Origin of the sequence: Microbulbifer sp. A4B17 (genome assembly GCF_003076275.1) — a bacterium.
GTDB lineage: Bacteria > Pseudomonadota > Gammaproteobacteria > Pseudomonadales > Cellvibrionaceae > Microbulbifer.
On sequence record NZ_CP029064.1, the window covers coordinates 3,632,198 to 3,689,868 of the forward strand.

General features: G+C 51.1%; 50 protein-coding genes, 1 tRNA gene and 1 riboswitch (2 of these 52 running past the window's edge). Of the genes, 23 read left to right on the top strand and 28 right to left on the bottom strand.

Translation table 11 applies throughout. The annotated features are described in order from the left end of the window. Window positions 1-35: the beginning of a Spy/CpxP family protein refolding chaperone gene (locus BTJ40_RS15985; protein ID WP_108734035.1), read on the bottom strand. 430 nt of this gene lie to the left of the window's left edge; 35 of the gene's 465 nt are visible here — the first part of the coding sequence; its start codon is at window positions 33-35; the stop codon falls past the left edge of the window. A 168-nt stretch (window positions 36-203) separates the two neighbouring features. Here BTJ40_RS15985 and BTJ40_RS15990 point away from each other — a divergent pair, with 168 nt between their 5' ends. The 3 genes from BTJ40_RS15990 to BTJ40_RS16000 all read left to right on the top strand — a co-directional run bounded on the left by BTJ40_RS15990 (window position 204) and on the right by BTJ40_RS16000 (window position 3,060). Continuing rightward, the gene (locus BTJ40_RS15990; protein ID WP_108734036.1) at window positions 204-908 is read left to right on the top strand and encodes a response regulator; all 705 of its coding nucleotides are present in this window, start codon (window positions 204-206) and stop codon (window positions 906-908) included. A 10-nt stretch (window positions 909-918) separates the two neighbouring features. Continuing rightward, window positions 919-2,295 carry an ATP-binding protein gene (locus BTJ40_RS15995; RefSeq protein ID WP_108734037.1) on the top strand — a complete coding sequence of 459 codons (1,377 nt, stop codon included), beginning with the start codon at window positions 919-921 and terminating at the stop codon, window positions 2,293-2,295. Between the two features lie 87 nt (window positions 2,296-2,382). Beyond that, on the top strand, window positions 2,383-3,060 hold the full coding sequence (locus tag BTJ40_RS16000; protein WP_108734038.1) for an SRPBCC family protein: 678 nt from the start codon (window positions 2,383-2,385) through the stop codon (window positions 3,058-3,060). Between the two features lie 65 nt (window positions 3,061-3,125). On the opposite strand, the gene rluB is transcribed toward BTJ40_RS16000, so the two are convergent. From rluB to BTJ40_RS16025, 5 genes are all read right to left on the bottom strand, one after another. Next, a complete protein-coding gene (rluB, locus tag BTJ40_RS16005; protein WP_108734039.1) occupies window positions 3,126-3,986 on the bottom strand; it encodes a 23S rRNA pseudouridine(2605) synthase RluB in 861 nt (286 codons plus the stop codon). Then, entirely contained in the window at window positions 3,983-5,128 is a 1,146-nt protein-coding gene (gene scpB, locus BTJ40_RS16010) for an SMC-Scp complex subunit ScpB (protein ID WP_192879341.1), read from the bottom strand. Before scpB ends, rluB begins: the two co-directional genes overlap by 4 nt. A 10-nt stretch (window positions 5,129-5,138) precedes the next feature. Next, entirely contained in the window at window positions 5,139-6,080 is a 942-nt protein-coding gene (locus BTJ40_RS16015; protein WP_238152224.1) for a ScpA family protein, read from the bottom strand. A gap of 134 nt (window positions 6,081-6,214) precedes the next feature. After that, complete coding sequence (locus BTJ40_RS16020; protein WP_108734040.1) at window positions 6,215-6,838, bottom strand: L-threonylcarbamoyladenylate synthase; 624 nt, start codon at window positions 6,836-6,838, stop codon at window positions 6,215-6,217. A 92-nt stretch (window positions 6,839-6,930) separates the two neighbouring features. Then, window positions 6,931-7,887 (bottom strand): PHP domain-containing protein, encoded by a 957-nt coding sequence (locus tag BTJ40_RS16025; RefSeq protein WP_108734041.1) that lies wholly within the window; start codon window positions 7,885-7,887, stop codon window positions 6,931-6,933. A 208-nt stretch (window positions 7,888-8,095) separates the two neighbouring features. On the opposite strand from BTJ40_RS16025, the gene BTJ40_RS16030 reads away from it, so the two are divergent. From BTJ40_RS16030 to rlmB, 7 genes are all read left to right on the top strand, one after another. Beyond that, window positions 8,096-8,815 carry a VC0807 family protein gene (locus BTJ40_RS16030; protein ID WP_192879343.1) on the top strand — a complete coding sequence of 240 codons (720 nt, stop codon included), beginning with the start codon at window positions 8,096-8,098 and terminating at the stop codon, window positions 8,813-8,815. Between the two features lie 33 nt (window positions 8,816-8,848). Further along, window positions 8,849-9,148, top strand: coding sequence for a YciI family protein (locus tag BTJ40_RS16035; RefSeq protein WP_108734042.1), 300 nt, complete (start codon window positions 8,849-8,851; stop codon window positions 9,146-9,148). Window positions 9,149-9,178: 30 nt separating this feature from the next. Further along, entirely contained in the window at window positions 9,179-9,859 is a 681-nt protein-coding gene (locus BTJ40_RS16040; RefSeq protein ID WP_238152030.1) for a TIGR04211 family SH3 domain-containing protein, read from the top strand. A gap of 155 nt (window positions 9,860-10,014) precedes the next feature. After that, on the top strand, window positions 10,015-10,608 hold the full coding sequence (locus BTJ40_RS16045; RefSeq protein ID WP_108734043.1) for a peptidylprolyl isomerase: 594 nt from the start codon (window positions 10,015-10,017) through the stop codon (window positions 10,606-10,608). Between the two features lie 3 nt (window positions 10,609-10,611). Then, window positions 10,612-11,370 carry a pyridoxine 5'-phosphate synthase gene (locus BTJ40_RS16050; RefSeq protein ID WP_108734044.1) on the top strand — a complete coding sequence of 253 codons (759 nt, stop codon included), beginning with the start codon at window positions 10,612-10,614 and terminating at the stop codon, window positions 11,368-11,370. After that, window positions 11,370-12,239, top strand: coding sequence for a Rossmann-like and DUF2520 domain-containing protein (locus BTJ40_RS16055; RefSeq protein ID WP_108734045.1), 870 nt, complete (start codon window positions 11,370-11,372; stop codon window positions 12,237-12,239). Before BTJ40_RS16050 ends, BTJ40_RS16055 begins: the two co-directional genes overlap by 1 nt. After that, the gene (rlmB, locus tag BTJ40_RS16060) at window positions 12,236-13,018 is read left to right on the top strand and encodes a 23S rRNA (guanosine(2251)-2'-O)-methyltransferase RlmB (RefSeq protein WP_108734046.1); all 783 of its coding nucleotides are present in this window, start codon (window positions 12,236-12,238) and stop codon (window positions 13,016-13,018) included. Before BTJ40_RS16055 ends, rlmB begins: the two co-directional genes overlap by 4 nt. Before the next feature lie 361 nt (window positions 13,019-13,379). Here rlmB and guaA read toward each other — a convergent pair whose 3' ends face one another. Together guaA and guaB are read right to left on the bottom strand one after the other, a co-directional pair. Further along, entirely contained in the window at window positions 13,380-14,957 is a 1,578-nt protein-coding gene (guaA, locus tag BTJ40_RS16065; RefSeq protein WP_108734047.1) for a glutamine-hydrolyzing GMP synthase, read from the bottom strand. Between the two features lie 366 nt (window positions 14,958-15,323). Next, window positions 15,324-16,811 carry an IMP dehydrogenase gene (gene guaB, locus BTJ40_RS16070; protein ID WP_108734048.1) on the bottom strand — a complete coding sequence of 496 codons (1,488 nt, stop codon included), beginning with the start codon at window positions 16,809-16,811 and terminating at the stop codon, window positions 15,324-15,326. 174 nt (window positions 16,812-16,985) lie between these two features. Here guaB and xseA point away from each other — a divergent pair, with 174 nt between their 5' ends. Continuing rightward, complete coding sequence (gene xseA / locus BTJ40_RS16075; RefSeq protein WP_108734049.1) at window positions 16,986-18,338, top strand: exodeoxyribonuclease VII large subunit; 1,353 nt, start codon at window positions 16,986-16,988, stop codon at window positions 18,336-18,338. Between the two features lie 73 nt (window positions 18,339-18,411). Continuing rightward, window positions 18,412-20,712, top strand: coding sequence for a transporter substrate-binding domain-containing protein (locus BTJ40_RS16080; protein WP_108734050.1), 2,301 nt, complete (start codon window positions 18,412-18,414; stop codon window positions 20,710-20,712). A 26-nt stretch (window positions 20,713-20,738) separates the two neighbouring features. On the opposite strand, the gene BTJ40_RS16085 is transcribed toward BTJ40_RS16080, so the two are convergent. The 3 genes from BTJ40_RS16085 to ftsH form a co-directional block, all read right to left on the bottom strand. Next, the gene (locus tag BTJ40_RS16085) at window positions 20,739-21,716 is read right to left on the bottom strand and encodes an NAD(P)H-quinone oxidoreductase (RefSeq protein ID WP_108734051.1); all 978 of its coding nucleotides are present in this window, start codon (window positions 21,714-21,716) and stop codon (window positions 20,739-20,741) included. A 205-nt stretch (window positions 21,717-21,921) separates the two neighbouring features. Further along, complete coding sequence (locus BTJ40_RS16090; RefSeq protein ID WP_108734052.1) at window positions 21,922-24,219, bottom strand: TonB-dependent receptor; 2,298 nt, start codon at window positions 24,217-24,219, stop codon at window positions 21,922-21,924. A 588-nt stretch (window positions 24,220-24,807) separates the two neighbouring features. Continuing rightward, the gene (gene ftsH / locus BTJ40_RS16095) at window positions 24,808-26,781 is read right to left on the bottom strand and encodes an ATP-dependent zinc metalloprotease FtsH (protein WP_108734053.1); all 1,974 of its coding nucleotides are present in this window, start codon (window positions 26,779-26,781) and stop codon (window positions 24,808-24,810) included. Window positions 26,782-27,148: 367 nt separating this feature from the next. Here ftsH and BTJ40_RS16100 point away from each other — a divergent pair. Then, a tRNA-Arg gene (locus BTJ40_RS16100) sits at window positions 27,149-27,225 on the top strand. A 445-nt stretch (window positions 27,226-27,670) separates the two neighbouring features. Here the strand turns inward: BTJ40_RS16100 and BTJ40_RS16105 are convergent. The 4 genes from BTJ40_RS16105 to BTJ40_RS16120 form a co-directional block, all read right to left on the bottom strand. Next, complete coding sequence (locus tag BTJ40_RS16105) at window positions 27,671-28,453, bottom strand: sulfite exporter TauE/SafE family protein (protein ID WP_108734054.1); 783 nt, start codon at window positions 28,451-28,453, stop codon at window positions 27,671-27,673. A gap of 82 nt (window positions 28,454-28,535) precedes the next feature. Beyond that, window positions 28,536-29,048 carry a flavin reductase family protein gene (locus BTJ40_RS16110; protein WP_108734055.1) on the bottom strand — a complete coding sequence of 171 codons (513 nt, stop codon included), beginning with the start codon at window positions 29,046-29,048 and terminating at the stop codon, window positions 28,536-28,538. Between the two features lie 25 nt (window positions 29,049-29,073). After that, window positions 29,074-30,102, bottom strand: a complete 1,029-nt coding sequence (locus tag BTJ40_RS16115) for a methionine synthase (RefSeq protein WP_108734056.1) — start codon at window positions 30,100-30,102, stop codon at window positions 29,074-29,076. Window positions 30,103-30,130: 28 nt separating this feature from the next. After that, window positions 30,131-31,108, bottom strand: a complete 978-nt coding sequence (locus BTJ40_RS16120) for a DUF1852 domain-containing protein (RefSeq protein WP_108734057.1) — start codon at window positions 31,106-31,108, stop codon at window positions 30,131-30,133. A 152-nt stretch (window positions 31,109-31,260) separates the two neighbouring features. On the opposite strand from BTJ40_RS16120, the gene BTJ40_RS16125 reads away from it, so the two are divergent. Next, window positions 31,261-32,163, top strand: a complete 903-nt coding sequence (locus tag BTJ40_RS16125) for a LysR family transcriptional regulator (protein ID WP_108734058.1) — start codon at window positions 31,261-31,263, stop codon at window positions 32,161-32,163. A gap of 180 nt (window positions 32,164-32,343) precedes the next feature. Here the strand turns inward: BTJ40_RS16125 and BTJ40_RS16130 are convergent, their stop codons facing one another. Continuing rightward, window positions 32,344-33,102, bottom strand: coding sequence for an ABC transporter substrate-binding protein (locus BTJ40_RS16130; RefSeq protein ID WP_157954118.1), 759 nt, complete (start codon window positions 33,100-33,102; stop codon window positions 32,344-32,346). Window positions 33,103-33,286: 184 nt separating this feature from the next. On the opposite strand from BTJ40_RS16130, the gene BTJ40_RS16135 reads away from it, so the two are divergent. The 7 genes from BTJ40_RS16135 to BTJ40_RS16170 all read left to right on the top strand — a co-directional run bounded on the left by BTJ40_RS16135 (window position 33,287) and on the right by BTJ40_RS16170 (window position 39,415). Continuing rightward, entirely contained in the window at window positions 33,287-33,709 is a 423-nt protein-coding gene (locus tag BTJ40_RS16135) for a DUF4440 domain-containing protein (protein ID WP_108734060.1), read from the top strand. Next, window positions 33,706-34,554 (top strand): zinc-dependent peptidase, encoded by an 849-nt coding sequence (locus tag BTJ40_RS16140; RefSeq protein ID WP_108734061.1) that lies wholly within the window; start codon window positions 33,706-33,708, stop codon window positions 34,552-34,554. The genes BTJ40_RS16135 and BTJ40_RS16140 overlap by 4 nt, the downstream gene beginning before the upstream one ends. A 102-nt stretch (window positions 34,555-34,656) precedes the next feature. Next, complete coding sequence (locus BTJ40_RS16145; RefSeq protein ID WP_157954119.1) at window positions 34,657-35,385, top strand: hypothetical protein; 729 nt, start codon at window positions 34,657-34,659, stop codon at window positions 35,383-35,385. Window positions 35,386-35,860: 475 nt separating this feature from the next. Further along, complete coding sequence (locus tag BTJ40_RS23210; RefSeq protein ID WP_369974289.1) at window positions 35,861-36,133, top strand: YceK/YidQ family lipoprotein; 273 nt, start codon at window positions 35,861-35,863, stop codon at window positions 36,131-36,133. A 645-nt stretch (window positions 36,134-36,778) separates the two neighbouring features. Beyond that, window positions 36,779-37,906, top strand: a complete 1,128-nt coding sequence (locus BTJ40_RS16155; protein WP_108734064.1) for a DUF1624 domain-containing protein — start codon at window positions 36,779-36,781, stop codon at window positions 37,904-37,906. An 88-nt stretch (window positions 37,907-37,994) separates the two neighbouring features. Further along, window positions 37,995-38,468, top strand: a complete 474-nt coding sequence (locus tag BTJ40_RS16160; RefSeq protein ID WP_108734065.1) for a hypothetical protein — start codon at window positions 37,995-37,997, stop codon at window positions 38,466-38,468. A 488-nt stretch (window positions 38,469-38,956) separates the two neighbouring features. Further along, window positions 38,957-39,415, top strand: coding sequence for a hypothetical protein (locus BTJ40_RS16170; protein WP_157954122.1), 459 nt, complete (start codon window positions 38,957-38,959; stop codon window positions 39,413-39,415). A 40-nt stretch (window positions 39,416-39,455) separates the two neighbouring features. On the opposite strand, the gene BTJ40_RS16175 is transcribed toward BTJ40_RS16170, so the two are convergent. The 4 genes from BTJ40_RS16175 to BTJ40_RS16190 form a co-directional block, all read right to left on the bottom strand. Then, window positions 39,456-43,463 (bottom strand): translocation/assembly module TamB, encoded by a 4,008-nt coding sequence (locus tag BTJ40_RS16175; RefSeq protein ID WP_108734068.1) that lies wholly within the window; start codon window positions 43,461-43,463, stop codon window positions 39,456-39,458. Further along, window positions 43,463-45,262 carry an autotransporter assembly complex family protein gene (locus tag BTJ40_RS16180; protein WP_108734069.1) on the bottom strand — a complete coding sequence of 600 codons (1,800 nt, stop codon included), beginning with the start codon at window positions 45,260-45,262 and terminating at the stop codon, window positions 43,463-43,465. Before BTJ40_RS16180 ends, BTJ40_RS16175 begins: the two co-directional genes overlap by 1 nt. 149 nt (window positions 45,263-45,411) lie before the next feature. Next, window positions 45,412-45,786 carry a hypothetical protein gene (locus tag BTJ40_RS16185; protein WP_108734070.1) on the bottom strand — a complete coding sequence of 125 codons (375 nt, stop codon included), beginning with the start codon at window positions 45,784-45,786 and terminating at the stop codon, window positions 45,412-45,414. Between the two features lie 100 nt (window positions 45,787-45,886). Beyond that, entirely contained in the window at window positions 45,887-47,866 is a 1,980-nt protein-coding gene (locus BTJ40_RS16190; RefSeq protein WP_108734071.1) for an acetoacetate--CoA ligase, read from the bottom strand. A 166-nt stretch (window positions 47,867-48,032) separates the two neighbouring features. On the opposite strand from BTJ40_RS16190, the gene BTJ40_RS16195 reads away from it, so the two are divergent. Continuing rightward, window positions 48,033-48,911, top strand: coding sequence for a LysR family transcriptional regulator (locus BTJ40_RS16195; RefSeq protein ID WP_108734072.1), 879 nt, complete (start codon window positions 48,033-48,035; stop codon window positions 48,909-48,911). A gap of 34 nt (window positions 48,912-48,945) precedes the next feature. Here the strand turns inward: BTJ40_RS16195 and BTJ40_RS16200 are convergent, their stop codons facing one another. The 7 genes from BTJ40_RS16200 to thiC form a co-directional block, all read right to left on the bottom strand. Continuing rightward, window positions 48,946-49,419: a Dps family protein gene (locus tag BTJ40_RS16200; protein WP_108734073.1), complete on the bottom strand. Its 474-nt coding sequence runs from the start codon at window positions 49,417-49,419 to the stop codon at window positions 48,946-48,948. A 248-nt stretch (window positions 49,420-49,667) separates the two neighbouring features. Continuing rightward, window positions 49,668-50,417 (bottom strand): HesA/MoeB/ThiF family protein, encoded by a 750-nt coding sequence (locus tag BTJ40_RS16205; RefSeq protein ID WP_108734074.1) that lies wholly within the window; start codon window positions 50,415-50,417, stop codon window positions 49,668-49,670. Further along, window positions 50,411-51,964, bottom strand: coding sequence for a thiamine phosphate synthase (thiE, locus tag BTJ40_RS16210; protein WP_108734075.1), 1,554 nt, complete (start codon window positions 51,962-51,964; stop codon window positions 50,411-50,413). Before thiE ends, BTJ40_RS16205 begins: the two co-directional genes overlap by 7 nt. Before the next feature lie 7 nt (window positions 51,965-51,971). After that, complete coding sequence (locus BTJ40_RS16215) at window positions 51,972-52,778, bottom strand: thiazole synthase (RefSeq protein WP_108734076.1); 807 nt, start codon at window positions 52,776-52,778, stop codon at window positions 51,972-51,974. A gap of 2 nt (window positions 52,779-52,780) precedes the next feature. Then, a complete protein-coding gene (gene thiS, locus BTJ40_RS16220; protein ID WP_108734077.1) occupies window positions 52,781-52,981 on the bottom strand; it encodes a sulfur carrier protein ThiS in 201 nt (66 codons plus the stop codon). Next, window positions 52,981-54,057 (bottom strand): glycine oxidase ThiO, encoded by a 1,077-nt coding sequence (thiO, locus tag BTJ40_RS16225; protein ID WP_108734078.1) that lies wholly within the window; start codon window positions 54,055-54,057, stop codon window positions 52,981-52,983. Before thiO ends, thiS begins: the two co-directional genes overlap by 1 nt. Before the next feature lie 111 nt (window positions 54,058-54,168). Beyond that, window positions 54,169-56,079, bottom strand: a complete 1,911-nt coding sequence (gene thiC, locus BTJ40_RS16230; protein ID WP_108735300.1) for a phosphomethylpyrimidine synthase ThiC — start codon at window positions 56,077-56,079, stop codon at window positions 54,169-54,171. Window positions 56,080-56,164: 85 nt separating this feature from the next. Then, a riboswitch (TPP riboswitch) is annotated at window positions 56,165-56,263 on the bottom strand. A 262-nt stretch (window positions 56,264-56,525) separates the two neighbouring features. Between thiC and BTJ40_RS16235 the strand changes: the two genes are divergently transcribed. Beyond that, window positions 56,526-57,452, top strand: coding sequence for an SGNH/GDSL hydrolase family protein (locus BTJ40_RS16235; protein WP_108734079.1), 927 nt, complete (start codon window positions 56,526-56,528; stop codon window positions 57,450-57,452). 72 nt (window positions 57,453-57,524) lie between these two features. Here the strand turns inward: BTJ40_RS16235 and BTJ40_RS16240 are convergent, their stop codons facing one another. After that, on the bottom strand, window positions 57,525-57,671 hold the 3' end of the coding sequence (locus BTJ40_RS16240) for a thioredoxin domain-containing protein (protein ID WP_108734080.1). 1,404 nt of this gene lie beyond the right edge of the window; 147 of the gene's 1,551 nt are visible here — the last part of the coding sequence; its start codon lies beyond the right edge, outside the window — the gene reads right to left on this strand; it ends in the stop codon at window positions 57,525-57,527.

The window sequence follows — 57,671 nt, forward strand, 5'->3', positions numbered from 1 at the left end:
GCCAAGCTTCCTAACGCTTGTTTCCAGTATTTCATTCCTTCGTCCTCATGTTCGCGTTCAGTGACTTCATAGTAAGCGCAGCTTATGTAAACGGGGGAAAACGCCGGTAAACATTTGTTAAGAACGGTAAAAAGCTTTATCGCCGGCGGTAACCAGCGCCAGCGCTTTGCATATAATGGCCACACAGAAACTGAGAGAACGCCATGAGCCGCATCCTTTTAATCGACGATGACACCGAACTCACTGACCTGTTGAGGGAGTACCTTACCGGGGAGGGGTTTGACGTAACTGCTGCCAACGATGGCGGCTTAGGCCTGGAGCTAGCGCAGAGCGAGAGCTTTGACGCCCTGGTACTGGACGTAATGCTGCCAGTTCACAACGGGTTTGAAGTGCTGCGCAAACTTCGAGAGGAAGCATCTGCAGCGAGCCGCTCCCTGCCCGTTCTGATGCTTACCGCAAAGGGGGATACTGTCGATCGTATCGTCGGCCTTGAAATGGGAGCCGACGACTACCTGCCGAAGCCCTGCAACCCCAGGGAACTGGCGGCAAGATTACGCGCAGTACTGCGTCGCGGCCGGGTCGAAGCGGAGGAGAGCGACGACAGCCTCACCAGCGGCCAGATCAGACTGCTGCCTGCAGAGCATCAGGGTTACTGGAGCGACCAGGCTCTGGCACTAACCGGTGCTGAATTCGCCGTGCTCAAGGTACTGGTTCAGCATGCCGGCGAAGTGGTCGGTAAAGAGGTGCTCACCGAGAGCGCACTGGGACGCAAGCTGATGCCCTATGACCGCTCCATTGATGTCCATGTCAGTAATATTCGCAAGAAGCTCGCGGATAAAGGCGCCAGCCGCGATCTGATTATCAACATCCGTGGCGCCGGCTATATGCTCACCCAGAGCAAGCAGTAGGTTTTCCACGATGCGCAGTCTCTTCTGGAAAATGTTCTTTGGGGCCTGGATCACCGCCATGGTGATGGTTGTGGCCGCCATTTACATCACTCACTTCGGCGAATTTGGCGACCCGCGGCAGGAGGAGCGCTGGGAGGGCCCCGCCTTGTTTCGCGAGGTAATGCGCAATATGCGTATCGCCCGCCGCCACGGCCCCGAACAATTCCAGCACTGGCTCGAAAAAGCCCCCAAGAAAGTGAAGCGCAATGTCTATGCTGTCGACCAACAGGGGAACGATATTCTCGGCCGCGAAGTGCCGTCGAACATGGAGCCGCTTATCGACAGTCTCGACTATCGCAACCGGGAGGCCCACAGACTGGTGAACAACAAACCCACAGTAGGCTTCTTCCTACCGCTGCGCACCGGTGATCCCCTGCGTGTCGTTGTCTCCGCTGGCGATAGTAAGGAAGGCCTTCTGCTGCGCTTCCTGTGGCGCAACTTCTGGCCGATGCTACTACTGTCCATGATTGCCTCCGGACTGGCCTGCTACTGGCTTGCCCGTTACCTGAGCCGCCCACTGGAACAGCTGCGCGCTGCCACCAAGCAGGTCGCTGCCGGTGAACTGGACTACCGCGTAGCACCAACCCTGAAGTCTCGTAACGATGAACTGACAGACCTGGCCCTGGATTTCGATTCGATGACAGCCCAGCTTCAAGAGTCCATGTCTGAGCAGCGGCGCCTGATCAAGGATGTCTCCCACGAACTGCGCTCACCGCTGGCACGCCTGCAAGTGGCACTGGCTATCGCACGCCAGAAACAGGTGGGCGGTCTCGACACAGAACTGGATAAAATCGGCAAGGCTGCGGATTACCTGGAAGATATCATCGCCGACGTTCTGTCTCTTCCCATCAGTACCCAGGAGCAGCGGCCCCTGGATGATGTAGTCGAGATCAATTCCCTGATAAGTGCCTTGGCCGAGGACCTCCACAGTGAGGCTGCGGATAAAGATCTGTCCATTGATATTCGCTCCGAAGGTGAAGAGCTTCTGGTCGCAACCCGGGGCAGCTCCCTGACCGCGGCCTTAGAAAACATCCTTCGTAACGCAATCAAATACAGCCCTGAACAAGGCCGAGTGGAAGTGTCGATTAAGGAATCGACAGACTCCTGCACGATTTCAGTCGTTGACTCAGGCTCAGGCGTAGACGATGAGGAGTTAGAGGCTATTTTCCGTCCCTTCTACCGCACTGATAGTGCACGCACCCGGGAAAGTGGCGGCTTTGGGCTCGGGCTCGCTATTGCCCAGCGCTCAATCCTTCATCACAGGGGGAGTATCAACGCCAAAAATAGCTCAAATGCCGGTCTTTGTGTTGAGATCACACTGCCCCTGATACATATCGCCGACGATTAAGCAGTACAACAGCTAATATAAGCATCTCAACCGCCAGAATTTCTGGCGGTTGCTTCCTTGCACCCGCAAATAGCAAAGGAATCCGCTATGCGCTGGATTATTTATATCCTGATTATCCTGGTAATCCTCGTGCTCGCAGGCTACCTGTTCCCCCGTGAGGTCACCGTTCACCGCAGCGTATTTATCAACAAACCACCACAAGTAGTTTTCCCCTACATCAACAACTTCCGCAAATTCAACGAGTGGTCACCCTGGCGCCATATCGACCCATCAGTGCTCTATGAGTACAGCGGCCCCCAGGAGGGTGTCGGCGCCAAAATGACCTGGCGTGGACAGAACTCCAAGGCGGGCAGTGGCAGTCAAACCATCTTCGCCAGCAAGAGAGATTCTGTTGTCGCCACCAAACTGGAATTTGGCGATGGCAGCCAGGCCACAGCGGAATTTCAGCTGGAGCCAAAGGATAGCGGCACCCTACTCACCTGGAACTTCCACAGCGATACCGGCGGCGGCCCCCGAGAGCGCTGGATGGGCCTGGCGGTGAAAAAAATGGTCGGGGAATCCTATGAGCAGGGTTTGGAGAAACTGAAAAATCTGGTCGAAACCGCCCCTGAAAGCAACACTTCTGGGAGCAGTTCCACCCATTCAGTTTCGGATATCCCCTCGGATGTGGATGACGCTATGGGTGATGGCCCACAGGGTGTTCCCAGTGAATTGCGCAACCAGAACGAAGAGGAAGCCGGAGAGACACCGGAAAACCAGGAATAACTAACCTACCAGTTACCTCTCATACATGAAAAAGCCCGCTGTTGCGGGCTTTTTCATTTTCAAACTTATTTCGGTCTATTGCGCCGCGCGGCGGGCGCGGGTGACTTGCGCAATTTCCTGCGCTGGCGCTCCAGGTTTTGCTTTTCACCCTGAGTCAATGGGCGCTGGCCCAGTTTCGGCATTCCGGCAGTTACACAGAGGTCATCAATCTCTCGCGGCTCCATCTCGATCCACTGCCCTACGCGCACATGAGAAGGAATAAACACGCTGCCATAGCGCACACGCTTCAAGCGGCTGACCCTGACACCCTGGGACTCCCACAGGCGACGCACCTCGCGGTTGCGACCTTCCATCACCACGCAGTAGAACCAACGGTTCTTACCCTCACCGCCACTCTCTACAATATCCGTAAAGCGTGCCGACCCATCGTCAAGAAGCACACCCTTGAGTAGACGCCGCTTCATCTCCTCGTCCACATCGCCTTGGATTCGAACAAGGTATTCACGATCAATCACCGAGGATGGGTGCATCAATTTATTGGCCAGCTCTCCACTATTGGTAAACAGCAGCAGACCACTGGTATTGAAGTCCAATCGCCCAACGGAAATCCAGCGGCCGGTTTTCAGTCTCGGTAAGCGATCATAGACCGTCGGACGGCCTTCCGGGTCGTGGCGGGAACATATCTCCCCAACCGGTTTGTTGTAGAGTATTACCCGGCAGCGATTCTGCTCTGCCGAGGGCAGGCGATTACCGTCAAACTCGATATGATCCGCTTCAGTTACTCGCTCTCCGAGTTCCGCCACTTTTCCATTTACGGTTACACGGCCCGCATCAATTGCGCGCTCCATCTCACGACGCGAACCGAGACCGGAGCGCGCTAAAACTTTCTGTAATTTCTCGCCTGCTGGCGGGGTACCATCACTCATGGGGTGGTGCTTTCCACTTGTACTGCTTTTTTGGAATCTTCATCGACATCAGCATTTTCTTCCGCCAACTCCTCGGCGACCTCTTCAACTGTGTCATCTTCGGCAAACATGCTGCTGGGCGGCAGTGTTGCCATTAGAGAGTCCTCACTCTCATCTTCTACTGGCAGCGATTCATCGCTGCTTTCCTCATCACGGTGAAGTTCGGTTTCTTCTTCACTCTGATCAATCTCTGTATCTGGCTCCGAGATGTCCTCGGAGTCCTCCTGCGTTATTTCCTGATAGATTTCTGCAGCAGCACTTTCCACCGGATTCTCTTCGGTAGAGGGAATCACCTCATTACTTTCAATATCCGGCTCAACAGATGCTGTTTCTTCGCCTGTCCCTGGCGCAACATCTGATGCCTCAGCGACAATTTCCTCAGCCAGAGCTTCTACCAAAGCATCATCCATATCTTCCTGCTCGGTCGTAGGAGCTTTGGTAGAGGATTCCATCTCGGAGTCTTGCTCTGACTCGGGGTCTGTCGAGGCATTACTGTCCGCCTCGGAATCTCCTTCCTCGGGAACAGGCTCTGGCGGTAAGCCTTCCTGCTCCAGGATCTGGTTCAGGCTTTCAATATCGCGAATCTCCGCCAGGGTAGGCAGGTCATCCAGAGTGCTCAAATTAAAATAATCGAGAAACTCCCGGGTTGTTGCGTAAAGAGACGGCTTTCCGGGCACATCCCGCTGCCCCACAACTTTTATCCAGCCACGCTCCAACAGTGTTTTAACAATATGCGAACTCACCGCAACACCGCGGATATCCTCAATATCGCCACGGGTTACCGGCTGTCGATAAGCGATAATGGCCAGGGTCTCCAAGGTTGCACGAGAATACCGCTGCGCCTTTTCTTCCCACAGCCGATTCACCCAGGGAGCCAGGTCTTCCGGCACCTGGAAACGCCAACCGCTCGCGACTTTCTTCAGCTCAAATCCCCGCTCAGTACAACTCTGGGCGATTTCCTCTAGCACATCTCTCAGGGTAGTCTTGGAAGGTTGCTCTTCCTCGTCCAGCAAAGACAACAGTTTTTCTTCACTGAGAGGCTGGCCAGCAGCCAACAGGGCGCCTTCGACGATTTTACGCAGTAATTCGGGGGCGATTGTCATCTTCTATTTTCTAACTCGAATACATTTCCGATGCTTTCTCAGGAGCCTCTACTGCTTCTTCTGGATCTTCAATCTGTTCAATTGATTGATCCTCCAGCTCGCTGTCAGCACCCTCTTCGCTTTCACCGCTGTGAGTAGCAGCGCGAGCGCGTACATGGATAGGGCCAAATGCTTCATTTTGCACCAGCTCCACCAGGGACTCTTTCACCAGCTCCATCACTGCCAGGAAGGTCACCACGACACCGAGGCGCCCCTCCTCAACGGTAAACAGACTGACAAAGGGCACAAACTGGCCGTGGCGGATTTTATCCAGCACCTGGGTCATACGCTCGCGAGTAGACAATTTCTCCCGCTCAACCTGGTGGCTTTCAAACATATCCGCGCGCCTCAGCACATCTGCCAGGGCGACCAGAACCTCTTTCAGGTCTATTTCAGGATCGGGACGCGTAATACTGCGATCGGGAGCCTCTGCGTTGGCCTGGTGAACATCCCGGCCAACGCGGGGGATTTCATCGAGATCCTCAGCCGCAGTTTTGAAACGCTCATACTCCTGCAAACGGCGAATCAGAGCCGCGCGGGGGTCCTCGCCCTCTTCCTCCTCCGCTTCCGGCGGTCGCGGCAATAACATGCGCGACTTTATTTCCGCCAACATAGCGGCCATGACCAGATATTCGGCGGCCAATTCAAAGCGAATTGCCGTCATCATCTCCACATACGCCATATATTGATGGGTAATATCGGCGACGTTAATTTCGAGAATATCCAGGTTTTGGCGGCGAATCAGGTATAGCAGGAGATCCAGAGGCCCTTCGAAAGCTTCCAGAACAACTTCCAGGGCATCTGGTGGAATAAAGAGATCCTGCGGGAGGTCGTTGAAGATTTCACCCTGCACCAGGGCCAGGGGGGAATCCGCATCCGAGTCCTGGCCCTGCGATTCCGCATCACCAGCCAGGGCAGAAGCCTCGTCATCGCTCGCCGCAACCTCGGCCAGCACCTGCTCCTCGACCTCTGCTAGTAACTCATCACTGGACACCCTGCCCCACCCTCAATCGTGCAAACGCGCGATTATACACGGCACCGCAGCTTTCAGCCGAGTATTTCGTCAGTTGCCCCACATCCCTGGCGAACCAGTTGAGGCTCATCGCCGGTCAGGTCCACTACAGTTGTGGGCTCCAACCCACAGAAACCGCCGTCAATAACCAATTCCACCTGATGCTCCAGAGTCTCGCGAATATCGTAAGGCTCGGTCAGGGGCTGCTCTTCGCCGGGCAAAATCAGGCTGCAACTCATCAGTGGTTCACCTAACTCTTCAATCAGGGCCAGGGCAATAGGGTTATCCGGCACACGAATACCGATGGTCTTGCGCTTCGGGTGGATCAGCCTACGCGGCACCTCGGCAGTCGCCGGCATAATAAAGGTATAGGAGCCCGGCGTATGATTCTTTAACAACCTGAACATCTGGTTGTCGACCTTGGCGTAGGTCGCCAACTCCGATAGATCACGGCACATCAGTGTGAAATTGTGCTGTTTATCCAGCTGGCGCACCGCTCTGATACGCTCAACAGCCAGTTTCTCTCCCAGTCGACAGCCTATGGCGTAAGCGGAGTCTGTGGGAAAAACAATAACGCCCCCCTGGGCGACGATCTCTGCTGCCTGAGTGATCAGGCGGCCTTGAGGATTATCCGGATGAATCTGAAAAAACTGCGCCACAAAGCCCCCCAAAAGCCTTACCGATTGAAAATACCTCACTGCCATCCACCAGGCTTAAAGCCGGACGATGGCCCCCAATTCACAAGCCGGAATCAGGGCAGCGAAACGTGACCCCGCTGTTCCCGGTGCAGAGTGTGCCACAGATTCCACACCGGCTCGACGTCTGCGGGCAACCTGACACAACCCAATTCACGCCAGGGCTGCTCCGGCTGGTGAAAATCGCTGCCAAGAGAGCAGTGCGGCATCGATTTGCCCGCCGCTTCCGCGGCCGAGAGTAACAATTTCTTTAACTCTCGGGTCTGTGTCGGGTTTTGCCGACCGCACAGCAACTCTATCGCATCCCCATTTTTTTCAAGAAAAGCTCCCAGCAGTCGCAATAACTGGGTGCGGGTCAATCCGTACTTAAGCGGGTGGGCCAATACCGCACAACCGCCGGCACTGTGAATAGTAGCGATGGTCTCACCCAACTGGGGCCACTCAACTTTCACATCTCCTACTTTGCCAGCCCCCAGGTAACGCTTAAACGCCTTACCGGTATCATCTATATGCCCAGCTTCCACCAGCCATCGTGCAAAATGGGGTCTACCCAGTACCGAGTCGCCCGCCAGGGCGCGCCCACCCTCCAAGGCACCGCTAAAGCCAAGCTTTTCTAGCTTTTCCGCGATACGCTCTGCCCGCTCCTTGCGCAACTGCTCACGCAGCTGTATGGCTTCTTGCAGAGGCCCCGATTCAGGATTGATGTTCAAACCCACAATATGTACGGGTCTGCGCCCCCAAAGACTGGAGAACTCAATACCCGCCACTACATCTACGCCCAAATAGTCACCTTCCTGCCGAGCCTCAGGCACACCATCCACCGTATCGTGGTCGGTCAGGGCGAGCATCGTCACACCCTGGGATTTCGCTCTCGACACCAGCTGCGCAGGACTTAAAATACCGTCAGACGCGGTACTGTGGCAGTGCAGATCCACCAGGTCTGTATTCAAATCGGCTGAAAGGGTCTTCAACAACAGGCTCTCACTCAGTTCGACGATGAAAAAGGTCGCCATATCCGTCTTTTTAGGAACAATCGCCCTGTGGCGCTGTCTATGCGGCACTCGGCGTTTTCAGGGATAAGGCCCGGATTAGCAGTCACCCTTGGGCGACCCGCCGGGGCCGAAGTCTGACAGCAGTTTTGTCAGCGGGGAAATTGAACTGGCAGTCAATTCGTTTTGATTCCCTCTCAGTTTCCAGCAGGCATTATCACCGGAATTGAGTATGACCGAAACGAATTCGACCACCACATCTCCCGAGAAGCCTAAAAAGGAAGGGTTTCTCAGCAATATCGCCTTCAATGTCATTATTCCGACATTGATACTGACCAAGCTTTCCGGAGATGACTGGTTGGGCCCGACCTGGGCACTGATAGTCGCCCTGGCCTTCCCGCTGGGTTATGGCCTTCGCGACCTTCTGCGACTGGGGAAGGTCAATTTTTTCTCAGCACTCGGCTTTATTGGCATCCTTCTTACCGGCGGTATCAGCCTGCTGAAACTGGACCCGCAATACATTGCGATCAAGGAAGCCGCGATCCCAGGATTGCTTGGCGTTGCAACTGCTATATCCGTATATACCCGCTGGCCCCTGGTCAAAACCCTGCTATACAACGATCAAATTCTGAATACGGCAAAAATTGCTCAGTCATTACAGGCTAATGGCAACCAGCCGGCCTTTGACCGTACACTGCGACAGACTTCATGGATCGTTGCCGGATCGTTCTTTTTTTCGTCGGCACTGAATTACATCCTTGCCAAAATGATCGTCACCAGCCTGCCGGGCACCGAGGCCTACAACACGGAGCTGGGTGAAATGACGGCCTATGGATATCTGGTTATTGCAATCCCATCAACCCTGATTCTGATGGGTGCTCTCTTTTTCCTTTTCTCCCGTATCGGCAAGCTGACCGGGTTGAAACTGGAAGAAGTGATGGTCGCGCAATAGCACTTTAAAAAACTAACAAGAGCATTAAAAACAATGTGGTACGCAATCATCAGTGAAGATGTTAGCGATAGTCTCCCTTTACGCAAAAAAGCCCGCGCCGGTCACCTGGCCCGGCTCAATCTCCTCAAAGATGAAGGTCGCCTCCTGGCCGCAGGCCCAAACCCCAGTATCGACAGCGAAGAGCCCGGTGAAGCCGGCTTTACCGGCAGCCTGGTAATCGCCGAGTTCCCTTCTCTGGAAGAGGCCAAGGCCTGGGCCGACAGCGACCCATATATCGAAGCAGGCGTCTATGCATCGGTTACAGTCAAGCCATATAAGCTTGTACTGCCCTGATAAAAACTCTAACTAAAAAGCTGCATCACAATGAAGAAATTACTGTCCGGTGTGCTCGCTGTGGCGCTGTTGAACTCAGCGCCAGCGGCACTTGCAGCGGAGACCCGCTATATTACCGACCAACTTCACGTGCCCATGCGCTCCGGCAAAGGCAATGAATTCCGGATTCTGCACCGCGGCCTGGCCAGTGGCACCGAACTGGCTCTGCTCGAAGATGCCGCCGCGGAAGGCTGGGCAAAAGTACGCACCCCCAGCGGCACTGAGGGCTGGATCAGGCGCCAATACCTGGTCAGCGAGCCTGTGGCAAAGTTAAAGCTGGCAACCGCAGAGGCAAACCTGGCCCGCTTTGAGAAAATGGAAGGTAATCTGGGGGGGGAGGTTCGCCGCCTGGAGACAGAAAATAGCGAGCTGAATACTGCCCTGACTGCAGCACAGCAGCAGAGTCAGGAACTGGCTACCGAGCTCAAAAGCCTGAAATCCCTCTCCGCCGATGCTATTTCACTCAACGACCGCCATCAAAAACTCCTGCATCAGTACGAGTTACTGAAACAGGAAAAAAGTATGGCCGAAGCGGAAATTCAGCGCCTGTCCGGTAGTGACGCGCGCAAGTGGCAACTGTACGGAGCTCTATCTGTCGCCCTGGGCGCCATCCTGGCAATGATCGCCCCTCATGTACGCCCACGCAAACGAAACTCTGAGTGGGCCAACTGATTTCCCTCGCCAAGGCCAAAATCGCTTACTATACGACTGCGGGTGTGCTCATGAGCACTCCGCAGGCAGCGATATCCAAATACTTACCCCTTCCCTAATAACCATGCGCTGGCACAGTAGTAAACCGATTGACCCCGGACATTTAAAGGACACGGATGATGCGTAAGTTACTCACTTTTCTTTTTTGTACTCTGTTCAGCCTCCCAATATTTGCTCAGAACCCTCAGGTTGAATTAAAAACCGACCTGGGTGTTATCCGCATTGAATTATTTGCCAAACAGGCCCCTGTTACCGTAGAGAATTTCCTCGCATATACCGATAGCGGCTTCTACGATGGCCTTATCTTCCATCGGGTAGTGCCGGGCTTTGTCGTTCAAGCGGGAGGTTTTACTTTCGATTTCCAGAAAAAAGAAACTAACGACGCTATTGCCAATGAGTCAGCAAACGGACTGCAAAATCTCCGCGGCACCCTCTCAATGGCACGAACCAACGATCCCGATAGCGCCACTTCGCAGTTTTTTATAAACCTGATAGATAACACCCGCCTGGATGCCAGTGAAGACAAGCCCGGCTACGCGGTATTTGGCAAGGTCGTTGAGGGCATGGATATCGTAGAAAAAATCGAGCGGGAACCCCGGGGGCTCTATCGCCAACACCCGGAGGCCCCCAACACCCCAATCCGCATCCTTTCTGCAAAACGAATTAGCACCAGCGAGAACACTGTCGCTGAACACAGCAAGGGAGAATAAGCATTGATAGCTCTCAGCATAAACCTCAATAAAATCGCCTTAATTCGCAATTCCCGCGAAGGCAACTTTCCCGATGTGATCGCCCATGGGCGCAAATGTCTGGATGCAGGGGCCCAGGGACTTACCGTGCACCCCCGTCCCGACCAGCGACATATACGCCCCGGCGATGTACGCGACCTGGCAAAGCTCTGCATTGGTCGCGAAGGTATTGAGTTTAATGTTGAGGGCAACCCCTTTGCCGCACCTCTGGGCGATTATCCAGGCCTGATACCCCTGGTTATGGAAACCAAACCAGACCAATGCACCCTGGTGCCCGATACCAACGATCAGCTCACTTCAGACCACGGGTTTGACCTCAAACAGGACGGTGATCGATTGATTCCCATAATCGACGAACTGAAAAATGCCGGTGTACGTGTAAGCCTGTTTATGGACCCAGATCTGGACCAGATCAGCCTGGCAAAACAAGTCGGCGCAGATCGTATTGAACTCTATACGGGCCCCTATGCCGAAGCCGTGGCCAAACAGAGTCCGGATCTGGAAGCGATTTTTTCCGCCCACTGCGCCGCAGCCGAACACGCGCAACAGCTGGGGCTCGGTATTAATGCCGGCCACGACCTCAACCTGGTCAACCTGCCGCGCTACCGTACTCTGCCGGGACTGCAGGAAGTCTCCATTGGCCACGCTTTCACCGTAGATGCTATCGACATGGGCCTGGAGAATGCCGTTAACGCCTATGTCGACTGCCTCGCCGGTAGCTGATGCAAAGTCTCAATATTATTGGTGCCGGCCGCCTCGGCAAAACCCTCGGGCGGCTGTGGCAGGAAAGTGGTGTATTTCAGGTACAGTCAATTTATAACCGCAGCCTTGAAAGCGGCCTGGCTGCCAGCCGGTTTATTGGCGCTGGCAATGCAGTCGAATCTCTCGCAGCCATGCCGGCAGCAGATCTGTGGCTGATTGGTTGTATCGATAGCGAAATCGCTGTGTTTGCCCACCAGCTTGCCGAAAACGGGCTTGTCGATGGAAATACCCTTGTATTCCACTGCAGCGGCGCACTCAGCTCTCAGATACTTGAACCATTAAAGCCCGCCCTAATTGCCAGTGCCCACCCGGTTCACAGCTTTGCCGAACCGGAAACTTCACTGCAGACATTTGCCAGCACCAGTGTCGCCATCGAGGGAGATAGCCGAGCGATAGAAATTCTCTCTGCAGCCTTCGCAGTCCTAGGCTGTGAGATCCTCACCATCGACCCGAACAACAAGTCCCTCTATCACGCCGGATCAGTCATTGCCTCGAACTATTTGACCACCCTGATGGACCTGAGTCTGCAGAGCTTTGCCGCCGCCGGCATCGAGCGGGACAGTGCCCTGCGCCTATTGGCGCCGATTGTATCTCAGACCCTGCAAAATAATATGACGCTGGGGCCGGAGAAGTCTCTGACAGGTCCCATTGCCAGGGGAGATGTGGAAACCGTTGGAGCCCAGGTGGAAAGCCTTGCCTCGGTAGATAGCCAGCTGGCACTTTGCTATCGCCATCTGGGCCTCGCCTGTGTAGAGTTGGCGCGGCGCGGCTCGCTCTCACCGGAGAGTGCAGCCAGATTGATCGAACTGCTGAGTGAGCCAACGCGGTGAAAGACTCCTCCGAATACCTGGAAAAAAAAGCCTTCTTCGACAGCCTCCTAACAATTTATGGGCGCAAACCCGTACTCGAAGCTCTCGAAGATTTATCTGTACCCGTCCATAAGTTACACCTGGCCAGCAGCAATCGGCGCGACCAGTTAATTCAGCGGATGGAGACCCTGGCACAAGAACGCCAGATTGAAATCGCCTACTGGGATCGCAAAGGCCTATCCCGGATTTCAAAAAATTCCCGCCAAGACCAGGGGGTGGCCCTCGATTTGGCCCTGCCCCACTACGGCAGGGCTGCAGACTTCTTGCGGGAAGTTGCCGTCCAGGGGCACCAAACCACCTACGAACTACTGGCCCTGGATGGCATAACCAACCCGCAGAACCTGGGAATGATTATCCGCTCAGCCTGTGCGGGCGGAATCGATGGAATTATCCTGCCGAAAAAAGGCTGTGCCCAGATAGATCCCCTGGTCATCAAAGCCAGTACTGGCACACTATTCAAAACCCGGATTTTGCGCTGTGACAAACTGGCAGGCACCCTGGGAGACTTCCGCGAAGCGGGAGCCCAGATTTGCGGACTATCATCCCACGCCCGAACAACCTTGAAAGAGGTTTCCAGTAAGGTCTCCACAATTTTTGTATTGGGCAATGAGACCCACGGTGTCAGCGATACAGTTGCTTCACAGTGCAACGAGCTGGTACGTATCCCCATGCAAAATGATGTCGAGAGTCTGAATGTGGCAGTCACAGCGGCACTGATCAGCTTTCGCCGCGAAATCTGATTCTCTCTATTGGGAGGCGCCTGCCTCCCAATGCCCTGCAGACTCAATTTATCCCACCCACTCCACCTCAACTTATCCAGTGTTTTCCACTACCCACAGATTCTGTGGATATCTCTGTGATTAACTTAGAGCGGCGAGCCTCAAAGGCCCGTGATTTGGTCATTGTGACAATATGAAGAAAAAATAGACAACCCTGGAAACGCTCAAAAAATCAACGAGTTAGGGAAAAGTTCAGAGCGTGGTTAGTTACAATCCGTACTAATTAAAGATCGAATAAAGAGGAAGGTCCTCTGTGGAAAATGAGACGCTGAACCCAAAAAACAAAAGAAAGGGGTGCTAAGCACCCCTATCGATTCTGTAGTTACTCCCACTCAATTGTCGCGGGAGGCTTGCTGGAAACGTCATAAACCACGCGGGAAATATGTTCTATCTCATTGATAATTCGGTTGGAAACCTTCTCGATCAGCTCGTAGGGCAGATGCGCCCAGCGCGCCGTCATAAAGTCCACTGTCTCAACGGCACGCAGGGCTACCACATACTCATATCGACGGCCATCACCTACAACACCCACAGATTTTACCGGTAGGAATACGGCGAAGGCCTGGCTGGTTTTATGGTACCAATCGGCGTTGTGGAGCTCCTCGATAAAGATCGCATCTGCCTCCCTCAGGATATCGGCATACTCCCGTTTCACCTCACCGAGAATTCGCACGCCCAGGCCTGGGCCCGGGAAGGGATGGCGGTAAACCATATCGTAAGGCAAGCCCAGCTCCAGGCCGATCTTGCGCACCTCATCTTTGAACAGTTCGCGCAGAGGCTCAACAAGTTCAAACTGCATATCCTCCGGCAAGCCACCCACATTGTGGTGGGACTTAATCACATGAGCCTTGCCGGTTTTTGCAGCGGCAGACTCAATAACGTCGGGGTAGATAGTGCCCTGAGCCAGGAATTTCACGTCCTGTAACTTGGAAGCTTCGCGATCAAAAATCTCGATAAAGGTGTTACCAATGATTTTGCGTTTGGCCTCCGGGTCTTTTTCACCTTGAAGGCGCCCAAGGAAGTCCTCTTCCGCATCAGAGCGGATAACGCGAACCCCCATATTGTCGGCGAACATCTGCATAACCTGATCGCCTTCGTTTTTACGCAAGAGGCCATTATCCACAAATACGCAGGTCAGCTGATCGCCGATAGCCTTGTGCAGCAAAGCAGCTACCACAGAGCTGTCGACACCACCGGATAAACCGAGCAGCACCTTGCCCTCGCCCACCTGATCGCGGACTTTAGCGATAGAGTCTTCGATAATATTGGCAGGAGTCCAGAGTTTCTCACACCCGCAAATATCAATCACAAAGTGCTCATAAATACGCATACCCTGCAGGGTATGCGTCACTTCCGGATGGAACTGCACACCGAAGAAATTCTTCTCTGCGTTGTACATACCGGCAATCGGACAGGAATCCGTGGAAGCCAGCAGCTCAAAGCCCTCCGGCATTGCCACTACCTTGTCGCCGTGGCTCATCCAAACATCCAGCAGAGCGCTGCCATCATCAGCGATATGATCTTTGATATCGCTCAACAGGCTGGACTGGCCTTCAACTTTTACCTGCGCATAGCCGAATTCTCGAATATCGCTGCCCTGTACAGTGCCTCCAAGCTGATGAGCCATGGTCTGCATGCCATAGCAAATGCCCAAAACCGGCACGCCCAGGTTATAAACCGCTTCCGGCGCGCGCGGGGAACCCTCTTCCGGTACCGACTCGGGGCCACCGGCGAGAATAATACCTTTGGGCTGATATTCACGAATTTCCTCTTCGGTCATATCGAAAGCGCGAATTTCAGAAAATACGCCCAGCTCGCGGACACGGCGGGCAATCAATTGTGTGTACTGGGACCCGAAGTCGAGAATGAGTATTCGGCTGGAATGGATATCTTGGCTCATGACTTACTCGATAACTGGATTAAATAACGGCAAACGGACCTTAAAGGTCCGTTTGCTGCTTGTTCCGTCTTAGGGAGCCTATGAATAACTCCGTGATACCTCTGGCATGCAGAGCGGTTCACAATCAAGGCGCGGCTTCGCAGGAATGTCTAGACCTTTCAAGAAGTCGCAACGCGGAGTGTGAATCGCTCTGCAAGCCCCGAAGGGCGGGCCTTGAAGGCCACAGCTGCTGCGTTGCAGCTCTTGCAAAGGGCTACGGCCATTCGCGGCGAGCTGCGCCTAACATCTGCAGCCTTCAAGGCCCGCAGAGGCATTACGGAGTTATTCAGAGGCTCCTTAGTTTTTCACCTGGAGAAGGTCGAAGGCTTAGCGTCGGCCCACCGGGTAGTTGGGGGCTTCTTTGGTAATTTGAACGTCGTGGACATGGGACTCACCCATACCGGCCGCAGTGACCCGTACAAACTCAGGGCGAGTGCGCATGGTCTCGATATCGACACTGCCGGTGTAACCCATGGCTGAACGCAAACCACCCATCATCTGGTGAACAATGGCTGACAGCGGGCCTTTATAAGGCACTCGACCTTCGATGCCTTCCGGTACCAGCTTTTCAGCACCCTTACTCGCATCCTGGAAGTAGCGGTCAGAAGACCCCTGGGTGCGGGACATAGCACCGAGAGAGCCCATGCCACGGTAGGATTTATAGGTACGCCCCTGGTAGAGTTCGACCTCACCGGGCGCCTCTTCGGTACCGGCAAACATGGAGCCCATCATGACCGATGAGGCACCGGCAACGATCGCCTTGGAGATATCTCCAGAGTAGCGAATACCACCGTCGGCGATCATGGGGACACCGAACTCTTTCAGGGCTGTGGCAACCTCTGCAATTGCAGTCACCTGGGGCACACCAATACCCGTTACGATACGGGTGGTACAGATAGAACCGGGGCCAATACCGACTTTGACCGCATCCGCACCGGCCTCAACCAGTGCACGCGCCGCGTCAGCCGTGGCAATGTTGCCACCGATCACATCCACCTGGGGGTGCATTTCCTTAATGCGGCGCACGCGTTCAATCACGTTGCGGGAGTGACCGTGGGCAGTATCCACAACCAGTACATCAACGCCGGCTTCTACCAATGCAGCTACGCGATCATCGGTGTCCGGGCTGGTGCCCACAGACGCGCCCACACGCAGGCGACCGTCAGAATCCTTACAGGAGTTCGGGTACTGCTCTGCTTTGTTAAAGTCTTTAACAGTGATCAGGCCGCGCAACTCAAAATTGTCGTTAACGACTAAAACTTTCTCAATGCGGTGCTTGTGCAGCAGCTCTCGAACTTCGTCGGAGCTAGCATCTTCGTGAGCCGTTACCAGGCGCTCTTTCGGCGTCATAATGCTGGCAACACTGACATCGAGATCAGTTAAGAAGCGAACGTCGCGGCTGGTAACGATACCTACCAGATCGCCACGATCCATTACCGGTACACCGGAAATATTGTGGTGACTGGTCAGCGCGATCAACTCGCGCACAGTGGCATCGGACTCAATAGTAATGGGGTCTTTTACAACACCGGCTTCAAACTTCTTCACCGCGCGAACGGCAAGAGCTTGCTCTTCTATCGACATACTCTTGTGAATAATGCCGATACCCCCTTCCTGGGCCAATGCAATGGCCAGGCGAGCTTCCGTCACTGTATCCATAGCAGCGGACACAATGGGGATGTTCAGAGTAATGTTGCGGGAAAGTTGGGTTTTTAAACTCACATCCTTGGCCGTGACCTCGGAATATCCGGGCACAAGTAGGACGTCGTCAAAAGTGAGGGCTTCGCGCGCGATGCGCAGATTGGATTCAGACATTGTTGACACTCAAACCTCGAATAGGCGGGATTGGGTATCGGCGCGATTATACCTCTACGCGCCCAAAGCGCAAACATCAATTTGCAGAAAAACGGATTTGTACAGTAAAGCTCTTTACCTATAAGGGCGATACTGCAATATTGCTCCGCCCAATACGCCCGACGAGATTCACCGATGCAGACAATTCCCCCTAGTCAAAATGCCAAGCGCAGCGTGCTGTCGGTAAGTGACCTGAATCGGGAAGTTAAACATCTTCTGGAAAGCAGTGTACCCCTTCTATGGATCAGTGGGGAGATTTCCAATTTTTCCATACCCAGCTCCGGGCACTGGTATTTTAGCCTTAAAGATGCGCGGGCCCAGGTGCGCTGCGCCATGTTTCGCGGTCGCAATCGCAGTGTCGCCTTTCGGCCACAAAACGGTCGCGAGGTTTTAATTCGGGCCAGGGTGAGCCTGTACGAAGGGCGCGGAGAATTTCAGCTGATTGTTGAGCATATGGAGGAGGCCGGCTTTGGCGCCCTGATGCGCCAGCTGGAACAGCTCAAGGCAAAACTGAATGCTGAGGGCCTGTTCGACACAAGCAGAAAACGCAACCTCCCGTTTTTGCCAACCAATATCGGCATCGTCACTTCACCAACAGGAGCAGCAATACGGGACATGATCCACGTACTGGACAGGAGACACCCTTCTGCAAAAATTGAAATCTGGCCGGTAGCCGTTCAAGGCCAGGGTGCCGCTCAGCAAATCGCGGCGGCGATTGAAAAAGCGGGCCGCAGTGGTCGCCACGATTTATTAATTGTCGGTCGCGGCGGAGGTTCCCTGGAAGACCTCTGGTCTTTTAACGAAGAAATAGTCGCCCGCGCACTGGCCGCAAGCCCTACTCCCACTATTTCTGCAGTCGGTCACGAAACCGATACGACAATTGCAGATTTAGCCGCAGACCTGCGCGCACCAACCCCTTCTGCCGCAGCGGAAATCGCCAGCGCCAATGCTGCAGAAATTTTACAGCGGCTCGATCAGGTCCAGCGCAGATTGCACCGCGCTATGGACAACCAACTGAAGCATTTATCCCAACAGGTTCAATTGCGACGCAACCGTTTGCGCCACCCCAAGGAGCAGCTCCTCAACCAAGCCCAACGCCTGGATCATTTGGAGATACGCCTGGTAGCAGCTTGCCAACAGCAAATCCAAAGTCGCAAATCCCAATTGGACTCCGCCTCCAGAGCTTTTGCCCACAACCTACCGACACACCGACTCGACAACAGTCGAAAGCAGTTAATCCAACTCAAGGGAAACCTGGAACGTGCGATACAACTGATATTACAGCGCGGCAGCGACAAACTCTCCCACGGGGCCCAATTACTCCAAAATATCAGTCCCCTGGCAGTATTGCAGCGAGGTTACGCCATTGTTCTGGATTCAGAAAATTGCGCAATTCGCGATAGTTCAGAATTAAGTACCGACCAGCAAGTCCATATTAAACTGGCCAAAGGGAACTTCACTGCAGAAGTGAAAACCATCGAAGACTAATTTCTTTAACAATTGAAGAGCGCAAATCAAGCGACACTATAATAATTTAGGTAGAGTGCCTTCGGAGCAATATATGGATAGTGAATCTACTACTATCCACCTCAACCAGTGGAGCTTGATACTACTTACAGTATTGTTACTCGTCGTTGCAGCCTGCACGGAACCAGAGCGAGACTCTGGAGTAGCCGAATCAGTCACTATGTCAGCCGCCGAAGCGCAGGATGCCGACAAGCAGGCGCGGCAGCTGCCCGAGGTAACTCCCGCTAAAGAACAGCAAGTCAACTACATCGAAACCGGTGACCTTAGGGACATAAGAAAACACGGCACAATTCGGTTCGTTAATTTAACCGGCGCTTCCGAAGATCTGTTACCTCGTGACGATGTCGTGAGTCTCCGTCACTTCGAACTTGCCAACAAGTTGGCCAAACAGTTGAAGCTGGAACCCAAGTGGATAAAAGCTGAAACGCCCGACGACGCGGTGCAAATGCTGATTGATGGCCAGGCAGATGTAATCGCCTATAACCTGACTGTCACTGACGCTCGCGAAGAAATCATTGACTTCACGGTTCCTCTTCGCCATTCGCGGTTAGTACTCGTCACTGGCCCTGAGGGTCCAGATATTTCAGATGCCAGCAAATTAAAGGATATGGAATTTGTTATCCCCGACGGCTCCTCCATTAAAGAAACTGCAGAACAACTTGTTGCGGAAAATCCCAACGCAAACCTAACCATCCAGGAAATTGATATCAACGGTAACCGAGATACCCTGCTGGATATTATTAACGGTAAGAAGAATCGCGTTGCTATTTTGGAAGATTTTTCAGCCCAGGATTTGCGCAATTACCGAGACGACATGCGGATTGGTGCAGATGTGTCTGAAGTGCAAAATATTGCCTGGGGCGTACGCAAAAATTCCAAACGCCTGCATACCACTATTGATAATTTTTTGACCCGCAACTTAGTAAAATCCCAGGAAGAACGCATTACCGACTGGAAGGGTATTAAAAAGTCGGGCGTAATCAGACTGCTCACCTATAACGGGCCAACAACTTACTTCTTATGGAAAGGGGTATTAATGGGGTTTGACTACGACTTGGCCCAGGCTTTTGCCAATAAACACAAACTTCAACTCCAGGTTATTGTTGTTCCCTACGAAGAAGACCTTGCTGACTGGCTAAGGGCTGGTCGCGGTGACTTTGCCGGGGCCGAACTCAATATTACAAGCGCCCGTGAAGACCAGGGTATGGTATTCACCCAGCCCTATGTCGAATCCACAGACCAGATCGTTAGCGGTGAAGGGAGCCCTCCCATTACCCAAATTCAGGATTTAAATGGTCGTAAATTAACCCTCCGTGCCTACTCTTCATTTATCGAAACAGCTGAAACACTGAAAGAGGCTGGTATTGATGTCGATATCCGTGTGGCACCGCCAGATATCTCCCAGTCACAAATTTTCTCATTAATCGCCGATGGGTTGGTAGATGCAACCATATCCCATTCCGGTCGAGCCAAAATTGAGGCATCCGTTCAGCCAGAACTGGTACTCGGAACCCTTATCGGTGATCCACGCCCACAGGGCTGGATGGTATTAAGGCAAAATTGGCACCTGATACAGAACCTGAATAAGTTTTTGAGAAATTACAGAAAAACAGACCAGTACAAACAACAGTACCAGGCTTATTTTGAGCCAAATAAAAGGTTTACCCAGCGAGTAAGTTCCCGTGTAATACCGGGAGAAAACCTCTCTCCTTACGATGAACTGGTCAAGGAATCTGCTTTTAAATACGATTTTGACTGGCGCATGATTGTTGCTCAAATGTGGCAAGAGAGTAACTTCAACCCCAAAGCCGTGTCGCCGGTTGGTGCTCAGGGTTTGATGCAGGTAATGCCTGCCACAGCAGAAGAAATGGGCTTTCCCCCACCGCTATTCGAACCGGAAAGAGGTATTAAAGCGGGAGTAAAATATATGGATTGGGTACGCGACCGCTTTAATCCCGCACTGCCTACCGTCAACAAACTCTGGTTTACCCTTGCATCTTATAACGCGGGATACGGGCACTTGCTCGATGCCCAACGATTGGCAGAGCAACTCGGACTGGACCCTAATGTATGGTTCGACAATGTTGAAGTGGCCATGCTGAAACTGGCCCAACCCCAGTATTTTAAACGTGCCCGGTATGGTTATGTCAGGGGTTCCGAGCCGGTACAATATGTGCGTAACATCAGTAACCTCTACAAAGCCTACGTAGAGATGATGAGCGATGATGTCACACTGCTCCCCCCTCTGCGAAGAATAAAAGCAAAAAGCTATTGCGCACCAGGGGATGTACCAGAAGGCGTTACCCATCGCGCACCTAGTTATTCATCACCCTAGGCGCGCAAGGTTCCAGTACCCACTTTTTACAGAGTTAAAATTACTTTGCCGGTAATAGTGCCGGACTCCAAAAGCTTGTGTGCATCAATTACCTGATCCAGCGGAAACTGGGCCGCTATTTGGGGGCAAATTGTCCCCGCTTCGATCAGGGGCCAGACCTTATCCAATAGCGCTTTTGCAATAGCGGATTTCACTTCTGGCGAGCGGGCTCGCAAGGTTGAACCGGTTAAAGTGAGTCGCTTCAACATAACCGGCATCATATTTACTTCCACCTTAGCACCGGCCAGGTAAGCAATATTCACTATTCTGCCGTCTTTAGCGGCCACGCGAATATTGCTGTTGATATAGCTCCCCCCCACCATATCCAAAATAACATCAGCACCGCGATCATCCGTCGCCTCGCGTACAACGGATACAAAGTTCTCTTCCCGATAGTTAATCGCCCTCTCTGCGCCCAAGGCCACACAGGCTGTGCATTTATCCTCTGTTCCTGCAGTGGCGAAAACCCGGGCTCCAAAGCTGCGCGCCAACTGGATCGCCGCAGTACCAATACCCGACGAGCCGCCATGAATTAATATAACCTCCCCCTGCTTTAAACCGGCGCGGTCAAATACATTGGTCCATACGGTAAAAAAAGCTTCCGGCAGAGCTGCCGCCTCAATTAGAGAAAGGTTTGCGGGGATCGGCAGGCACTGTCCCTCCGGGGCTACTGCATACTCCGCATAGCCACCGCCATTGGTCAACGCACAGACTTGGTCCCCCACTTGCCAGCGCCCAACCTTTTCCCCAACTGCGACAATCTCACCAGCCACTTCTAATCCCAATACCGGCGATGCCCCGGGAGGCGCAGGATAATTCCCTTGGCGCTGCACAATATCCGGACGATTGACCCCGGCAGCCGCGACGCGGATAAGCACCTCGTCAGAACCGGGAGTTGGCTTGTCCATCTCCTGTAACTGCATCACTTCAGGCCCACCAAATGTAGGCAGATCAATAAACCGCATCGTCTTTCCCCCTTCCACCTTCGCTACTATTTCCATCCTGACGACACAAGATTACCAAAGATTCCCAATCCATTTTCATTCAACTTGATCCCCAATAAAAAACGGCCAGGTCCCTGCGCAATTTGATATTGCGGCGGGACCTGGCCGTATAAACACCTGCAGACCTGGAAAATACTTTTTCAGGTCTGCAAATTTTCAATCGTAATTAAAGCTCGTATATAAACTCCACTCCCATAACACGACCTTTATTCAGCGGGGTAAAGCTGGCACCGATACCACCGAGGGTTAACGGCAGCTGGGTATCATTACCCTCTGTGACTTCATTCAACATGTTTTTACCAAACAGTGAAACTGTGTACTGGCCACTATCAGCCGTATAACCAATGCTGAAATCCAACATCTCCACTTCAGATAACATACCTTCATTATCATCGGTGTAAGGCGCTTCATCGCGATGGTTAAAGTTGATGCGGGAAGTCAGACTTCCATAAGAACCGAGGGACAAGTCGTGTACCAGGCCAATCCCATAGGTCCAGGGCGCCAGGCGGGGAATCTCAAGACCAAGGTCTTCATCATCCACAACGCCGTCACCATTCAGGTCACCTAGCACCTTATCGTAATCGCCATCCACATAGCCGACATTGAAGGTCAACAGCAGGTTCTCACTGAGCGCAGCCATGGTCTCCAGTTCAGCGCCACGAATAGTGGCATCAGCGGTATTTCGAATGATTTGAGCCACACCGGTCACTGCGTCGGCAAGATTCTCCTCCCGCTGCATATCATCAATAGTGTTGTGGAATACAGCCATATTGGTGCGCAGGCGACCGTCGAGCCAATCCATCTTAGCCCCAATTTCAAAGCTGTTCTGCTCTTCCTGATCTGTTACCTGTGGGGTGTAGGGCATTCCTGTAGTCGGATCTATACCGGCATTGCGGAAGTTGTACCCACCACTACGGAAACCCTTGGTCCAGAAGGTGTAAAGCTGAGTCTGGTCTGAAACAGTCCACTGCAAGCCAACTTTCGGAGTGAAAGCATTCCAGCTTTCGCTGTCTTCAAAATCGTAAGCAGCACAGCCATCCAGTGTACAGAGATTCAGTGGAATAGAGGCGATCTTGGCGTCTTTCTCCTCGCTCGAGTAACGCCCACCAAGAGTCAACACCCAGGCCTCATTCAAGTCAATATCCGCCTGGGTAAATACTCCGTAAGTGCTGTGATCCTGTTCACCGCCCCCGGTCCAATCGATAATACCGCCAGCACCATCGGCCAACAGTCGATTTTCCAGGTAAGTAACATCCTGGGAGAACCAGTAAACACCGCTTGTTATCGCCGTGCGACCGAAGCGACCTGCGTAGCGCAGTTCATTACTGATCTGGCTCTGCTCAACACTGGAATCGGCATGGAATCCAAGCACTGGAAGGGAATCGATATCAGCGAGACCTCGGGCTTCATACTCGCGCCAGGCAAGAATATTCGTGATGGTTCCATCACCGAACTCGACGTCTTTATTAAACTCAGTAATGAGCTGGGTCCACTCATCGTTTTGGTAACCCTCTTCGTCCTGGGCTACCTCAAATGAATCCTCGCTGTTGTCCCAATCCAGAATGCCATAAGCCTCGGCAATCTGTGTTGCACTGGGGTATATGTCATAGCCACTTCCATTATCAACAACTAGGGTTTCGTAACCACGGTTTTGGGCGACAACCCCATCGGAGTCCATGCGCCCATGCTCCATCCGCACAATAAGCTCAGCCGTTTCATTGAGTTGAACACTGAAGCTTGGGCGAATAAACCAGCTGTCAGAGGCACCAGCATTGTCATTGCCGGTGGCAACATTTTCGAACCAGCCGCGGTCATCGTTGTAGTAAACCGTCAAGCGACCATTAACATCCTCAGAGATGGCACCATTAATTGAACCCGCAGTCACCACATCAAGGTTATCCGTTGTGGATACCTTGAACCGGGCAGAGAATTCATCGGTGGGGCGCGCCGTTTTAACTACGACAGCACCACCGGTAACATTGCGGCCAAATAGCAGACCCTGAGGACCACGGAGAACTTCGATCCCCTCCAGGTCAAACAGATCTGTGACAACACCTGCGTTCACACCGAGGTACATACCATCGACAAATACCCCTACCGTGGGATCAATCGATGGGATGGAGCTGTTCACTCCAAGACCACGCACAGTAAAGTTTGCAGTGTTTTTTACGGTACCCACATCCTCCAGCTGAACGTTGGGCATTTTGAAAGAAAGGCTTTGTAAATCCCTGGTTTGCAGAGCCTCCAGTTGATCACCGGAATAGGCGGTAGCCGCTACCGGAACCTCCTGAAGTAATTCTGCATCTGCACGCTTACGTGCAGTAACCTGCACTTCTTCCATAAGCGTGCCGACTGCTCCCTCTGCGGCATAACTGGGGCTGATACCACTGGCTAACCAAAGAGTTGCTACGGAACAGGCGGAAAGCAGAGCAGAGTGCTGCTTGGGTTTTGACGGACTTCCCATGTTTTCTCTCCATTGTTTTATTTTTTTTATGTACAACAACGGACTTATCGCAATCGGTACTGCCTGGCTCCACCGCTCTACCTCTATAAAGAGGCTCCGACTAAGTGAAGCTCCGATTCAAGACCGCGCTGATAAAGAGGCACAGATTTCGTAGTGAATCTGTGACATGGACAGGTTACAGGCTCGCAACCGTGTGTGGAAGTCTATTTACCGTAAATGTCTGTAAAAATAACTCAATTAGTCTGGAAAGTTCTTTCAACTTGAAGAAAAAAATTAAAGGGACTGGAAAAAATAAAATTATGCACTGTTAAAGGGCGATACTCTAAGTTGCCCTTTAACATAGAAAATTGATTATTTTCAAAAAAGCCAATGACAATATGTATCTAAACCACCCAAAAAACACAAAACTTTTTGTCTATTTTATATTGATGCGCTCTCGGCTCTTTTAGATCCGCCTGAAAGTGCCCTTCTATATTTCAGGTTACCGATGATTCAAAACTAATAAACTCAATTAACCTGGTACACTTAAATACATTAAACTTGACCAATGAGTCCGCCTGAAAAATAAATTTCCACTAAAGCCAGGAGTTATTTCGGTGCAATAGGTGTGTCATCACCACCGGCAGCCACATGGGAAAGTATTTCATTTATTTCCGCTGCATCGAGGGTTTCTTTTTCCAAAAGAGCCCCAGCCAATGCATCCAATTTCTTGCGATTATTTGTCAGCAACTGATCTACTTTCATCTCAATGCCGCTGATCAAAGCAATAATTTCGTCATCGATAATCTCTGAAGTGTGTTCGCTGAAGTCCTTCTGCTGCGCCATCTCGCGCCCCAGAAATATATGTTCCTCTCCCCGGCGGAAAGCAACGGGGCCTAATTTTTCACTCATCCCCCAGTGCGTCACCATGTGACGGGCCAGTCGCGTCGCTTGCTTCAAATCTGCCTCAGCGCCAGTGCTCACCTCCCTAAACACCACCCGCTCAGCGACCCTCCCCCCAAGCATTACGCCGATACGATCACGGAGATAACTGACCTGCATACTGTGATGCTCTTCGGTGGGAATCTGCTCGGTAGCGCCGAGACTGTGCCCCCTGGGGATAATAGTCGCCTTCTCCAAGGGGTCTGCATTTGGCAATAGCGTTGCTACCAACGCATGTCCCGCTTCGTGGTAGGCGATAATCCGCTTGTCCTCCTCACTGATGACCATTTCGCGCTCGCCACCGAGAACCACTTTGTCCCTCGCCCTCAATAAACAATCCATATCCACTGCAGACTTATCTTCTCGCCCCGCCAACAGTGCAGCCTCATTTATCAGATTTTCCAAGTCTGCACCGGCAAAACCTGCGGTCAGGGCCGCGAGCCGCTCCAGATCCACCTTGCCGTGCAATGGGACATCCCGGGAATGAATCTCAAGAATCTCCTTGCGTGCGGCCTTATCCGGAAGGTCCAGAGTAATTTTTCGGTCAAAGCGCCCCGGTCGCAGCAGCGCCGCATCGAGAACGTCGGGCCGGTTGGTTGCCGCAACCACCACCACCGCTTCCTGGGGGTCAAAGCCATCCATTTCTCCAAGGATCTGATTGAGCGTCTGCTCCCGCTCATCGTGTCCGCCACCAACGCCCGTCCCCCGCGCCCGACCGACGGAGTCAATCTCATCGATAAAAATAATTGAGGGGGCATCTTTCTTGGCTTCGGCAAACATATCCCGCACACGGGAAGCACCCACCCCTACAAACATCTCAATAAACTCAGAGCCACTAATACTAAAAAATGGTGCTTCACTCTCACCAGCCAGCGCTTTCGCCATCAGGGTTTTGCCCGTACCGGGAGGGCCCATTAGTAAAATGCCCCGGGGGATCTTCGCTCCGAGCTTGCGATAGTGCTCCGGGTTCTTAAGGTAGCCCGCCACTTCTTGCAGATCCTGCTTCGCATTAGCCAGCCCGGCCACATCATCGAAAGTCACCTGGGACTCACTGCGCTCAAACCGCTTTGCTGGTGATCGAGCAAAACCGAAGGGACTGCCGGGAGCCCCACTGGCCATCTTTTCCTGCATTCGCCGCCCCATCCAAACCAGGAGCCCAATAATCAGTATCCAGGGCAACAGCAGAATTAACATCCGCTGCATAAAGCCCCCTCCCGGGGACTCTGCCAGGATCTCCACTTTTTCCTTTTCCAGCAGGGGAAGCAGTTCGGGGTCCTGAACGGAAGGTAAAATGGTTGTGAAATGCTCTGGTGGTGGGGCCTTCTTTTCTTTCTCGGCAGTGCTTGCCTCCGGCAGTTTGCCCGCCTCCGGCTTAAAAGTGCCGCTGACTCTATCCCCCTCGATAACCACGCTGGCAACTTTGCCTTCGGCAACTTCTTTCTTAAAGTCACTGTAAGCCAACTCAGTCCGCTTGCCGGAAAGCTGCCCGTTAGTGCAATACTGTACAGTCAATATTAAAAGGAAAATCCACAGGAAGTACTGAAGCCAATTCAGTGGCCCTTGCAGCACCGGCTTTCCCGATAGCGGTGAAGGAGACTCCCCCTGCGGCAGCTTTCGCTCTTGGTCCTGCTCGTCCGCCATATATTCTCACTATATCTCTGGAGAAGCCTGCCGCCGGACGATAGGCCGGACCTGGCAATGGGCAATGGAAAAGGTGCGAATCATCGGAATCCCGGTAGAGTAATGAGTATAGTTCGCCGCCAATCACGCCGAGGAATTTAATGCCTCGCCCCTTGATAGCGGGCGCAATCAGTACTCAGGGCAGTATTTTTCAAAGTAAGGCTTGCAAATTGGGGAAAGGCGCGTCAGAATTCGCGCCCTGTCGAGACTGGTCGACCGCTCCCAGAGGGGCTCAGAAACTCGATAAGTTGCGGATTTTTAAGGATTTTTTTTCAAAAAGAGGTTGACGGCAACGAATCAACTCTCTATAGTTCGCACCCATAACGACGCGCTCGTAGCTCAGCTGGATAGAGTACCTGGCTACGAACCAGGCGGTCGGAGGTTCGAATCCTCCCGAGCGCGCCATACAAAGAAAAGGGCTTACGTTTCACGACGTAAGCCCTTTTTTGTTGTAGAACAGCTAGTGCAAACTGCTCTTTGCACAATTTATTCTTCGCGGCCTCGCCCCACCCCAGCAACCCCCATTCACTTTAAGCAATCACAAGCAGCTTCAATGATCCAACAGGGTTAGAAACAATCTCTTTCATTCGTTCCATACAGCGCATAGATATACGTACATCAGTCAGCGGGAGCAATTGCACCAACTGTGCAACCTCCAGATACGTTAATCCATTTTCATCTCGCCAGGGTCGCGTGCTCGACTAGAGATTTCGACATACAAAAGAAAGTTAGGAGTTAACACTCCTCACTTGGGCCCGATCGCATTTGGAAAAGGATTGAAGCCCCCTTCCACCTTTGCAGCCGCGCCTACGTCAAGATAGCAATCAATAGACTGCAATTCATTCATACCTCAGAGAAGAAAACTCCCACCCACGCAGAGCAACAGCAGGACAAACAAGCGCTTAAGCAATCGTGGAGATAACTTGTGGGCCAGGCGTGCTCCAAAACGGGCGAAGAACATGCTGGTGATGGCGATGCCGACCATGGCTGGCAGGTAGATAAAACCAAAACTCCACTGCGGCAGTTCAGGTTGCTGCCAACCAATAACCATAAAACTCAGAGCGCCGACGGCAGCAATCGGCAAACCACAGGCTGAGGAAGTTGCCACTGCTTGCTGCATCGGCACGCTGCGCCAGGTCAGAAAGGGAACCGTCAGTGTGCCACCGCCGATGCCAAAGATGGCAGAGGCCCAGCCTGTTACCCCGCCGGCCGCTGTCAGCCCTAGCTTACCGGGAACAGCGCGGCTGGCCTTGGGCTTGAGTTCCAGTCCCATTTGAATGGCAATGGTGATAGCAAATACACCAATAACCTTTTGTAGCATCGGCCCCTGGATAGCTGCCGCTGTGAAGGAGCCGAGACTTGCACCGAGAAGAATACCCAGGCTCATCCAGGCAAAAGTCGGCCATAGCACCGCGCCTTTGCGTTGATGCTCCAAAACCGAGTTAATCGAAGTAAAGACAATAGTCGCTAGCGAAGTACCCACAGCCAGGTGAGTCAGTACATGCGGATCGACACCCTGGGCAGTAAAACTGAATACAAGCACAGGTACGATGATGATGCCACCACCGACACCAAACAGACCGGCCAGCACCCCAGCCACAGCGCCTAGCAGCAGGTAGAGTAGAAATTCCATAAATTCCTCGAATTAATTCATGCGGGTTTCTTCTGGAAGCAGGCGATGGGGCTGCAAGTCCGCAACCCGTTGCTCAAATGTATTACCCGGCTGGGGACATTGCAGTAAGGTTGCGATATTGGCCTTTGAAATACAGAAGTGGCTGCCTGGCAGCAGCTTTTTGTAGGTTTAACGCCTTCACCTCACCAATCACAATCAGGTGATCTCCGGCGGCGTGTTCAGCATGAATTTCACAATCAAGCCAATGCAGGCTGCCGGCGATAATGGGGTTCCCCAGCGGCGATTCCTGCCATTCGACTTCGCTCCATTTGTCCGCGCCTTGACGAGCAAATTGGTTGGAAATTTTGACCTGATCATCGGACAGGATATTGACCGAAAATCGACCTGCCTGGCGAATTTTGGGGTAGCTGTACGAACTCGACATAACGCTGAATGACACTAATGGCGGGCTCGTCGATACGCTATAAAACGACTGGCAGGTGAAGCCTATCGGCTCACCATCACAGTGCGATGCGATCACCGTAATACCGGAAGCGTAATGCCCCAGTGCTTCGCGAAAGCGCAACGGTTCTATAGCTGTACTAGAAAGTGACATGGGAGCACCTAAATATTGTAGACAGCTAAACCGAGAGCTCTCTTCGGACAATTTCTGCACCTGCACTTAAGGCATTGAGCTTACCGTTCGCAACTTGACGGGATAGAGGCGCCATACCACAGTTCGTACAGGGATAGAGATCCTTAGCATCCACATACTTGAGTGCTTTTCGTATGGTATCGGCAACTTCCTCCGGTGTTTCAATCGTGTTGCTTGCCACATCAATAGCGCCCACCATCACTTTTTTGCCACGAATAAGCTCAAGGAGATCCATTGGAACATGGGAGTTGTGGCATTCGAGCGAAATCAGATCGATATTGGAGTTCTGCAGCTTTGGAAAAGCTTCTTCATATTGTCTCCACTCCGAACCCAGAGTTTTCTTCCAATCTGTATTGGCTTTGATACCGTAGCCATAGCAAATATGTACGGCAGTTTGGCACTTCAGCCCCTCGGTGGCTTTTTCTAAAGTGGCAATCCCCCAGTCATTCACCTCATCAAAAAACACATTAAATGCGGGCTCATCAAATTGAATAATATCAACACCCGCAGCCTCTAACTCACGCGCTTCCTGATTGAGAATTTTGGCAAATTCCCAGGCGAGCTTTTCGCGGCTTTTATAGTGGTTATCGTAGAGAGTATCAATCATTGTCATGGGGCCAGGTAATGCCCACTTGATAGCTTGACTGGTTTGCTGGCGTAAGAACCTGGCATCTTGAACAAATACTGGTTGTTGCCTAGATACTTCGCCAACAACTGTCGGCACGCTCGCATCATAGCGATTGCGGATTTTAACGGTTTCCCGCTTCTCGAAGTCAACGCCGTTGAGGTGCTCAATAAATGTAGTCACAAAATGTTGGCGGGTTTGCTCCCCGTCACTAACGATATCGATACCGGCTTGTTGTTGCTCTTGTAATGTCAGGCGCAAGGCATCCTGCTTACCCTCTTGTAATTGATCGCCCTGTAATTTCCAGGGAGACCAAAGTTTTTCGGACTCTGCGAGCCAGGATGGTTTAGGCAAGCTTCCAGCGCTTGAAGTTGGCAATAGGCGATTCATAAAAAATAATCTTATCTATATTTGTTAATTAAAGCGCGTAATTAGCGGCCCACTGATCAAGGATACTTCTGTATGGCTTGATAAATTGTTCTTCAGTAAATTTCCCTTGCTTTATAGCCAGCTGGCTACGTTCTTCCCGGTCATAAATAATTTTAGTCAGTGAATAATCCTGGTGCTTCAAGCTGGGCTGATAGCAGGTCCCCGCTACAGAATTTGCATTGTATATTTCAGGTCGATATATCTTTTGAAAGGTCTCCATCGTGCTGATAGTGCCGATAAGCTCAAGATTCGTATAATCACCAAGCAAATCACCTTGGAAGTAAAAAGCCAAAGGGGCAACACTATCCGGCGGCATAAAATAGCGAACCTGCAAACCCATTTTCTCGAAATACTCATCAGTTAAAGAGTATTCATCCTGTCGATATTCAACACCGAGCACGGGGTGCTGATTTTCAGTTCGATGATAAGTTTTACTGCTTGATACACTCAGGCAAATAACAAGAGGTTTACTGAAATTATCCTTGTAGGCACTTGAATTCAGGAACGATTGAAAGATTTTCCCGTGAAGATCACCATAGCCTTCAGGAAGGCTAAACTTGTCCTGCTTCTTGTTATGCTCCAACAACAACACGCTGAAATCATAATCCCGCACATAAGAAGAAAAGTTGTTTCCTACTATGCCCTCTATCCGTTGATTGTTTTTATGATCAACAATATTCGTCTTCAATATTTCAATGGTAGGAAAGGCTTTTCCGTTGCCTTCAATATCAATATCGACAGAAATAATATCCAGCTCTACAGAGTAACGATCTGCACCAGGGTTGTCCCAATGCGCCAGGGCATTGAAACGACGATCAATCATTCTCAAGGTATTGAGCAAGTTATCCTGACGGCTCTCCCCTCTCGCCAAGTTCGCAAAATTGGTGGTGATCCGCGTGCTATCCGCTGGACGATAGTTTTCATCAAAGCGTAAGTTCTTGATGCTGAATGCAAACTCTTTATTCATTGCGGCCTGGTATCCTGATTCCTAAGACAAAAACTGAGTTCTTTGCTTGGTGATTGACATTGCCAGGCAGGATAAGCCTCTTTATAAATGAACAAAAATGGTATATTTTCAACTATCCATTAATTTTACTCATGGTTTGCTCAGGTAAAGCTATGCTAGAGCGCACGCACTTAACAATAATCCAGGCCGTAGACCATCACGGTTCGCTAACCGCTGCGGCCAAGCACCTTTGCCTAACCCAGTCGGCGCTGAGCCACACGGTACGCAAGCTGGAACAGAACCTCGGGGCCCCCATCTGGTTGCGTGAGGGCCGCAGCTTGCGCTTGACCCAGGCTGGTGAATATCTACTTGGATTGGCCAATCGTGTCCTACCACAACTGGAACATGCTGAGAGCAAGCTCAAGCAAATGGCCCAGGGTGAACGCGGTACCCTGCGTATCGGTATGGAATGCCACCCCTGCTATCAGTGGTTACTGAAAGTAGTGTCGCCATTTCTGGAAGATTGGCCGGACGTGGATGTGGATGTTAAGCAGAAATTTCAGTTTGGAGGTCTCGGCGCTTTACTGGGGTACGAAATCGACCTGCTAGTTACACCTGACCCTTTCTATAAAGCCGGACTGCGCTTCGATCCCGTATTTGACTACGAGCAGGTACTGGTAGTCCCTCGAGATCACCCTATGGCAAAGCGAAAGTACCTGACAGCAGAAGACCTACGGGATCAGGTGTTGTTAACTTACCCCGTGCCGCCGGACCGCCTGGATATCTATACCCAGTTTCTCAACCCTGCGGGCGTGGTGCCACTGCGCCACAAGACCAGTGAAACTACCGATATCATGCTACAGATGGTGGCCAGCGGTCGCGGGGTCGCGGCCCTGCCGCGCTGGCTTGCAGAGGAGTACTCTACCAAGCTGGCACTATCGGTGGTGCGCCTCGGGCGACAAGGTATTGCCAAACAGATTTTCTTAGGAACTCGTGAAGACGATAGCGAAGTTGAATACCTGAGCGCTTTTATCAAACTGGCCAGAGGTTATGAGCACTCAGAAACTGGGACCTAAGACCGATAAGATTTATCGATAGCCCCGCAAGAATTCATTAAGCAGCAAGTTTCTCTTTGCCGACAACGAACTAGATGCAGTAGGTCCGACCCCGCCCCACTACACCAAACAAGAAAGGCCTAAATCAAAAGATCCAGGCCCTCTTCTTTCTCGATTAATTGTTCCGCAATTTCAGGCTATCTACTTACAAATATCCTGCTTTTGCACCACATCGTATTTCTGCAATAGGGCTTTGTAGCGGCCACTGCTGCACAGCTCTGCCAACCCACGATTAAAGTCATCTCGCACTTTTTCATCGCGGAAACCGACTCGAAAGTCCGCCATCATCGGGAATATCTGAAACAGGTCAACCTGAGCCATGGTATGGCCCATTTTATTGCTGTAGTACTTAAACAGCTCCATATCCACCACGGCGACTGCATCTGGCATTTTCCAGAATTGGGCAACCAGGTCACGAGCTGTTGGCGCCTGCATAACATTCTGTTTCTGGGTGCCATTGGGCCCAAACATTTTTTCAAATTCGGGCCCAAGATCCATGGGAGCTCCCTGCCAAGTGATCACCTTCTTACCCGCGAGATCTGCAATACTACCAATCTTCATTTCTGCACCGGCTTTGGCAATGGCATAGTTGGCAAAGCTGATCATATTGTTCGAGTAAAATAGGCCATCATTCTTCTTGAGTACATTCACCGCTGCCTGAACCATACCCTGCTCAAGTGCTGGGGCCGTCTCCGCAAACCCCATCTGTACGAACTCCAACTTATAGCCAGGGAGAGCTTGCCGAACGATATCTATTTCCAAACCACTGGTCGCACCGTCAGTCACATAGGGCGGTGCATCCCCGGCGATCGCCACTTTTAACGGGGTTTCACCGGACTGGGCCAGCACCTGGGTACAGACTCCAAACATCAAGATAAGAAGGGCCAATAGCGAACGCATAAGCTTCTCCACAGTGACAGGAAAATCACCCAGACGCTCTAAGTGTTGGCAGACATCCCCCATTTATCAAGCTTCGCTTCCGGATAACTGTATCCATCCAAAACCTTGAATTCGGCAGTAAACTCCCCATTCTAAAATCAGGCAAATAGCAATTTGTCGCAACTGGGGCATACCGGGTAAAACAGTGATACATGAGATTGCCGATATTCTGATTGAGAATGAAACAAAGCTGCATCAGTTCGAGATGCGCAAAGACCCTGAAGTCATTAGCAAGCTACTAAGCCCTGATTTTATAGAGGTAGGGAAATCCGGGCGGGCCTTTGATTTCAAGGCAATAGTGCGATCAATGCAACAGGAGGAAAATACGGGCTGGGAAATTCACAGCCAAAACTATGAATGCATTCCCCTCTCTGACACAGTCATTATGCTGTTGTATAAATCTGCACGGCGAGGCCAGCAAGGGGAGTACAAGGGGTTTTGTAAGCGATCATCTATTTGGGTTAGAAGTAAAGGGCAGTGGCAAATGAAATTTCACCAGGGGACTCCCTGCCAAGAATTTAAGCTGGAAGATAATATCTCATGCAAACAACCGGCGTTTAAGCTGTGAGTGCTTTTATCGCAATTATCCTGCTGGCCCTGGCGATATGGCTGGTTCCCCACTTCTACCGACAATGGCGCATTTTTTACCTGCGCTCAAAACCCTTAACGCGGGAACAGCTACAACTCATTAGAGAAAATCTTCCTCTCTATCACTACCTTAACTCCAATCAACAGCAAGAGTTATGCAGTAATATCGCCCTATTTCTCCACGGCAAAGAGTTTGTCGGTTGCGAGGGGCTTCAAGTCAATGAACGCATGAAGGTGGCCATCGCTGCCCATGCCTGCCTACTCCTATTGGGCCGCAAGAATGAATGCTACCCCAACCTTTACAGCCTGTTGCTCTACCCGGACACCTATGTCGCTCACGAAACCCGTCGGGAAGGCTATATAGAAACAGCCAGGCACAGTGCCCGTGAAGGGGAGGCACATTATCGTGGACCCGTAGTCCTCTCCTGGGGTGACCTGGAGAAAGATTTACAATCACCTGAACGGGGCCACAATGTCGCCCTGCACGAGTTCGCCCACAAAGTCGATGAAGAGGATGGTTACTTTGATGGCCGCCCTCTATTTGAAAGCAGTGATGAAGGGGCCACCTGGGCTGAGGTTATGAGCCGGGAATTCCACCGTTTGAGACAAAGAGCTGAATTCGGTGAGTTTCCTGGTGATACACCCTCTGTGCTCGATTTATACGGCGCCCAATCTCCCGCTGAGTTCTTTGCTGTAGCAACAGAAAGTTTCTATACGATCCCAACGGCTATGTACGCCTTACACCCGGAGCTCTATAAGGAGTTAAGTCATTTCTATCGAATTGATCCCGCCGAATTAATACGCGGAAAAAGTACCGTGGCCTGACAAATACGCTACCAGTCCAGTTTCTGTCTTCCTGCTATGCTTATTTCGTGCACCAGCGGAGTTGGAATAGTGGCCAATACGCATTGTTTAAGATTTGCTCTTGTGGGACTGGTCGTTCTTTTGGCCATAACTCAACCGGCCACAGCAGATATCGCTACAAACCAACAGGATGCAAAGGCTCTGGTTGAGCGCCTTGAAAAACTGTACCTAAAGGGCCCAACTCCAGTCTTTGTTCTACAGCTGGAAAAAAATACTCTACCAGACGCTAAGTTACAGGCTTTTGCAATGGAGCAACGCCTTATTAACTTATCGGACTTGAGAAGTAATGCGCTATCTCTGCATCGCTTTGGTGGCCGGCCAGGACACAATACGAGAGCATTTTTTACCCGCATAACGACAGCAGAAATTCAAGCTAATACTCAGTTACCTAACCTGATTCAAGCATTGGGAATCTCACCCGAGCAAATCGCCCAATACCAGCCACTCGCAGGTGCCCAAGCCTACCCAGCTTATACCACCTGGCTAGCCAACTACGCTGAACCCGCGGAAATCGCCGCTGCCCTGTTAATCAATTTTCAGAGCTTTGGCAAAAATGCTGCGCGCGTTGCAGCAGCTCTCAAACAACACAAACGGTTAAATAATGAACAGCTCCGATTCCTGATGACTTTTAGCCAGCTTCCAGAGGGCTTCAGGGAGCAGGCTATCGAGATAATTGCAAGGGGGCTTGCTTCAGGTGTTCGAGAAAATGATATTGCAATTCGCGTGCGGTTAATCCAATCCTATGAGCGGGAGTTTTGGCGAGCTTTTGAGGTAAAACTTAATGCCAATTAAATGTATTCGCTCTCCTTAATTCTACTCTTTTTCTCAAAAATATTCGGGCATACACATAAGACCCATTCAACATAAATACGCATAACACACTCACTATTGCGTAACAAAAAAGTTCAAAGACAATTCAATTGTCAGTTTCAGAGTGCTAAAACAGAGACGCTCCTGGTTATTTAAAAGAAAAACTGTTATCTCATCCTTAATCAATATCGTATATCAATCCGTCTATTACTTGAAACTACTGTTCTAAGTTTGAGTCACAATCTAGTAACGACAAAGCAAACCTCACATGTGAAAAATTTGACTTTCTTCACTTCCAATTCAGTACAGATACTACTTATAGTACCCGCAAAATCTGGAACCAATTTAGCAAACGCTACTCTATAGCCCCGCAACAGATCACATCAGCAAGGATTAGTTTTTGAAACGTATCATTTCTTTAGTATCAGCCTCTCTAGTTTGTGTCTCATGTGCCACAGTGAAGACAGTTAACCCTAAGAATAATCAAGTAGATATCATTCATAGAGGTCACAAAAGCTATTGCGAAAGTATTCCAAGAGTTTATAGCGGAACCTCTTACTCCTTTTGCTTGCTAAATAGCGAGCCCAGTCAGACTGTAAATACTGGATCAACTCTCAACCGTGTTCCACTGGTAGCTATAGATGCTGTTTTTTCTGTAGCCGCCGATACCGTTGTTTTGCCGTATACCGTAGTGACTCAGGCGAAGCATGGTAATATCAAAGTAAACTGATAAGCCCCATCTGTGGCTTAATAAGTTTAAAGCAGTTATTAATAAGCCCTACTTAAAAACCTCTCTTTTAACCACAGAAAAATATATTCATTGGTAACAGGCCGCGATCACTGCTTTTGTCCTACTTTCAAACCCATGATCCGGCCCCTAGGCTAAAAGCAAGCAAGTTAAATAATATTGATTATCGGGTAGGCGAAATTTCTTGGACTTGCCAGAACCAAAATGCCTGTACTATCGTCCCTCCACCTTCCTTTCACACAACTAAAAAGCGATTGGTTGCCTGAAGAATATATGTACAATATGAAAGGTAGACAGCTCCCACCTCCCCCTAAACAACAATAAACAAAGACCGAGAGACATCATTTATAGCTCTCTTTAACTGCCTTATTCCTAGGGAGTCTCTGAATAACTCCGTAATGCCTCTGCGGGCCTTGAAGGCTGCAGATGTTAGGCGCAGCTCGCCGCGAATGGCTCAGTCCTTTGCAAGAGCTGCAACGCAGCAGCTGTGGCCTTCAAGGCCCGCCCTTCGGGGCTTGCAGAGCGGTTCACGGAGTTATTCAGAGGCTCCCTATATCCCAATCTCAAGGTAACAAGAACCCTTAGAGGGAAAACGCTATAAAACTCACTAACTTTGGAGATAACAAATTGCGATACCCAGCAATAGACATCACTAGAGGTATATTAGTAATTATAATGGCCCTTGATCATACTCGAGATTATTGGACTTCAACCCAGTTTGACCCATTGGATCTATCCCAATCGTCCATCGCTTTGTTTTTAACTCGCTGGATCACGCACATATGTGCCCCTGGATTTATATTTCTTACAGGGTTGAGCGCCTACTTTCATGGTAAAAAACTTAACTCCAAGTCGGAGTTGGCAAAATTCTTGATACTTCGAGGGGTAGTACTAGTTATCCTCGAACTAACCTTGGTAAACCTCTCTTGGCAGTTTGCTTATAATTACGCTTTTGTGCAGGTAATCTGGGCCCTGGGCGTATCCATGATTATACTGGCGGGCTTAATCTATTTGCCAATGATATGGACCACCATCGTTTGTCTGGCCGTAATATCCTTACATGGATACCTGAATGATGACTTCATGCGCCAGCTATTAGGTGGCTATGAATGGCTTTGGATTCTTGCGCATGTACGCACTAGTTTTAGACTTTTCGAGTTCAACACCGGGATTTTTGCTGCTTACAATATTATTCCCCTCTTTGCTCTTATGTACCTTGGTTATGTATTTGGGCCTCTTTACGAGCTGGCAAACAAGCAACGAGTGCGTCTGCTAATAACAACAGCAACGGTGCTATCGATTATATTTATCGCGGTTAGACTAATAGGCTTTGGCGACCCCAATGAGTGGAATCCACAGCAGGGGCTCCTGGGCTTTATCAACACCGCCAAATACCCAATGTCGTTCAGCTATATCCTTATGACAATGAGTATAGTTTTCTTGATCATGGCTATCGTTGAAAACCGGAAAAATCGAATGCTGGATATATTGCTTCTGTTTGGACAGGCCTCATTGTTCTTCTATTTACTCCATGTCCCAGTGATCAATCTATCCGCACATCTATGGAGCTACTTAGAGTTTGGAGTAGCAACCAATTTCTTCAACGGCCCCAAAGTATGGCCTGAGGGCTACACACCTAATTTACTGAGAACCTATGCTTACTGGATTACTCTAATTGCAATACTTTACTATCCCTGCAAGAAATATCTTCAAAAGAAAAAAGAAAGTGGATCGGTGATATACTCCTACGTATAACTCTCGGCACAACTTTATTTTGCATATTAAAAATTCTGTTCTGGGGTGAGCAAAGCCCCAGAGTTGCCTCCCAATCAGGACGATATAGATGTTGCAAAAAATAGACCATTGGATTGACCAAACACTGATAGACTTCAAAGAAGAGAGACAATCTTGCGCAAGGTTCACAGAGAAGTTTTCAGAGTATTATACGGAAGAATTTCTTAGCAAAAGCTACTTTGTAGTGGTTGATAATATTCCGAAACCGAGGTTTCCCGAGCTCTACCAGGCTGGTCTGGGTGACTTTGTCGACATGGAAGTAGCCGGTATCACTTACAAAGATACCTACTTTATCAAAACACCTTTTGCTGCGGACATTTCGCTCCATTTCCATGAGTTGGTCCATGTTCACCAATGGTCTCTCTTGGGAGCAGAGACATTTATCAAACGTTATATCAGTGAAATTCAGACCTACGGCTACAACGATGCACCTCTGGAAACAATGGCTTACAGCCTGCAAGCTAAATTTATTGACAACTACGCTCCAACGGATGTTTTAAGTTACGTTCAGAATCATTTGTAAGCACCCAATGATCATTGGACTTCATCTATAAAAAGGTTACCTTCTGGATAAGTGAAAGTGACCTTTGTACTACCAGCCAAAATTGATCTTATTGACAGGCTAAACATTTCTACTAAAGCCTGATCGTCAAGATACAAACTATAATTTATTGAGTTTTATAGTTTGCAAGCTCCACACCATGCTACAAGCAACCCGACTCTTCCTGATCTTTGCTGCCCTATCCACTCAAATCTGGCATCAGCAACAACATGTAAGCCCATATTCAATCATCAAGATGACAAAGTGGCCGAAAACAATCGCTGCACTAAAATCAGCTTTCAACCAAGCAATACGGAAGGATCCGCTGTTATTATTATGGATGGCGATACCAAAGGTTCCTGCGCTTATACATCTGCGGTTCAGTGCGGGAATACCGAGATTAGAATGAAAGATATTTCTGCAATTGACTTTAAGGTTGATGTGCCCCCAGGTAAGTGTGGTGCTAAAGAGTGGATTGCCGTTTATATGTTTCCCTGGTGTGGACAATCCAGTGGATGTTGGGCCGGGGGGCCGGGGGGCAGCGGGAAGTCGATTTTGTAGAAACAACAGGCTCCAATGGTCCGGGAGGTTTCACTTCCAATTGGGGAGGGCTTCCCAAACAGGCGGCGTGGACAAGCCAAACAGGTCCCCTACAGGTGAAGAGTGGTGCCCAACAGCATATAACTTTTACATCCAGGAAAATCATATCGGGTGAAGCTAGTGGAACTTATCAATGGGATATAAAAGTGTGTGAAGCATCTGCGTCTAAGTGCGATGATTCAAATCAGCTTTGGCATGCCTACCGGGAAAAGGGGCCTTCTATTTTTGATGAGTCAATGATGATTGTTATCGACAACTGGGGGGTCAACAATCCGCCTCAGCCGGGTTGCACGTTAAAAATAACGGATATACTAATCACCAAATATTAGCGATGCTTCTTACGACGATAGGGGGTTAGTAGCGAAAACCCTAATAATCTTTTTTCCACTGTAACTCTACACTACCGGAACCGCTGTCACCGTCATCGGCACTTTTAAACTCCAGATTTAAATTATCCCTAAGTTCTATTTGCATCTCCGCCTGCCATGGACTGAGAGGATCGGTACTTCTCTGTAATTCTACATAAATTCGATTAGTAATATATTTTCCCAAGCTCAATGCGTACTCATCACCTTCATCTCCCTCCTCCTGCTCAATATTGAGTGTATCCAGGCGAAGTAGTTCACGGGTCTTGGCGATTGGGTCCAATACTGCACGACCCGACTGTAAACTCCGCACAACACTGACCAGGCGAACAGCTTGTAGAGGTGAAATATCCGATAAAGACTTGCCAAAAAGTAGTTGCGCCAGGATCTCATCCTGGGAGGCCGAGGGATCGGAAGTAAAGGTAATATCCAGATCCGCAGCAGTGCCTGATATCTGAGCGGTTATTTCACCGTCGCTATACTCATAGATACCTTCAACCAGAATTGCAACTTCATTATTCTCGAAACGTATTTCGCCATCTTCTAAATCAAATTTCTTGCCAAACAAATCAAAACTACCGCGAACGATTGTCAATTTACCAGAAGCTTTTGGCTTATCGGCTGTACCTCGTATATCCACTTGTCCATGTAATTGTGAATTCAATCCAAGCCCACGCACATAGGATTGCTGGTCCAGTACAACCTCTACATCCAATCCAATTTTGCTAAACAGGGGAGAAGATCGCTGCACCTGTGGGCCATCGACCTGAACTTCCACCACCTGGATTTCCGGAACACTGCTGCCAATCCATTGCTCAATCTGTACAGCCAGCGGCTGCAAAATGAATCGCCCGGTAATTTCTGCATCCTGGGTTGAGCCCGACAAACGGGCATCACCGGATATTGCACCGCGCACACCCGGGGAGTTAAGCAGGTGGGCCCTACTGAGGCTTAATACGATATCGAAACTGGGTGAGCTATCCGGAGGTAAAAAGACCGCCCCTCCCAGGTTTATCCGCCCACCATCACCATCGGTAGCGCTTCCTCGTACAATCCGCCACTCCTCTGGAGACAACTGCGCGTAGAAGTTAATATCCGCAATGCGGGTATGGCTCGGGCGATGCTCATAGCGACCATTACTCAACTCGATATCACCAGTTAAAAGGGGACGCTGCCAATTCCCGGTACCATCAACATTAAAACTGAGCAAGCCGCGCATACGGTGAACACGGGGATCAATATATTCCGCAATCACTGACAAATCGGCCGTACCACGCCCCTGTAATTGAAAGGGCACATTTCGCAGGCCGCCAGTTTGATTATTCTCAGCAAATAGTTGTTCGAAGATCGGCGCGATCAATACACTCACTTGGCTATTTACTGCGTTGCTACCGCCGTGTTGGGCAATCAGGGATGCATCCAGCTCTCCATTCTCTGTCTGCCAGTCGAACACTATCGAAAGCGGTTGAACCTGGATTCCGCGCTGCCCTCGCCCCAGGGCTTCTCCAGTAGCTCGCAACTCCCCCTGAAATTCTGGCTGCTTGGGGCTTCCGCCAATACTGGCATAAAGGCTGACATCACCATTACCAGCCCTACCGCTGGAAAAACTATTCGCCAAATCTGATAAATCACCCTGGCCGCGTAACTCTAAGTCCAGTCGCTCTGCATTCAAGCTACCCAGTATCGATAATTGGTTGCGGCCCGCCCATAGTAGCTCGATACCATCAGTTACCAGACTCCTATCTGCATAGTCCACAGTACCCTGCAAATGCCAGGGCTCCAGATGAAACTCTCCCTGTGCGATCAGGTTGGCTTTAATCTGCGGGTTTGAAATAGCCCCGTCAATCCTGCCATCCAAGCTCAACTCACCTTCAAGGGAGTTAGGGAGAGAGAGACCGACGAGATCTACCAGGAACAGCGGCAGGTTGCGCGCCCCCATATCAATTTGTAATCGGTCTTGCCGAGGTTCGATAGAACCATCGGCCTGCAGCAATGCCACCCCCACCCGACCCAACTGCTGGGCATCTTCAGCGAGGGCAATCAGGCGGCTTTGGCTCTGTAGGGGCTCCGGCTCCCCTTTATCAAAACCTGAGGCAATCACGGGGGACTGAGGGCCTCTGCTCGAGGATGAACCAAACTGGTTGCCATTGCCGTTGGTAAATAACTCCAATCGCAGGTCACTGACCTCTATCAGGTCCATATCGCCACTGGCTTCCCCTTTTAAGTTAAAGGGGTAATCCTGCGCGACGCCATCGGAATCCAGGAAAATACTTACCTGGGGATTATTCCAATCCCCCTGGACCGTTACTTCGGAAGATACCCCTAGGCTTACTCCCTCTGTCTCGGTAACTCCAAGGTCGTCGCGCAAGCTAATATCTTTGCCGTCGATCTGCCCATGTAAATCCAGCTGCATCTGTTCAATATCAAGCTGACCGATTACTTCCAGATTGAGCTTCTCTCCGGTAAACACCATTTCATCAATGGTCAGCGCGTGCAGGTTTCCACTTAGTGCCGCCGTCAACTCGCCCTGTAACTCGTGGTAAGCACTCACTGCACTCAGAGACAAATTGAGGTTTGGGTTTTTCCACGAGCCGATTGCCTCCAGGCGCAACTGATGCAAGGTGCCGGATAAAGCAGTAGGAATAACTACCCTATCAGCCTGGGGTAGCGAAGCTGCAAGCCGGCGAATTTCTTCAACACCCAACTCATCAATCTCTCCCACCAAATCCAGTGCTTTCAAATTCGTATCTATAGTACCGAGCACTTTGATCCGGGCACCGGCAAAATGCAAAGACAAGGCTTGCAAGTCAATCACACCTGCCTGGGTATCGACCCGCCCCTCCAATTGCAGGGGCTGCTGCCGGTAGCTGCTTTCCACTTGTAAGCTGCCATTAATATTCGGCCGTTGCAGGGCTCCCTGCACCGAAAAATCTGCACTGAGCCAACCATTGTCCAGGATATCCTGCCAGGGGCGGGAAAGCGTTAGCGGGATTTGATTGAGATTAACTGTCGCATTGACACCGTCCGCGCTGATACTGCCTTTAATCGTACTGCGCCGCTCATCCACTCGCAGCCAAATCCCCGTTGAAGATAAGCGCCAGGGATTAATATCGGCTTCGATACTCCCAGTCAGATCCAGCTGATGTTCTGCTAGAGGAGCCGCGATCGAATTAATATCCAGCAGCAGTTTTTCCCCCTGCCTGCGCAGGGATAATTCGCCGCGAGCATCCAATACCTGATTTTCCGGCAGATGCAGCTGTCGGCTGACAAACCCCTGGGCCACCTCACTAATAGAGAAGTCGATTACAAAGCGCTCGCCCTGCATCTCGCCATTTACAGTGAGATTAAACTCGGAGCCATTCAGCTCACTAACTTCGATAAATAGCTGCGCCGGTTTATCCTGCCAGCGGTATAAGGCGTCAGCCTGAATAGTAACGGGGGGAATAGCCATCAACCGGCTGTCCACCAGTTGCAGGCGAGCTATATCCAGTTGCGCCAAGCGAAATCCAGGAACTAGCAAATCCCAAGTAGTCGATGGCTGCTCCTCACTAACAACTTCAACCTCCTCTTCGCCAGAATCTGCCAGCGCAGAGAGAAGTTCATTGAGAATATTCAGGTTGAGCAGTAAATCTTTGGCCCCCACTCGCTCGATATCGATGGGATCTCGGGACAAGCTGTTGAGCTTAACTTCCAGATCCTGGGCTTCAGCAAGTGTATTAGCTCGATAATCAATTCTCAGTCGCTCAAAAAACCAAAATCCTAATTTTTCACTGCGAATTCCCTCTGCCTCAATTTCGAGGTCGTCCACAAATTGCTCGGCAACGTAAAAAGCCCCTCGAGTAAGACCGACGCGCCCCGGTTCCGTGCTGAGGAAATAGATAGCGGACATCAGGAGGAACAGACAAATGCCTGTTACCAGGGAACCCCCGGCACCCAGAGAGCGCCAGAGCCCACGCAGAAAAGTACCAATCCAGTGAGCAACGCCCAGCGCAAACAGGCCCAACCAGCGCATCAGAATGCCTGCCCCAAGCTCACATACACCTGATAGCGATCATCAATGCCCTCACGACGATCGAGGGGAAAGGCGATGTCCATGCGGATAGGGGCAAAGGAGGTGATATAGCGTACGCCAAAACCCGTTCCCCAAAACAAGTCGGAAAACTTAGGCGCTGCGTCCTCATAGGCATTGCCGCCATCGAGAAAAATCACACCGCCCCAAGTATCCGTAAAACGAAAACGGCCCTCAAAAGAAATCTCACTGAGTCCCCGGCCACCAATAGCATCGGAAAGGGTTTCCTCACCTTCATCATTAATCTCAACAAGTCGCGGACCCAACTCCTGGTAACCATAGCCGCGCACAGAACCACCCCCACCAGCGTAAAAGCGTTCATCCGCAGGTAGCTCAAGATTCGGCTCTCCAGTGATAGCTCCGGCTTTTAACCTGAGCGCTAAGGTGGGTTTGTAACGCCAATCATTGGCCGTCTTGTAAGCGGTGAGTTGCAGGGTATTTTTAATAAAGGTGGTATTGGTATTTCTCAGGTCAATATAGGGCTTCACTTCCAGCGCAGAAGTGGCACCACGATGGGCGTCCAGGGGTTTATCTGTTGTATTTAATTTAAAGCCCAAGGGAAATGCCAGCAAGGTGTAGTTTTCATCGGGATCTTCCTCTTCAACCGCACCTTCAACTTTTTCATCCACCTCACTGAATTTCAATTCTGCACCGCCACTCAGCGTGCGATGTTTGCTGATTTTTCGCGAAACCAGTGCACTGAATGTCAGGGACTCTGAACGGTAGGAATCTACATCTTCGCCTTCCAGGGCAATACTCGCCGTCAAGCGCTGCTTATCATGAAAGAAACGTGGAATTGTCAGCTTGCCCTCCAGGGTTTGCTTTACCTCATTCAGCTTGCTTTCAACTTCAATTTTTTCCCCACGATGGAAAACATTGCGGTGCTCCCAGGCTGCTGAAATACCGGTTCCCTCATCGGAGGTATACCCCACCCCTAAAGTTATGGTGCGGTGATTGCGCTCCTGAATAACAAAAGTAACATCCACCAACCCATCGTAGGGTTCAGAAACTTCAGTATTCACATTGGCAATTAAGTTGGTGCGCAGCAGGCGCAGTTGTGCGGCATCCAGTTTACTGCGACTGAAGCAATCCCCTGATTTGATCTTCACCTTATCGAGCAAGTAATCCTCTTCGATAGAGCTGACACCCTCGATACGGACTTGGCCAACATGGACCTCTGGGCTAGGGGCCACCCGATACTCCAGTCTCGCGGAGGCCTCCTGGTGAATCACTGTTGCCTGGTAGCTGACATCAACATTCAACAGGCAGGCATTTTCATTGAGGTACTTGGTGATTTTTTCTACGCCTTCAAGCACCTTGCTGGCAATAAGTGGGTCTCCAACATGGATAGGTAAACCACTAAAGCCTGCTCGCAAACCAGCCGGCATATCAATATCCAGGCTCTTGATATGGTACTGAGGGCCGGGAGTGACGCTATAGAAAATTTGGTTACCGGCAACAGATTCATACACAGTGGCATCATAATACCCTTGCGCGCGCAGGAGCTTTTCCAGGTTGCCCCGCTCATAGTGGGCTATATCTGCCGGATCTTCGTAATTTTCCAGTGCACTGCTGTTTTTGCGCAACTCATTGAGTTCGGAGGTCAGTTTTTCTTGCAGCTGAGGATCACCCTGCACCAGTAGGGTAAAACCCGGCAAGCGATCAAAAAATGGGATGGCTGCTGCCAGCTGCATTGGCAGCGCTAGAAGGACAACAAGCAGGGAGACAAAGAGAATTCGCAAGATCTTTATCCGGTGTCAGTAGCGGCTACTCCGCAAAAATCCGGGTATCCGTTCCCTCCGTAGGCTGGAATATCCAACTGATGACAACAGCTGGGATAATTAAATCGACTTATTGAGCAGCCAATAAGCCGATTCGGCGTTTGGGGCTTCTACGGCTGAGTGCCTTGGCTGGGCATTAAGGGATTACAATCCTGGATAATCACCCGCCCTTCCAGAATATTTCCTTTGGAATACTCCGTGAAAATACACTGGTTAGTCTTGGGGTTATAATTCTCGATCCACAAATTATCTTCTTTCCAGGTGGCGCCGATATGGCGGTATCCATCGGGCACTGAGATACGCATGACCCCGCCAAAGCGCTTCACGAAAACCTGCTCATAGTGAAAGTAGTAGGCAAGCCAGCCGCCGACAAAGAAAACCGCAGCCACGATTGCGCCGATCTTAAGGCTGCCCAGGCGACTGCCGATAAAAAGAGAAGCAATAACCAGGGCAATCACCGCTGCCCAGTACAAATAAGTAACCATGACTGTTTTTCTACCGTGAATTATTGGTGTTTATAAAGTGAAGGGTAGCGCAGAACCGCAGCAAACTAAATGGCGCCGGGTTACGCTCCCTTACTCCTAACTACTCTTCTGCCAACTCAGACAGCTTTTCAAACAGCGACAAGGCTTCAGGGTTGGCCAGGGCCTCCTTATTTTTAACCGGTTTACCCTCCACCACATTGCGCACAGCCAGTTCCACAATCTTACCGCTGATAGTCTTAGGAATATCCGCCACCTGGATTACCTTCGCCGGTACATGGCGAGGCGTGGTATTGGCGCGAATCGTGGAGCGGATTTTCTGGGTCAGATCCTCGTCCAGTACAATACCCTCTCGCAATACTACAAACAGCACTACCCGTACATCGTCGTGCCAGGGCTGGCCGATACAGATACTATCGAGCACCTCCTCGACTTTCTCCACCTGGCGGTAAATCTCTGCGGTTCCGATACGCACACCGCCGGGATTAAGTACTGCATCGGAGCGGCCATAGATCACGACACCACCGTGTGCCGTAATCTCGGCATAGTCCCCATGCGCCCACACACCAGGCCAATTTTCAAAGTAAGCACCGCGGTACTTGGCTCCATCTGGATCGTTCCAGAAGCCAATCGGCATACAGGGGAAGGATTTGGAGCAAACCAGCTCCCCTTTCTCTTCAACCACTGCACTGCCTGTATCATTCCAGACTTCCACCGCCATACCCAAGCCGCGACACTGCAATTCACCGGCATAGACCGGTAGAGTTGGGTTGCCAAGGGCAAAGCAAGACACAATATCGGTGCCGCCGGAAATAGAGGATAAGCAGAGATCTGCTTTTATATCTCTGTAGACATAGCGGAAGCCTTCGTGGGCCAGCGGAGAGCCTGTGGAGAGCACCGCACGCAATTTCTCCAGTTTGTGGGTCTCCCGGGGTTTGCAGCCACTCTTCTCCAGCGCAGCAATATATTTGGCACTGGTGCCAAACACACTGATTCCCTCTTCATCGGTCATATCCCATAGACTTTGGGATGAAGGAAAGAAAGGTGAGCCATCAAACAGCACTAGAGTCGCCCCACAAGCCAGGCCACTCACCAGCCAGTTCCACATCATCCAACCACAGGTGGTGAAGTAGAAAAGTGTATCCTCACGGCGCAGATCGCCATGCAAGCGATGCTCCTTCAGGTGTTGGAGCAAAGTGCCACCCATTCCATGGACGATGCACTTGGGTACACCAGTAGTACCTGAGGAGTACATGATGTACAGGGGGTGATTAAATTCGGTTTGTACAAAGGAGAGTTCGCGAGCGGGCGCCGCAGCTTCAAAAGCTTGCAGTAATACCGCCTTACCCAGCGGCTCTGCCGCTAGTACCTGAGCAGTTTCCTCTTCTGAGCGCGCAACCGGTACCACTACCAAAGTTTCTATAGATTCGATTCGCTGCATGATCTCGCGCAGACGCGGCAATGAATCAATAACCTTGCCGTTATAGAAGTATCCTTCACAGGCAAATAGCACTTTCGGCTGCACCTGGCCAAAGCGGTCAAATACTCCATTGATACCAAAGTCTGGTGAGCAGGAGGTCCAGATAGCACCGAGGCTGGTGGTGGCCAACATGGCCACTACGGTATCGATCACATTGGGCATAAAGCCCGCTACCCGATCTCCCTCAACAACACCTTGGGCAACGAGGGCCGCTGACAGGCGCTCCACCCGATCGTACAGCTCCTTGTAGCTCAGCTCACGACGGCTACCGTTCTCCAGGCGCTCGACCAGGGCAGACTTGTCGTCGCGATAACGCAGCAGGTTCTCAGCAAAGTTCAGACGTGCCTGTGGAAACCACTGCGCACCGGGCATGGAATCGTTACTGAGTGTCTCATTACCCTTATCTGCAGCAATAACTCCGGTGTAATCCCACAACTCCCGCCAGAAAGCTTCGCGATTATCTACTGACCACTGGTATAAGGCCGCGTAATCATTGAGATCCAGCTGGTATTGCTGGTTGACCCAGCGACGAAATTCATCCATCTGGGTGGCGGCAATAGCCTCTGCGCTGGGTTGCCAGAGCGGTTGGGAGTTGTCCTTCATTTCAACAGACCTTGTGGCTCATTATTGTGTTTTCGAATCGCCCTCTCGGGCACAAGGGGAGCAATCATGCCCTGCCCCACCACTTAAAACTATTTTAATCTTTTTTAGATTTGTTAAATAAAAGTTAACATAGCCAAATCTATCAACTCCCCAGGAACTTGCCGCCGTGAGTGCCACGATCAAACAACTACGCGCCTTTGTCACAGTGGCCCGCAGCCGCAGCCTGGCCCAGGCCAGTGCACAGTTGCACACTTCCCAGCCAGCCCTGTCCATTGCCATCCGCAATCTGGAGGGTGCGACTGGCGGCCCGCTTTTCAGTCGAGAAGCCCGCCAACTCACTCTCACCCCGGAGGGTGAGGAATTTCTCTCCCGCGCCGAACAGCTACTGCACAACTGGGATCAATCCCTGGATGCGGTACAGCAGGCCTTTCGCCTGGAGCGTGGGCAGTTGCGCTTGGCAGTAATTCCCGCCTATGCGCTCAACCAACTTCCCCAATTATTAGCCAATTTTCACCGCCAACACCCACAAATCAATATCCTGTTGGAAGATGTGGTGATGGAACGAGTAACCCAAGCAGTACAGGATGGCCGGGCAGAGCTGGGCATCAGTTTTCGCCCCGAGGATTTAGGCGGGCTTGAGTTTGTGCCCCTGCACCGGGATCGTTTTATCGCAGTCATACCACCCCAGCACCCCCTCAGCGAAAAAGGAAAAGTGCGCTGGAGTGACCTGGCCAGTTTTCCTTTTATTGCTATGAACCGCGGCTCAGCGGTGAGGCGCTGGACCGATGAGGCCTTCGGGCAAAGTGGCAAAGGCGTTCACTATATCTGCGAAGCTAATCAATTAAGCACAATCAGCCAGTTAGTACATGCGGGAATGGGGATTAGTGCAGTGCCGAGCTTGTGCGAAACACAGGTTCGGGAATATGGGCTGGAATGCCTTCCGCTATCGGCGCCAGTAGTGAGTCAGGAGGTAGGGGTGTTATTAAAGAGCCGTGGCACCTTGTCGGCACCAGCAACCGCGTTTTTATCCGCGATTACTGATTGAGGTCTATAAAAGCGCCTCTACTTGTTTTGAGCGACTAGTGACTGCTGGTTGCGCGCAGCATCCAAGCCGTTTTCTCGTGAACTCTCATACGATCAGATACCAGGGCAACTGTGGATTCATCTTCTCCCGCCTGGGCATCTTTTAAAACTTCACGACAGGTTTTGATTACCTGTTCATGCCCTTTAGTGAGAATTTTTACCATTTCTTCCGCCGGTGGTACCTCAACAACTTCTTTGATGGAGCTGAGTTGGGCAAAAGCCTGGTAAGTTCCAGGAGCGGAAACCCCGAGAGTGCGAATGCGCTCGGCAATATCATCCACCGCAGTAGCCAGCTCGGTGTAATGCTCTTCAAACATCAGGTGTAATTCTCGGAACAGAGGCCCAGTAACATTCCAGTGGAAGTTGTGGGTTTGCAGGTAAAGGGTATAGCTATCTGCCAACAAATGTTTCAAACCGGCAGCAATCTTTTCCCGATCCTTTTCACTGATACCAATATCGATTTTTTTCATAATACAAATCCCTCTTCCAAAAACTGTTGTCACCGAAATGGTTATAAGGCCATTTTGGTACCTTTATTCACTTCTCACAAGCTATCGAGCCAATAGCTTATTTATATAGACAAGTAAGATTTATAAGGTACAAAAATGGCGTGAATTTTAACCCGGCTATTGAAAGAAAATTTTGCGACAAGACGCTGCCAATAAGGGACTCTCCAAATAAAACTATTTATCGAGCCCGCGGCTGAAAACACAAGAAATCAGGCACTACAGACCGGGCAATTACTATGGCTCGGTAGCTGCAAAGTTTGCAGAGCTAAGGTTTCCGTCTCGATTAAGTGCAATTTATTCAAGCTCGATACCGGCAAATCCATTAGGTATTTCATGGCCTCCAGAGCCTGCATGCTACCAACTACACCCAGCGCAGGACCGATCACACCTGCTGTAGAGCAGTTCTGGACTTCAGCCTGCTCCTGGGGCGGAAACAAGCAGGCATAACAGGGACCTTTTCCTTCAGAAAAATCAAAACTAATCAGCTGGCCGGAAAACCCCTGCACCGATGCCATTACCACCGGACATCCTGCCTGACAACAAACCCGGTTGATCGTATGGCGGATTTCCAGGTTATCGGTGCAGTCCAACACTAGATCCACCTGTTTTACCTGCTCACGCAGCCAGGATTCATTCGCCATTTGGCTGTGGGGGTGAATGCGAATAGTTGGATTGGCTGCAGCCAATTGTTGTGCAGCCACCATGGCTTTGGATTTTCCCTGGTGATTGGTTTTGTACAAAACCTGGCGCTGCAAATTGGAGAGATCGATATGATCACCATCTACCAGGTGCAGCTCTCCAATACCGGCTGCGGCCAGATACATCGCTGCCGGGCTGCCGAGCCCACCTAAGCCAACAATCAGAATTCGCGCAGAAGACAGTTTTTTCTGCCCCTCTTCACCCACCTGGGGCAACATTATCTGGCGACTGTAACGATGTAATTCCTTACTACTTAACATGGCTCTACTTCCGCATGCTTACCTTTCAACAGGACATTAAAATCGGCAACCGCCTGCTTGTAATCTTCCGCTTTAGTAATAGCGCTGACCACGGCGATACTGCCAACACCGCTAGCAATAACCTCACTGGCCCGTTGCATATTAATACCACCAATTGCCACGAGTGGATAATCGGGCAATAGTGCTGCCATTCGCGCAAGCTTCTGTACGCCCTGCAACTGATCCGACATATCCTTGGTGTTGGTCGCATAAATTGCACCAATCGCCAGGTAGCTGGGGCGATAACGGTAGGCCAACAGTAATTCATAGAAGCCGTGGGTACTGATACCCAGCTTCAATCCTGCCGCTTGAATTGCCCTCAGATCAGCAGACTGCAAATCCTCCTGGCCCAAATGCACACCGTAGGCGCCGCACTCAATCGCCAACTGCCAGTAATCATTGATAAACAGGCGCAGGTTATACGTCCTGCCAATAGCCACTGCACGCTCAATCTGTACGCGCAGGTCCCCACCCGGATTCTTTATTCGCAGCTGTAAAGTACGCACCCCCAGCTCGGCCAGGCGCTGCAACCACTCCACTGTATCCACTACCGGATATAAACCCAATACTTGAGAGTCTGTTTGGGCAAACCCTTGAACAAGAGGCTGGGCCGCACCAAAACCATAATCCAGCGCACGCTCTTCTCCCGGTACCAAAATCTCCGGGAAGTCGATTAAATCCAGGGGCCAGCCACAGTGGCCTACAGGGCCGGCACCAGCGCCGATGTGTGCATTATTTCCCCGGCGCAAGCCCCGCTGAACATAGGCTCCTCCCACGACGCAGGCATCTCGCAACGGATAGCCCAAGGCGCGGCAGGCGGCAATAGCGGAGGACAGAGTGCAGCCAGTGCCATGTGTGCCTGTACTGGACACTTCCCGGCCAATAAACCAATCAGCTTTTTCACCATCCCACAGTAAGTCGGCAACTTCTCCCGCACGCAATTGCGTATGGCCGCCGGTAACTAAAATTGCAGTACCGCCCTGGGCGTGCAACTGACGCGCAGCTTGCACAATAGATTCCGCACCCGTGACACTGGCTCCGGTAAGCCATTCCAATTCATGTAAATTGGGAGTGACCAGATCACACTGTGGCATCAACTGAGCCAACACCGTTGCGGTAATATTCCCTTCGGTGAGCCCGGCTCCGCTGGTGGCAACAGCAACCGGGTCGTATATAACCGGAACCGGCTGCACCGCTTTCAGCTGGCGCAGGAAATCTGCCACCGCAACAACTTGTTCAGCATTCGCTAGCAGACCGATTTTAATTGTGGCAGGAAATAGATCCCGCTGTAAGGCCCGCAATTGTGAAGCCAAGACCTCTAGGGAAACTGCATTAATTGCAGTGACTTCCACCGTATTCTGTGCGGTATTGGCCGTGATAGCACTGCAACCATGGCAGCCGAGATCGGCAAAAGTCAGCAGGTCCGCCTGAATGCCGGCGCCACCGCCGGAGTCACTGCCGGCAATGGTCCAGACAATTGGCTTTTTCAATTGGAGTTGATCGCGCATAAAAATACTAATCCTGCAATATGCTCTCTGCCTGCTGCCAGAAAGGCATATCCAGGGTGGGGGTGCTGGGGCTGGCAGTTTGACGCCTGAGCATCAAGCCGGCGTTAAAGGCGGCGCGCCCGGATTCCACAGCCAGTTTAAAGGCATTAGCCATCAGTACCGGATCCTGGGCTTTTGCAATCGCGGTATTCAATAACACCGCATCAAAGCCCATCTCCAGCGCTTCTGCCGCCTGTGATGGCGCACCGATTCCGGCGTCAATAATAAGCGGTACATCACTCAGGCGCTCGCGCAGTGTTTGCAGGTTATATTTATTGAGCAGGCCTTGCCCGGTACCGATGGGAGCCCCCCAGGGCATTAATACCTCGCAGCCCACATCCAAAAGTTTTCGACACAACACCAGGTCATCCGTGCAATAAGGCAAAACTTTGAAGCCTAACTGAATCAATTCCCGCGCAGCTTCTACCAAACCAAAGGGGTCTGGCTGCAAATTGTAATCATCGCCAATCACCTCCAGCTTGAGCCAATCGGTCTGGAAAATTTCCTGGGACATTTTTGCCAGCTCCACCGCTTCTCGCGGCGATTTACAACCGGCGGTATTGGGCAACAGCTGACAGCCGGACTCGCGAATATAATCCCAAAATCGATTGTCCTGCTGCTGTGCCGGATTTTGCCGGCGCAGGGACAAAGTAATAATTTCCGAAGCTGAGGCTTGCACGGATTCGCGCATAATCGCTGGGGAGGGATACAGGGCGGTGCCCACCAAAAGCCGGCTGTTAAATGTTTTTCCGTAAAGTGTTAATAGATCGCTCACCTTTACCCCCCCACTACCGGAGCAACAATATCCAGGCTATCGCCGTTATTTATCTGTGTATTGCTATATTCCGTACGGGGAATAAATCCACCGTTGATCGCAACGGCAAATGTTTCTCCGCGATAGCCGAGCTGCTGTAAAAGCGCAGAGAGTTTTAGCGGGGATTCAAGGCTCTGAGTTTCCCCATTAATTAGTACCTGCATCAAACCACCTGTAACAGTTGTTGTGCCACTTGATTCTCCACTTGCTCCACTACTGCCGGCGCTAAAAGATAACCGTGACGGTAAAGGCCATTCACCCGAATCAGCCCATCCTCGCTGTGAATATAAGGCATATTATCCATAGTGGCAGGGCGACAATTTACGCGGGTCTCAACAATACGAGCCTCGGCAAAAGCCGGGTTGAGAGAGTAAAGCGCGGAAGACAATTCCATACTGGAGCGCACGGAAATGGGCGACTGGTCTTCGCTCTCAATTTCCGTAGCACCAATTACTGTGCGTCCATCGCTTCGGGGTACGACATAGAGCTTATAACGCGGGTGGAGCAGTCGCACTGGACGCTGCAAAACCACTTCCTGGGATTCCACCACCATCACCTCACCACGGACACCGCGTAAGCCTTCAATCTGCCCCTTGGCACCGAGGCCACGGCAGTCGATCACGCAATCAAATTGTTCGCACTCCGAGTTCACAGAGATATACCTGGCTTCGCAATTTACCTTGCTGTGCTCTCGCAGAGTGACTGCACCTCGGCGCAATACGCTGAGTAACGCAGGCAATAAGCGGTGATTATTGATATCCGCCTCACCCCGCAGGTAAAGCCCCTGTTCAAAGCCGTGTAAGGAGGGCTCTAATTTCGCTAAAGTATTGCAATCGAGGGGCTGCACCTGCTCCCTGGCAGACTCGCCCAACTTGCCCTGTAGCTCCCGCAGGAATTGCAGCAGTTCACTTTTATCCTTGCCGTGAGCAACCAGCACTGAGCCCGCTCGGCGGTATCCCACGTCCTGCCCGCTCTGCTCCTCCAGCTGCCGGGCCCACTCAGACCAAAGCTCAAGGCTTTTCAACCCCAGGTTGTAAACCTGTTTATCGCTGTGCACCAATTCCGATAGTGGTGAGATCATTCCCGCTGCCGTCCAGCAAGCTCCCCCGACTGGCGCCGACAAATCACCCGCTTCAAACAGGGTAATATCCAGTTCCCGCTGACAGAGCCGCCAGGCGAGCAAGCGACCTAACAGGCCGCCACCGGCAATAGCTACTTTGGCTTTGGTTTCGCTTGTCACAGACCACCTATCTTCGCAAATCCAAATCGACACCCAGCGATATGCGCTATGCACTCGCCATACTTTTGTTATCCGATTCTTGGGGGAGAGGACTCTCCCCCAAAATACTCATCAGCCCTTGTGATAAATCTCGCTACCCATGTCCTTAAATTTAATCGACATTTCCTCCATGCCCTGTGCCGCTTCCTGCTTGGCCGCATAATCGCGCACATCCTGGGTGATTTTCATGGAGCAGAATTTCGGGCCGCACATGGAGCAGAAGTGAGCTACCTTGCCGGATTCCTTTGGCAAGGTTTCATCGTGATAGGTGCGTGCCCGCTCCGGGTCCAAGCCGAGGTTGAACTGATCTTCCCAACGGAATTCAAAGCGGGCTTTTGACAGGGCGTCATCGCGCTTCTGTGCCCGCGGATGCCCTTTGGCCAAGTCTGCGGCATGAGCCGCAATCTTATAGGCCATAAGGCCCTCTTTAACATCCTCTTTATTGGGTAGGCCCAGGTGCTCTTTGGGGGTCACATAGCAGAGCATGGCGCAGCCGTAGGTGCCGATAAGTGCAGCGCCGATGCCGGAAGTAATGTGGTCGTAGCCGGGAGCAATATCCGTGGTCAATGGACCTAGGGTGTAGAAAGGTGCGCCGTGGCAGTGCTTCAGCTGCTCATCCATATTTTCTTTGATCTTATGGATAGCCACATGACCGGGGCCTTCGATCATGGTCTGAACATCGTGCTTCCAGGCAATTTCAGTCAACTCGCCAAGCGTGTGCAGCTCGCCAAACTGGGCTTCATCGTTAGCATCCGCAATTGAGCCCGGGCGCAGGCCATCACCGAGACTGAAGCTCACATCGTAAGCCTTCATAATCTCGCAGATTTCCTCGAAGTGGGTGTAGAGGAAGTTCTCTTTGTGATGGGCGAGGCACCACTTGGCCATAATGGAACCACCGCGAGAAACAATCCCGGTCATACGTTTGGCAGTGAGCGGCACATAGCGCAAAAGCACGCCAGCATGAATAGTGAAGTAATCCACCCCCTGCTCCGCCTGCTCAATCAAGGTGTCGCGGAACACATCCCAGTTAAGATCTTCAGCAATTCCGTTTACTTTCTCCAGCGCCTGGTAAATCGGCACAGTACCGATGGGCACTGGCGAGTTGCGCAGAATCCACTCGCGGGTGTCGTGGATATTGGCACCGGTAGACAGATCCATCACCGTGTCCGCGCCCCACTTGGTAGACCAAACCAGTTTCTCTACTTCCTCTTCAATGGAAGAAGTCACAGCAGAATTACCAATATTTGCATTCACCTTGCACAGGAAGTTGCGCCCGATAATCATCGGCTCCACTTCCGGGTGATTAATATTCGCCGGGATAATTGCCCGCCCTTCTGCAACTTCCCGGCGCACAAATTCCGGCGTGATTTGCTCGGGGATGTAAATACCATCACGTGCCTTCTGGTATTCACTTTCACTCATTTCCGCCGCCAATTTGGCTCGCCCCATATTTTCGCGCACTGCGATAAATTCCATCTCTGGGGTAATAATGCCGCGGCGGGCATAGTGCATCTGAGATACATTCTGTCCCGGTTTGGCGCGGCGAGGGCTGGGAAGGTTTTCAAAGCGGATATGATCCAGTCCCTGGTCCGCCATACGCTTCTGGCTATAGGCCGCCTGGCGAGAATCCAGCAGTTCGGTATCTCTACGGGCCTCTATCCAGCCCTGACGCAATTTGGGCAGCCCTTCCCGTACATCCACTTTAAAATTGGGCTCGGAATAGGGTCCCGAAGTATCGTAAATGGTGAGGGGCTCATTGGGTTCAAACACCGGATTCTCTGCATCCCCACCTACCAAACTATCTCCCAAACAGATCTGACGAGCACCAACCTGGATGTCGGGAGTTTCACCGGGCAAATACACCTTGCTCGAATTGGGGAAAGACTGAACCGTGAGATTCTCAAGAAATTCTTTGGCGGAATCGCGACTGGCAGCGCGGGAGGATTTTCCGGCTTTACCGGATTGTTCAATGATTTCAGACATGCGTAACCTTAAAACTTGGGAATTTAAAGGTCGCAGCATCCAGGGCACATACAAAGAGAAAAGCCGCCAAACTGTAAAAAAACAGGCGACTTCAGATCTTGTTCCCTACGCGGGGGTTACCCCGATCAGGTTCAACGGATCTCGCAACAGCGATCTCAGCCCACAGGCACTCCGACAAGCAGAGCGCAGTATAGTGGAAGCACTAGAAGAAGAACAGATGGCATAAAACTGTTCCAGAAAAAGTAAAGCTTTGAAACGCCAATAAAGTAATCAATGCTCTTGGCGACAAAACTCCAACAGACTTCAATTTATTGATAACTGACCAAAGGGTCTCAAGCATTCATCACTCACAATACCTGAGTGCGTCCTACACTCCTTCACGTTTACCGGAGCAGTGAAAAAAACGATAACAACTTACGGCGAAAGTCGATGTGGGAGAAAATACAATGTTGAATAAATATGGAGTTCTAGTAACGCTCTGTTTGAGCATCTTGTCGATACAGCCAGCAATGGCAGCCCCCTCCAAGTCTGTTGCTGCGGGTGACAGCATTACCATGGCATTCGGTGCAGATTGTACCCGTAATAAGTATTTTTGGGACCTATTTTGTCTTCTGGGCGGAGATCAACCCGAGCATTCCTGGTTTGACGGCGACGACAATTCAGTGGAAAGCGTTCACGATAAATACAAGGTTAACTATCCCAATATGGCTGCCAATAAAAACGCAGCGGAGTCCGGTGCTGAAATGCGTAGTGGAGGCGATAATTTTTCCGTTCAAGCCGACCGGATTCTATCCCAGAGTAATAAACCTGATCATGTCGAAGTAGTATTGGGCGGTAATGACATCTGTAATCGAGGGTGCGTAGATCCAGCCAATTGCAATGATCCACTTTACACGGATAGTGAGTGGCGATCGGCAGTTCGAGCCGGACTTGGCAAATTAGTGGATGGACTCCCCAATGGCTCAACCATTGTTCTCGGCTCGGTACCCCGTGTACACGATCTTCGTGCAGCTGGTCTGGATAAACAAAGTAGTAATTCTCGGGTAGACTGCGAAAGCGTCTGGTCTACATTCGGAATCTGCCGCATCGCCACCAATGGCGGCACCATGAATGGTGAGAGTTTTCCAACTCGTTATAACGGAATAGCCGCGGCCCAACAACGTTATAACGAAATCCTTGTAGAAGAAGCGGAAAGTTATAACGGTACGAATGGGGTTGAAGTTATTGCTGAGTACACCGGTGAGGATCAGTTAAATGCTGGAACTTTCCAGTTTAATAAAGATGATATTGACGGCGGAGATTGCTTCCACCCCAGTATTCAAGGGCAAAATGTTGTTGCTGATCTACTATGGCAAGGAAATCCAGATAAATAATTAAGTTTTACTGCCCGGTAAATATAGGGCCCTCAATCACAGCTACTGCGGGCCCTATTTTATTTATTTTCCTTACTCTTCTTCGAAGTAACCAAGCTCTTCAACCACATACTGTAATCTATGCGGCAAACCCTTTCTCATAAAAGCCACATCTATTATTTTCCCACTGGCAAGGGCATTCCATAGTTCATTCTGACCGCTATGAACCCAGCTATCGTT

Coding starts and splice junctions, on each gene's coding strand:
- BTJ40_RS15990 (WP_108734036.1), top strand. CDS start 204: ATGAGCCGCATCCTTTTAATCGACGATGACACCGAACTCACTGACCTG.
- BTJ40_RS15995 (WP_108734037.1), top strand. CDS start 919: ATGCGCAGTCTCTTCTGGAAAATGTTCTTTGGGGCCTGGATCACCGCC.
- BTJ40_RS16000 (WP_108734038.1), top strand. CDS start 2,383: ATGCGCTGGATTATTTATATCCTGATTATCCTGGTAATCCTCGTGCTC.
- rluB (WP_108734039.1), bottom strand. CDS start 3,986: ATGAGTGATGGTACCCCGCCAGCAGGCGAGAAATTACAGAAAGTTTTA.
- scpB (WP_192879341.1), bottom strand. CDS start 5,128: ATGACAATCGCCCCCGAATTACTGCGTAAAATCGTCGAAGGCGCCCTG.
- BTJ40_RS16025 (WP_108734041.1), bottom strand. CDS start 7,887: ATGGCGACCTTTTTCATCGTCGAACTGAGTGAGAGCCTGTTGTTGAAG.
- BTJ40_RS16030 (WP_192879343.1), top strand. CDS start 8,096: ATGACCGAAACGAATTCGACCACCACATCTCCCGAGAAGCCTAAAAAG.
- BTJ40_RS16035 (WP_108734042.1), top strand. CDS start 8,849: ATGTGGTACGCAATCATCAGTGAAGATGTTAGCGATAGTCTCCCTTTA.
- BTJ40_RS16040 (WP_238152030.1), top strand. CDS start 9,179: ATGAAGAAATTACTGTCCGGTGTGCTCGCTGTGGCGCTGTTGAACTCA.
- BTJ40_RS16045 (WP_108734043.1), top strand. CDS start 10,015: ATGATGCGTAAGTTACTCACTTTTCTTTTTTGTACTCTGTTCAGCCTC.
- BTJ40_RS16055 (WP_108734045.1), top strand. CDS start 11,370: ATGCAAAGTCTCAATATTATTGGTGCCGGCCGCCTCGGCAAAACCCTC.
- guaA (WP_108734047.1), bottom strand. CDS start 14,957: ATGAGCCAAGATATCCATTCCAGCCGAATACTCATTCTCGACTTCGGG.
- guaB (WP_108734048.1), bottom strand. CDS start 16,811: ATGTCTGAATCCAATCTGCGCATCGCGCGCGAAGCCCTCACTTTTGAC.
- xseA (WP_108734049.1), top strand. CDS start 16,986: ATGCAGACAATTCCCCCTAGTCAAAATGCCAAGCGCAGCGTGCTGTCG.
- BTJ40_RS16080 (WP_108734050.1), top strand. CDS start 18,412: ATGGATAGTGAATCTACTACTATCCACCTCAACCAGTGGAGCTTGATA.
- BTJ40_RS16085 (WP_108734051.1), bottom strand. CDS start 21,716: ATGCGGTTTATTGATCTGCCTACATTTGGTGGGCCTGAAGTGATGCAG.
- BTJ40_RS16090 (WP_108734052.1), bottom strand. CDS start 24,219: ATGGGAAGTCCGTCAAAACCCAAGCAGCACTCTGCTCTGCTTTCCGCC.
- ftsH (WP_108734053.1), bottom strand. CDS start 26,781: ATGGCGGACGAGCAGGACCAAGAGCGAAAGCTGCCGCAGGGGGAGTCT.
- BTJ40_RS16105 (WP_108734054.1), bottom strand. CDS start 28,453: ATGGAATTTCTACTCTACCTGCTGCTAGGCGCTGTGGCTGGGGTGCTG.
- BTJ40_RS16110 (WP_108734055.1), bottom strand. CDS start 29,048: ATGTCACTTTCTAGTACAGCTATAGAACCGTTGCGCTTTCGCGAAGCA.
- BTJ40_RS16115 (WP_108734056.1), bottom strand. CDS start 30,102: ATGAATCGCCTATTGCCAACTTCAAGCGCTGGAAGCTTGCCTAAACCA.
- BTJ40_RS16120 (WP_108734057.1), bottom strand. CDS start 31,108: ATGAATAAAGAGTTTGCATTCAGCATCAAGAACTTACGCTTTGATGAA.
- BTJ40_RS16125 (WP_108734058.1), top strand. CDS start 31,261: ATGCTAGAGCGCACGCACTTAACAATAATCCAGGCCGTAGACCATCAC.
- BTJ40_RS16130 (WP_157954118.1), bottom strand. CDS start 33,102: ATGCGTTCGCTATTGGCCCTTCTTATCTTGATGTTTGGAGTCTGTACC.
- BTJ40_RS16160 (WP_108734065.1), top strand. CDS start 37,995: ATGTTGCAAAAAATAGACCATTGGATTGACCAAACACTGATAGACTTC.
- BTJ40_RS16175 (WP_108734068.1), bottom strand. CDS start 43,463: ATGCGCTGGTTGGGCCTGTTTGCGCTGGGCGTTGCTCACTGGATTGGT.
- BTJ40_RS16185 (WP_108734070.1), bottom strand. CDS start 45,786: ATGGTTACTTATTTGTACTGGGCAGCGGTGATTGCCCTGGTTATTGCT.
- BTJ40_RS16190 (WP_108734071.1), bottom strand. CDS start 47,866: ATGAAGGACAACTCCCAACCGCTCTGGCAACCCAGCGCAGAGGCTATT.
- BTJ40_RS16200 (WP_108734073.1), bottom strand. CDS start 49,419: ATGAAAAAAATCGATATTGGTATCAGTGAAAAGGATCGGGAAAAGATT.
- BTJ40_RS16205 (WP_108734074.1), bottom strand. CDS start 50,417: ATGTTAAGTAGTAAGGAATTACATCGTTACAGTCGCCAGATAATGTTG.
- thiE (WP_108734075.1), bottom strand. CDS start 51,964: ATGCGCGATCAACTCCAATTGAAAAAGCCAATTGTCTGGACCATTGCC.
- thiS (WP_108734077.1), bottom strand. CDS start 52,981: ATGCAGGTACTAATTAATGGGGAAACTCAGAGCCTTGAATCCCCGCTA.
- thiC (WP_108735300.1), bottom strand. CDS start 56,079: ATGTCTGAAATCATTGAACAATCCGGTAAAGCCGGAAAATCCTCCCGC.
- BTJ40_RS16235 (WP_108734079.1), top strand. CDS start 56,526: ATGTTGAATAAATATGGAGTTCTAGTAACGCTCTGTTTGAGCATCTTG.